At 32.4% G+C, this 57,671-nt stretch carries 55 protein-coding genes and 1 riboswitch (2 of these 56 cut by a window edge); of the genes, 7 read left to right on the top strand and 48 right to left on the bottom strand.

Features of this window, described 5'->3' with window-relative positions; translation table 11 throughout:
• The 13 genes from E9099_RS16420 to nfsB form a co-directional block, all read right to left on the bottom strand.
• Nucleotides 1–1,266 carry the 5' portion of an aldehyde dehydrogenase family protein gene (locus tag E9099_RS16420; protein ID WP_136584599.1) on the bottom strand. The gene continues 225 nt to the left of window position 1, outside the view, so only the first 1,266 of its 1,491 coding nucleotides appear in the window; the start codon lies at nt 1,264–1,266; its stop codon lies off the left edge, out of view.
• Between the two features lie 26 nt (nt 1,267–1,292).
• On the bottom strand, nt 1,293–2,234 hold the full coding sequence (locus tag E9099_RS16415) for an NADP-dependent oxidoreductase (RefSeq protein ID WP_136584598.1): 942 nt from the start codon (nt 2,232–2,234) through the stop codon (nt 1,293–1,295).
• 188 nt (nt 2,235–2,422) lie between these two features.
• Nucleotides 2,423–4,261, bottom strand: coding sequence for an antibiotic biosynthesis monooxygenase (locus E9099_RS16410; protein ID WP_136584597.1), 1,839 nt, complete (start codon nt 4,259–4,261; stop codon nt 2,423–2,425).
• A complete protein-coding gene (locus tag E9099_RS16405; RefSeq protein ID WP_136584596.1) occupies nt 4,258–4,884 on the bottom strand; it encodes a putative quinol monooxygenase in 627 nt (208 codons plus the stop codon). The genes E9099_RS16410 and E9099_RS16405 overlap by 4 nt, the downstream gene beginning before the upstream one ends.
• A 24-nt stretch (nt 4,885–4,908) precedes the next feature.
• Nucleotides 4,909–5,847, bottom strand: coding sequence for an alpha/beta fold hydrolase (locus tag E9099_RS16400; RefSeq protein ID WP_136584595.1), 939 nt, complete (start codon nt 5,845–5,847; stop codon nt 4,909–4,911).
• A gap of 13 nt (nt 5,848–5,860) precedes the next feature.
• Complete coding sequence (locus E9099_RS16395) at nt 5,861–6,802, bottom strand: NADP-dependent oxidoreductase (RefSeq protein WP_136584594.1); 942 nt, start codon at nt 6,800–6,802, stop codon at nt 5,861–5,863.
• Nucleotides 6,803–6,898: 96 nt separating this feature from the next.
• A complete protein-coding gene (locus E9099_RS16390; RefSeq protein ID WP_136584593.1) occupies nt 6,899–7,840 on the bottom strand; it encodes an NADP-dependent oxidoreductase in 942 nt (313 codons plus the stop codon).
• A gap of 39 nt (nt 7,841–7,879) precedes the next feature.
• Entirely contained in the window at nt 7,880–8,398 is a 519-nt protein-coding gene (locus E9099_RS16385; RefSeq protein WP_136584592.1) for an ester cyclase, read from the bottom strand.
• A gap of 36 nt (nt 8,399–8,434) precedes the next feature.
• The gene (locus tag E9099_RS16380) at nt 8,435–10,114 is read right to left on the bottom strand and encodes a carboxymuconolactone decarboxylase family protein (RefSeq protein ID WP_136584591.1); all 1,680 of its coding nucleotides are present in this window, start codon (nt 10,112–10,114) and stop codon (nt 8,435–8,437) included.
• Between the two features lie 7 nt (nt 10,115–10,121).
• Nucleotides 10,122–10,976, bottom strand: coding sequence for an acetolactate decarboxylase (gene budA, locus E9099_RS16375; protein WP_083477218.1), 855 nt, complete (start codon nt 10,974–10,976; stop codon nt 10,122–10,124).
• Between the two features lie 27 nt (nt 10,977–11,003).
• The gene (locus E9099_RS16370) at nt 11,004–11,906 is read right to left on the bottom strand and encodes a hypothetical protein (protein WP_136584590.1); all 903 of its coding nucleotides are present in this window, start codon (nt 11,904–11,906) and stop codon (nt 11,004–11,006) included.
• Between the two features lie 12 nt (nt 11,907–11,918).
• On the bottom strand, nt 11,919–12,542 hold the full coding sequence (locus E9099_RS16365; protein WP_136584589.1) for a putative quinol monooxygenase: 624 nt from the start codon (nt 12,540–12,542) through the stop codon (nt 11,919–11,921).
• 32 nt (nt 12,543–12,574) lie between these two features.
• Nucleotides 12,575–13,228 (bottom strand): oxygen-insensitive NAD(P)H nitroreductase, encoded by a 654-nt coding sequence (nfsB, locus tag E9099_RS16360; RefSeq protein ID WP_136584588.1) that lies wholly within the window; start codon nt 13,226–13,228, stop codon nt 12,575–12,577.
• A gap of 251 nt (nt 13,229–13,479) precedes the next feature.
• On the opposite strand from nfsB, the gene E9099_RS16355 reads away from it, so the two are divergent.
• Entirely contained in the window at nt 13,480–13,869 is a 390-nt protein-coding gene (locus E9099_RS16355; RefSeq protein WP_055437190.1) for a winged helix-turn-helix transcriptional regulator, read from the top strand.
• Nucleotides 13,870–13,918: 49 nt separating this feature from the next.
• On the opposite strand, the gene E9099_RS19300 is transcribed toward E9099_RS16355, so the two are convergent.
• The gene (locus tag E9099_RS19300) at nt 13,919–14,080 is read right to left on the bottom strand and encodes a hypothetical protein (RefSeq protein WP_168800769.1); all 162 of its coding nucleotides are present in this window, start codon (nt 14,078–14,080) and stop codon (nt 13,919–13,921) included.
• A 323-nt stretch (nt 14,081–14,403) separates the two neighbouring features.
• Nucleotides 14,404–15,306, bottom strand: coding sequence for a LysR family transcriptional regulator (locus E9099_RS16350; protein ID WP_136584587.1), 903 nt, complete (start codon nt 15,304–15,306; stop codon nt 14,404–14,406).
• Nucleotides 15,307–15,399: 93 nt separating this feature from the next.
• On the opposite strand from E9099_RS16350, the gene E9099_RS16345 reads away from it, so the two are divergent.
• Nucleotides 15,400–15,996 carry an NAD(P)H-dependent oxidoreductase gene (locus E9099_RS16345; protein ID WP_136584586.1) on the top strand — a complete coding sequence of 199 codons (597 nt, stop codon included), beginning with the start codon at nt 15,400–15,402 and terminating at the stop codon, nt 15,994–15,996.
• A 446-nt stretch (nt 15,997–16,442) separates the two neighbouring features.
• Here the strand turns inward: E9099_RS16345 and E9099_RS16340 are convergent, their stop codons facing one another.
• The 11 genes from E9099_RS16340 to E9099_RS16295 form a co-directional block, all read right to left on the bottom strand.
• Nucleotides 16,443–18,968, bottom strand: a complete 2,526-nt coding sequence (locus tag E9099_RS16340) for a DEAD/DEAH box helicase (RefSeq protein ID WP_262710439.1) — start codon at nt 18,966–18,968, stop codon at nt 16,443–16,445.
• A gap of 88 nt (nt 18,969–19,056) precedes the next feature.
• Nucleotides 19,057–19,803 carry a hypothetical protein gene (locus E9099_RS19390; protein ID WP_205961004.1) on the bottom strand — a complete coding sequence of 249 codons (747 nt, stop codon included), beginning with the start codon at nt 19,801–19,803 and terminating at the stop codon, nt 19,057–19,059.
• Complete coding sequence (locus tag E9099_RS16335) at nt 19,800–20,630, bottom strand: Hachiman antiphage defense system protein HamA (protein ID WP_136584585.1); 831 nt, start codon at nt 20,628–20,630, stop codon at nt 19,800–19,802. Before E9099_RS16335 ends, E9099_RS19390 begins: the two co-directional genes overlap by 4 nt.
• Before the next feature lie 436 nt (nt 20,631–21,066).
• Entirely contained in the window at nt 21,067–21,357 is a 291-nt protein-coding gene (locus E9099_RS16330; protein WP_136584584.1) for a putative quinol monooxygenase, read from the bottom strand.
• A gap of 121 nt (nt 21,358–21,478) precedes the next feature.
• On the bottom strand, nt 21,479–21,955 hold the full coding sequence (locus tag E9099_RS16325; RefSeq protein WP_136584583.1) for a cupin domain-containing protein: 477 nt from the start codon (nt 21,953–21,955) through the stop codon (nt 21,479–21,481).
• Between the two features lie 30 nt (nt 21,956–21,985).
• Nucleotides 21,986–22,993 carry a zinc-binding alcohol dehydrogenase family protein gene (locus tag E9099_RS16320; protein ID WP_136584582.1) on the bottom strand — a complete coding sequence of 336 codons (1,008 nt, stop codon included), beginning with the start codon at nt 22,991–22,993 and terminating at the stop codon, nt 21,986–21,988.
• A gap of 20 nt (nt 22,994–23,013) precedes the next feature.
• Nucleotides 23,014–23,679 carry an oxygen-insensitive NAD(P)H-dependent nitroreductase NfsB gene (locus E9099_RS16315; protein WP_055437197.1) on the bottom strand — a complete coding sequence of 222 codons (666 nt, stop codon included), beginning with the start codon at nt 23,677–23,679 and terminating at the stop codon, nt 23,014–23,016.
• A gap of 256 nt (nt 23,680–23,935) precedes the next feature.
• The gene (locus tag E9099_RS16310) at nt 23,936–24,565 is read right to left on the bottom strand and encodes an alpha-ketoglutarate-dependent dioxygenase AlkB family protein (protein ID WP_136584581.1); all 630 of its coding nucleotides are present in this window, start codon (nt 24,563–24,565) and stop codon (nt 23,936–23,938) included.
• 7 nt (nt 24,566–24,572) lie between these two features.
• The gene (locus tag E9099_RS16305) at nt 24,573–26,078 is read right to left on the bottom strand and encodes a BCCT family transporter (protein ID WP_136584580.1); all 1,506 of its coding nucleotides are present in this window, start codon (nt 26,076–26,078) and stop codon (nt 24,573–24,575) included.
• Between the two features lie 114 nt (nt 26,079–26,192).
• Entirely contained in the window at nt 26,193–26,948 is a 756-nt protein-coding gene (locus E9099_RS16300; RefSeq protein WP_240788913.1) for an aspartate/glutamate racemase family protein, read from the bottom strand.
• A gap of 106 nt (nt 26,949–27,054) precedes the next feature.
• Nucleotides 27,055–28,872, bottom strand: coding sequence for a tail fiber domain-containing protein (locus tag E9099_RS16295; RefSeq protein ID WP_136584579.1), 1,818 nt, complete (start codon nt 28,870–28,872; stop codon nt 27,055–27,057).
• A 520-nt stretch (nt 28,873–29,392) separates the two neighbouring features.
• Here E9099_RS16295 and E9099_RS16290 point away from each other — a divergent pair.
• Nucleotides 29,393–30,133: a hypothetical protein gene (locus E9099_RS16290; protein ID WP_136584578.1), complete on the top strand. Its 741-nt coding sequence runs from the start codon at nt 29,393–29,395 to the stop codon at nt 30,131–30,133.
• A 67-nt stretch (nt 30,134–30,200) separates the two neighbouring features.
• Here the strand turns inward: E9099_RS16290 and E9099_RS16285 are convergent, their stop codons facing one another.
• The 5 genes from E9099_RS16285 to E9099_RS16265 all read right to left on the bottom strand — a co-directional run bounded on the left by E9099_RS16285 (nt 30,201) and on the right by E9099_RS16265 (nt 34,069).
• Nucleotides 30,201–30,797 (bottom strand): DUF6515 family protein, encoded by a 597-nt coding sequence (locus E9099_RS16285; protein WP_136584577.1) that lies wholly within the window; start codon nt 30,795–30,797, stop codon nt 30,201–30,203.
• 243 nt (nt 30,798–31,040) lie between these two features.
• Nucleotides 31,041–31,340 (bottom strand): hypothetical protein, encoded by a 300-nt coding sequence (locus E9099_RS16280; protein ID WP_136584576.1) that lies wholly within the window; start codon nt 31,338–31,340, stop codon nt 31,041–31,043.
• Between the two features lie 526 nt (nt 31,341–31,866).
• Nucleotides 31,867–32,166 (bottom strand): hypothetical protein, encoded by a 300-nt coding sequence (locus E9099_RS16275; RefSeq protein ID WP_136584575.1) that lies wholly within the window; start codon nt 32,164–32,166, stop codon nt 31,867–31,869.
• Nucleotides 32,167–32,296: 130 nt separating this feature from the next.
• Nucleotides 32,297–33,028 (bottom strand): LytR/AlgR family response regulator transcription factor, encoded by a 732-nt coding sequence (locus E9099_RS16270; protein WP_205961003.1) that lies wholly within the window; start codon nt 33,026–33,028, stop codon nt 32,297–32,299.
• Between the two features lie 3 nt (nt 33,029–33,031).
• Complete coding sequence (locus E9099_RS16265; RefSeq protein ID WP_136584574.1) at nt 33,032–34,069, bottom strand: sensor histidine kinase; 1,038 nt, start codon at nt 34,067–34,069, stop codon at nt 33,032–33,034.
• Between the two features lie 565 nt (nt 34,070–34,634).
• Here E9099_RS16265 and E9099_RS16260 point away from each other — a divergent pair.
• Nucleotides 34,635–35,609 (top strand): bile acid:sodium symporter family protein, encoded by a 975-nt coding sequence (locus tag E9099_RS16260; RefSeq protein WP_136584573.1) that lies wholly within the window; start codon nt 34,635–34,637, stop codon nt 35,607–35,609.
• 113 nt (nt 35,610–35,722) lie between these two features.
• On the top strand, nt 35,723–36,889 hold the full coding sequence (locus E9099_RS16255) for an MFS transporter (RefSeq protein WP_136584572.1): 1,167 nt from the start codon (nt 35,723–35,725) through the stop codon (nt 36,887–36,889).
• Between the two features lie 68 nt (nt 36,890–36,957).
• Here E9099_RS16255 and E9099_RS16250 read toward each other — a convergent pair whose 3' ends face one another.
• From E9099_RS16250 to E9099_RS16235, 4 genes are read right to left on the bottom strand one after another with little or no spacing between them, the layout of a single operon-like run.
• The gene (locus E9099_RS16250; RefSeq protein WP_136584571.1) at nt 36,958–38,178 is read right to left on the bottom strand and encodes an ABC transporter permease; all 1,221 of its coding nucleotides are present in this window, start codon (nt 38,176–38,178) and stop codon (nt 36,958–36,960) included.
• A 2-nt stretch (nt 38,179–38,180) separates the two neighbouring features.
• Nucleotides 38,181–38,924: an ABC transporter ATP-binding protein gene (locus E9099_RS16245; RefSeq protein ID WP_136584570.1), complete on the bottom strand. Its 744-nt coding sequence runs from the start codon at nt 38,922–38,924 to the stop codon at nt 38,181–38,183.
• 4 nt (nt 38,925–38,928) lie between these two features.
• On the bottom strand, nt 38,929–40,128 hold the full coding sequence (locus tag E9099_RS16240; RefSeq protein ID WP_240788912.1) for an efflux RND transporter periplasmic adaptor subunit: 1,200 nt from the start codon (nt 40,126–40,128) through the stop codon (nt 38,929–38,931).
• Between the two features lie 11 nt (nt 40,129–40,139).
• Nucleotides 40,140–41,471, bottom strand: a complete 1,332-nt coding sequence (locus E9099_RS16235; RefSeq protein ID WP_136584568.1) for a TolC family protein — start codon at nt 41,469–41,471, stop codon at nt 40,140–40,142.
• Nucleotides 41,472–41,737: 266 nt separating this feature from the next.
• Nucleotides 41,738–41,836, top strand: a riboswitch (SAM-I-IV-variant riboswitch).
• 52 nt (nt 41,837–41,888) lie between these two features.
• Between E9099_RS16235 and E9099_RS16230 the strand changes: the two genes are divergently transcribed.
• Nucleotides 41,889–43,190, top strand: coding sequence for a Na+/H+ antiporter NhaC family protein (locus E9099_RS16230; protein ID WP_136584567.1), 1,302 nt, complete (start codon nt 41,889–41,891; stop codon nt 43,188–43,190).
• Between the two features lie 97 nt (nt 43,191–43,287).
• Here the strand turns inward: E9099_RS16230 and E9099_RS16225 are convergent, their stop codons facing one another.
• The 13 genes from E9099_RS16225 to E9099_RS16165 form a co-directional block, all read right to left on the bottom strand.
• Entirely contained in the window at nt 43,288–44,346 is a 1,059-nt protein-coding gene (locus E9099_RS16225) for an NAD(P)-dependent alcohol dehydrogenase (RefSeq protein ID WP_136584566.1), read from the bottom strand.
• Nucleotides 44,347–44,348: 2 nt separating this feature from the next.
• The gene (locus tag E9099_RS16220) at nt 44,349–44,774 is read right to left on the bottom strand and encodes an OsmC family protein (RefSeq protein ID WP_136584565.1); all 426 of its coding nucleotides are present in this window, start codon (nt 44,772–44,774) and stop codon (nt 44,349–44,351) included.
• 28 nt (nt 44,775–44,802) lie between these two features.
• Nucleotides 44,803–45,897, bottom strand: coding sequence for an alkene reductase (locus E9099_RS16215; RefSeq protein WP_136584564.1), 1,095 nt, complete (start codon nt 45,895–45,897; stop codon nt 44,803–44,805).
• 83 nt (nt 45,898–45,980) lie between these two features.
• Nucleotides 45,981–46,559 (bottom strand): Crp/Fnr family transcriptional regulator, encoded by a 579-nt coding sequence (locus E9099_RS16210; RefSeq protein WP_317130626.1) that lies wholly within the window; start codon nt 46,557–46,559, stop codon nt 45,981–45,983.
• A 202-nt stretch (nt 46,560–46,761) separates the two neighbouring features.
• Nucleotides 46,762–47,181 (bottom strand): hypothetical protein, encoded by a 420-nt coding sequence (locus E9099_RS16205; RefSeq protein WP_136584563.1) that lies wholly within the window; start codon nt 47,179–47,181, stop codon nt 46,762–46,764.
• 120 nt (nt 47,182–47,301) lie between these two features.
• Nucleotides 47,302–47,949, bottom strand: coding sequence for a response regulator (locus E9099_RS16200; RefSeq protein WP_136584562.1), 648 nt, complete (start codon nt 47,947–47,949; stop codon nt 47,302–47,304).
• A 4-nt stretch (nt 47,950–47,953) separates the two neighbouring features.
• Complete coding sequence (locus E9099_RS16195) at nt 47,954–49,864, bottom strand: ATP-binding protein (RefSeq protein ID WP_136584561.1); 1,911 nt, start codon at nt 49,862–49,864, stop codon at nt 47,954–47,956.
• A 188-nt stretch (nt 49,865–50,052) separates the two neighbouring features.
• Nucleotides 50,053–50,937 carry a carbohydrate kinase family protein gene (locus tag E9099_RS16190; protein ID WP_136584560.1) on the bottom strand — a complete coding sequence of 295 codons (885 nt, stop codon included), beginning with the start codon at nt 50,935–50,937 and terminating at the stop codon, nt 50,053–50,055.
• Nucleotides 50,937–52,433 (bottom strand): mannitol dehydrogenase family protein, encoded by a 1,497-nt coding sequence (locus tag E9099_RS16185; RefSeq protein WP_136584559.1) that lies wholly within the window; start codon nt 52,431–52,433, stop codon nt 50,937–50,939. The genes E9099_RS16190 and E9099_RS16185 overlap by 1 nt, the downstream gene beginning before the upstream one ends.
• Before the next feature lie 13 nt (nt 52,434–52,446).
• Nucleotides 52,447–53,415 carry an ABC transporter permease gene (locus E9099_RS16180; RefSeq protein WP_136584558.1) on the bottom strand — a complete coding sequence of 323 codons (969 nt, stop codon included), beginning with the start codon at nt 53,413–53,415 and terminating at the stop codon, nt 52,447–52,449.
• A gap of 28 nt (nt 53,416–53,443) precedes the next feature.
• Nucleotides 53,444–54,958, bottom strand: coding sequence for a sugar ABC transporter ATP-binding protein (locus E9099_RS16175; RefSeq protein ID WP_136584557.1), 1,515 nt, complete (start codon nt 54,956–54,958; stop codon nt 53,444–53,446).
• Nucleotides 54,959–54,976: 18 nt separating this feature from the next.
• Nucleotides 54,977–56,041 (bottom strand): substrate-binding domain-containing protein, encoded by a 1,065-nt coding sequence (locus E9099_RS16170; RefSeq protein WP_136584556.1) that lies wholly within the window; start codon nt 56,039–56,041, stop codon nt 54,977–54,979.
• A 33-nt stretch (nt 56,042–56,074) separates the two neighbouring features.
• Nucleotides 56,075–56,956: a hypothetical protein gene (locus tag E9099_RS16165; RefSeq protein ID WP_136584555.1), complete on the bottom strand. Its 882-nt coding sequence runs from the start codon at nt 56,954–56,956 to the stop codon at nt 56,075–56,077.
• A gap of 263 nt (nt 56,957–57,219) precedes the next feature.
• On the opposite strand from E9099_RS16165, the gene E9099_RS16160 reads away from it, so the two are divergent.
• On the top strand, nt 57,220–57,671 hold the 5' portion of the coding sequence (locus E9099_RS16160; protein WP_136584554.1) for an NUDIX hydrolase. Its footprint extends 280 nt past the window's final position; 452 of the gene's 732 nt are visible here — the first part of the coding sequence; it begins with the start codon at nt 57,220–57,222; its stop codon lies off the right edge, out of view.

Below are 57,671 nucleotides of genomic sequence, written 5' to 3'. Positions count from 1 at the left end.
GTCTTGTGTAAATACAGAACTAGACAAACCAAAATCTGTAGCATTAGCTAAACGCAATGCGTCTTCCATATCTTTAGCACGTGTAATAGATACTGCAGGTCCAAAAATCTCGTTTTTGAATAACGGACAGTTTTCATCTGTATCTACAAAAACGTGTGGCGGCATATGTAAGCCATCTGCTTCACCACCTAAAGCCATTTTATAACCTTGTGCTTTAGCTTGGTCTATTAAGTTTTTAACGGTGTCAAATTGTGCTTGATCTATGATTGGTCCTACAAACGTGTCAGGATCATTCATATCTAAACGTTTTAAGGTTTTTACTTTTGCAATAAACTTCTCTGTGAATTCGTCATAGACTTTATCTTCTACGATAATTCTGTTTATAGCCATACAAATCTGACCTTGGTTCATAAATTTACCCCAAGCAGCAGCTTCTACAGCTTGATCAATATCTGCATCTTCAAGTACTACAAACGGGCTGTTACCACCCAATTCTAATTCGATATTTTTAATAATATCGGCACTCAACGCATTTTGCCCTACTTGACGACCAACCGGAGTTGAACCTGTAAAAGAAATTAATTTTGAGATTGGATGCTTTGTAATTGCTGTCCCAATAGTACTACCACCACCAGGTAATACACTTAATAACCCTTTTGGGAAACCTGCTTCTTCTAAAAATGAAGCAAAAATTAATCCTCCAGTCACTATAGATGTCGATGCTGGTTTTAAAACCACTGCATTACCTACTGCTAAGGCAGGACCTAAAGTACGCGCAGTTAATTGTCCAGGGAAATTCCAAGGAGAAATTAGACCAATGACTCCTAATGGTTTTCTTACTGCAATAGATTCTTTACCCTCTATATCTCTTGGTAAAATTTTACCTTCTACTAATAATGGTAAATGCACAGCGCTTTCAAAAACACTAGCTACTAACTCAGCTTCAAAATAGCCTTTCGCTAAAGTTGCTCCTACTTCTTTTCGTGCCCATTCTGCAAACTCTTGTTTACGATTTCTAACAACCGTAGCTAGTTTCTGCATCATTCTGCTCTTTTCTGGAGGTAATACTGCAGCCCATTTTTTTTGCGCAATTGCAGCCGTTTCAAAAGCTTCATTTACATCATCTTCTGTTGCACTACTTAAAGAAAATAATTCCTCTTGATTCCAAGGGTTAATATCTTTTATTACTGGTCCTTTTCCGTCTTTCCATTCGCCACCAACAAATATTTTTTTGGTGTAATTAGGTAATTCTTCTTGTGTTTTCATTTTCGGTATGTTTTATATGTTCTTAATTAAAGAGTAACAATCACTTTGCCAACCGTTCTTCCTTTTTCTACTTCTCTATGTGCGTCTGCCATGTCTTCAAAAGCAAAGGTTTTATAGATGTTTGGTTTAATAGCTCCGCTTTCTAACATTCCTTTTAAAGTGTTCATGTCTTTAGCGCTTGAATGCACTAAAATATTAGAAACCGTTTTGTTTCCTTTCTCTGCTATAGCTTTAGCTTCTTCGGGCATATCCATACCAAAAGTGGTAATTACTGTTCCTCCATCTTTTAAAACCTTAGTGGAGTTCACTAATACCTGACCACCTTGAGTATCTAAAACAAAGTCTATATCAGACAACAACTCTTCAAATTTTTGGGTATGATAATCAATAGCTTCATCTGCACCAATAGATAGTACAAAATCTTTGTTTTTTGCTGAAGCAGTAGTAATTACATACGCACCAAAGCTTTTTGCTATTTGTATTGCAAAATGACCAACACCACCAGAACCTGCCTGTATTAAAACTCTGTCACCTTTTTTAATTTTTCCTTCTAATATTTGTAAAGCCGTTAAAGCAGCCAAAGTAGTTGCTGCAGCTTCTTCAAAAGAAACGTTACTTGGCATGAGTGCTAAATGAGCTTCTGGTGCTGCAACAAATTCTGCGTATGCTTTACCTGCTCCTGGAAAGTTTACCATTCCAAAAACAGCATCACCTACTTTAAAATCGGAAACGGCTGTACCAGCCTCAGTTACTGTGCCTGCAATATCCCAACCTAAAATAACAGGACGGTTTTTACCGTACATTGAATCCAACATGGGTTCCTGATACTTTGGTTTTACATCTGCAGGATTAAGTGAAATTGCTTCTACGCCAACAAGCACTTCATTATCCTTAATAGTTGGTTTTGCTACTTCTGCTAAGTGAAGGTTCTCGGGTCCTCCAGCTTTTTCTAATACAATAGCTTTCATATAGTGAATGTTTTAAATTGATTTATTGTTAATTAAATACAAGGCAAAACTAGAAGGATTAGAAAGGAGGGGAATGGTAAAAATGGTCCCATCTAGTGTACTTTTATGCCTTAATAGATTTCAATTGAATACTTTATGATTTCGTTAAGAAAAACCGCTCTGATTAAAAGTTTTAGGATTTCTCTTTTCTATTTTTCTATCTGATTCACAAAAAATTCTTGCTGCGAAGATGCTATAATAGCCTCTTTCATTAATTTATCTGTAACCTGTGTATACGATTGTTTTCTGTGGGTAACACCAGCTTCATCATTTTTCCAACGTTGTTGCAATGCAAAAGAATTTTCTTTTCCTTTAATGCTGTAAAAATCAAAACGGATGTTGCCTTCTTCTTGTCTGGTAAGTTCTGTGTGCTTTATTAATTGTTTCACAAACTCTTCTTTATAGCCTTCTTTAATTTCAAAAATGAAAAACAATAACACTTCATTATTGTCCACTTTAATTTGACTAAAATTATTAGTTGGTAATGGTTTTTCGTTATTTAAAAACAAGGTTTTAGGCGCTTCTATCAAAGCCGATTTTACGCGATCTGCAATTCCTCTTTTGTCTACTGCTTCCGTATGAGATTCTAAAGTCTTTTCTCCTTCATTTATTCCGAAGACCAAAAAATTTTCTGGATTGTTTTTATCTTGAAACAACTTCATTTCTAAAGTTCCAGCCTCTTTACGCACCACATCTTGATTGGCTAGCATTTCCTTTTTAAACAAATCAATCTTATCCGATTTTATTTTAAAAGTTGATAAAATGGTAATTTCTGGGTCTTTCTTTTTATCATAAACTACAGACATTCCTGTTCCTTTATTTAAAATTAATCGCATTTTAGTATCTGTAACATCAATCTGAATACAGTCTGAACCTAAATCCATCGTTCCTAGTGTACTTGTTCTACAGAAATATTCGCCTTGCCAATCCCAAGTTCCTTTTAATTCTTGTCCGCCAAAGTTTCCTTTAATTATTCCGTCACTTGTAGCAATAGACGCTCCACCTTCATCACCATAATAATTGTCGGCTCCTTTTTCTATATAATCTTCTTTAGTAGTAATTCTATCCCAAGAAACGGGCTGGTAGGCAATCAATTTATTATCGAAAATATAAGGTGCATAAATGATTTTACCATCTGTATTAATGTCTGCAATTCCTTTGGAAGACGCATCAATTAAATAGCTTTTATCACCATCAAACGTGAATAATTGTCCTGTTGGGTTACTGCTGGCAAGTAAAACACCGTTAAAAGATGTAACACCATCAAACACTCCTTTTTTATTTGAAGAAGTAATTAACGTTACCTTTTTAGAGGTGATATCAATGTTATATAATGAACCAAAATCTTCAGGTTTCCATTCTTTTCGCATTAATCCTTCTCCATTTTCTAATCCGTAATTAGCAACAACCAACGTGTTGTTTTCTACAAAAACACCATTCGGAAACGGAATTTTATCCGACTGTAACCACACCACTAATTTGTCATTCTCAATAGTGTAAATTTTACCTCCAGGCACATCAGAAATAAAAACTTGTCCTGTTTTTTGGTTTATGGTTAAGTCATTTAAAGAACCTGCTTCGTTGTCTGTGTAACTTTTTATGATACTTCCGTTATCTAGATTTATAAGATGCACTTGCTTTTGGTCGGCAACATACAAGGTGTTTTTATAAATATCAGAACCTGTAGGAGCAGTTAATCCGGTAGTCCAATTAAGGTTGTCAATTACTCCATCTTTAGAAACTCGACTTATAAAACCAGGTGCTGCACCATTGGTGTTAGAAACATACAACCATTTATGATTTGGTGAGGCATACACAGATTCCGGCATTTTAAACCCGTCTAATTCCCATTTTATAGCTACAGAAAAATCGTTAGCAATTAGCTCCTCACTTTCTTTATCTGTTGAAACTTTTGGCACTTCTTTGTCCTTACATCCTGCTAATACAATGACTAGCAGTACTACTATTGTGTAAATTGAATTTTTCATATCTCGTTTACTTGATGTAAATATTCTGGAATAGGACGTTCTAATGTTTCTGATAACACTTTACCTGTTTCCATAGAAAGTGCGTCTGTTGTAGAAAACTTCTGAGCAAATTCTTGCGTCTTCCATTCTTCAATAACCACTAACTGATTTGGATTTTCTAAAACCGTATATGCATTGAAAGAAACACAATCATCTTGTGCTCGCACATTCGGAATTTGCTTCTCGTATTGTGCGATCAGTTTTTTGTTTTCATCAGCTTTAATATCAAACAAAGCAATAACACGTAGTTCTGCTGAATTTGCAGTACTGCTAAACTCTTCAACTCCTTTTTCTGCGGAAACTTCACCAATCAAAACATAAGCTTTAGGTGGATTTACAAGTGCTTCATTTGCTAATTCTGCTAGTTTTAGTTCGTAGGGTTGAGAACGATGAAATGCCACAGCCTCTTCTCCTGTAAACAATTCATATCCAAAAAACATATTAGGGTTTTGCTTATCTTCAAACAAGCGAATTCCCAAACATCCTGGTTCTTCAACACTTCCCTTTTTTACAGTCATTAAAGCCTCTTTAAATTGAGAACGGAATGCTGGTTTTACTTCAAACTGACCTATAACTTTTATCATCTTATCTCGTTTTTTTATTGCTATTTATATAGAATTCTTATGCTCTTTTAATATTCGTCTAAGCGCAAACACAAAACTCTCAGGGCTTTCCTCTTGCGTAAAATGATCTGCATTAGGCAATAATTGAACATTTGCATTTGGATAATAAGAACGCCATTTAGCAATAGATTCTGGATTTCCTAGAGTTCTATTTTTCTCACCAAAAATCAATTCCACTGGCTTGTCTGCTAAAAGGTGTAATTTTTCTTCTATTTCTAGAAACCAAGATTCTGAAAGTGTAATATGCTGTGGAAAAATCAATGTTCCTTTTCTAGATTCTGGTGTTGGAAATGCCATTTCATAAGCATTAATAATCGCTTGATTATTGCCAGATTTTTTATTCATACTTTTTAAAAGCAATGTTCTTACAAAATAATTTTCCTCATAAATAAGTCTCTTTCCTTCTTCCGTTTTAAAGAAATTAGAAAATTTTTCTGATTCAGGATTCGCTTTCCACGCCCAAGTATTAGAAATAACGGTTCCTAGAATCCTATTTGGATGGTTTGTAGCAAGATGCAATGCAGTTGGTCCGCCCCAATCTTGCACAACCAAAATAAACTTTTCAAGTTTTAAATGATCAAGCACCAAAGATTTTACCCATTTTGCGTGCTCCTGTGGCGTATAATCAAAATCTTTAGGCGTATCTGAAAATCCAAAACCTGGTAAATCATAAGCTATTAATCTTGCTTCACCAGATAACTCTTTTATAATATTTCTATATATAAATGACCATTCTGGATTTCCGTGTGCTAATACAATAGGTATGCCTTTTCCTTCATCTATGTAGTGCATCGAAACACCGTCTTTGTCATACCAATTACTTTTAAAAGGATACTCTTCTTTATCTACTAGAAAAGGTCTTTTCTTCTGGTTTGATGCATCTTTGTTAAAAATTAAAGCATTTGTAGAATTATTATTTTCCATAACCAAATTGCTCTTAAATAGTAACAATTACTTTACCAACTGTTCTTCCTTTTTCAACTTCTCTATGTGCGTCTGCCATATCTTCAAAAGCAAAGGTTTTATAGATATTTGGTTTAATAGCACCACTTTCTAACATTCCTTTTAAAGTGTTCATATCTTTAGCGCTAGAATGCACTAAAATATTAGAAACCGTTTTGTTTTCTTTCTCTGCTATAGCTTTAGCTTCCTCGGGCATATCCATACCAAAAGTGGTAATTACTGTTCCTCCATCTTTTAAAACCTTAGTGGAGTTCACTAATACTTGACCACCTTGAGTATCTAATACAAAGGCGATATCAGATAAGATTTCTTCAAATTTTTGTGTGTGATAATCTATAGCTTCATCTGCACCAATAGACAGTATGAAATCTTTGTTTTTAGCTGATGCAGTTGCAATAACATACGCACCAAAACTCTTTGCTATTTGAATTGCAAAATGACCAACTCCACCAGAACCAGCTTGAATTAAAACTTTATCTCCTTTATTAATTTTTCCTTCTAAAATTTGTAATGCCGTTAAAGCAGCCAAAGTGGTCGCAGCAGCTTCTTCAAAAGAAACGTTGCTTGGCATAAGTGCTAAATGAGCTTCTGGAGCTGCAACAAATTCCGCGTATGCTTTACCTGCTCCTGGAAAGTTTACCATCCCAAAAACAGTATCACCTACTTTAAAATCGGTAACGGCTGTACCAGCCTCAGTTACTGTTCCTGCAATATCCCATCCTAAAATAACTGGACGATTTTTACCGTACATTGAATCCAACATTGTGTCAGCATACTTTGGTTTTACATCTGCAGGGTTTAATGAAATTGCTTTAACAGCAACTAACACTTCGTTTTCTTTTATGCTTGGCTTTTCTACTTCTGCTAAATGAAGGTTTTCTGGTCCTCCTGCTTTTTCTAATACTATTGCTTTCATATTGTGTGTGTTTTAAAATATAATTAATTGAATATTTCGGTTATAAATTATATGTCGCACCGAAATTAGTATTGCTATACTACTGACTGTTATTAGTTAAATGGTGACAACCACTTTTCCTGTCAATCCTCCTTTTTCAACAACAGTGTGTGCTTCTCTCATTTTTTCAAAAGGAAATAGCTTATGTATATGCGGTTTTAGGGTTCCTGCTTCCAACATAGATGCAATTGTATTAATGTCTTCACTATTAGAATTAACAACAATACCGTGTAGTTCCACATTACGTTTTTTTGCCTTTTGCTCTAATTCTTCAGGTATTTCTTGTAATAAAGTAGATACTAAAATACCCTCAGGCTTTAATAAAGACATTGATTTTTCTAGAATTTCTCCTCCAAAAATGTCCAAAACGAAATCTAGATTAGAAACTTCCTCTTCAAAGTTTTGAGTTTTGTAATCTATAAGCTCATCTGCTCCTAAAGATTTTATAAATTCTTTATTATCACCTGAAGCTGTAGTAATAACATAAGCATTCATTGCTTTGGCTATTTGAACAGCAAAATGACCAACTCCGCCAGAACCACCTTGTATTAAAACTTTATCTTCTTCTTTTATTCTTCCTTTTAAAGTCTGAAGTGCTGTTAATGCTGCAAGAGTTGCTGCTGCTGCATCTACAAATGAAATAGCTTCTGGAATTTTAGCAAAACCTGATGCTGGTGTGGATACATATTCTGCATAAGCACCGCCTTTACCAGGGAAATTTGCCATACCAAAAACCCTATCTCCTTCTTTAAATTGACTCACATTTTTACCAACTTTAGTAATTGTCCCAGAAATATCCCAACAAAGAATTAACGGTCTTTCTGTTCCGTAAATCATATTTAGCATTTCATCAGAATACTTTGGTTTAACATCTGCAGGGTTTAATGAAATTGCAGCTGTTTTTATCAAAATTTCATCATCATTAATTTGAGGTATGTCTATTTCACTTAAATGTAAATTTTCTACACCTCCTGCTTTTGTTAATACTATAGCTTTCATATGGTGTATTTTTTAAAAAATTATATTTGATGAATTTGATTAAAATAAAGGATTATCGTTCGCAGATTTATCTCCTTTATTGAAGGTGTTAAACGCATCCCAATGTTCAGAAATTTTACCGTCTGTAATTCTAAAAACATCCATTGTAGAGGTTCTATCACCTTCTTTATTTGTAATTACTTGTACAAAAACTAGGTCTTTTTCTGCAACAATAAGATTGAAGTTGAGTTTAAATTTAGGAGCATCTTTTAACCAAATAGGTAACATTTCTTTAAGCGCTTCTCTACCATCTGCAACATTAGGGTTGTGCTGAATGTAAACTGGACCAACATATTTATCCATGTTTTGATAATTCTGGTTTCCGAAGAGGTCTTGATAAAAATCTGTTACTACTTTTTTGTTTGCCTCTAAAGTCGCTTGCTCCTGATTTTGAACTTCTATTTTAGATTCCAAATTTGTAATGTTTTCATTTAATTTTTTTAATTCCGCAGAATTGTCTGTACAAGATGCAAATAAGATAGCACCAATTAATACTACTGTTAGTTGTACTTTTTTCATAATTTTAATTTTAGTTATTTGTTAATTTTAATGACACTATAAATCTATAAATGTCTTATAATTTAGTAATGGTAAAAATGCTCCCTTGGACTGTACTTTTGTGCCCTTCTTGATGTTTTGTGATTTTATTAAGAAAGAGGCTCCATACTTTTTATCGTAGACTACAGTCGCCCCTTTACCTTGTTTTAAGGTCAATCGCATCTGTGTAGCATTTACTTCGATTACAATTTCGTCATAACCCAAATCCAAATCGCCAATTTTACTTGTACGAGTAAAGAAAGCATCTTTCCAATCCCAAGTTCCTGTTAGTATTTTTCCGCCAAAGACTCCAAATATTTGTCCGTCGTGAGTAGCTACTGATGTACCCTCTTTATCACCATAAAAATTATCGGCAGCTAATTTTAAATACTCCTCTTTTGTTTTAATTCGATGCCAGTTATCATCAATAGTCTCGCTAGAAACCAAATTATTTGGAACTGAAAAAGCTTCAATTTTATTACTAAAGAGAATTGGAGCGTATAGTGTATTGCCTAGAATACTTATATCTGCTAAACCTTTTGGAAAAGTTCCAATTAACTTTTTGGCATTATCGTTAATAAAAAACAAATCGCTAACCGTACCACCTGTAACTAAAAATCCATCTTTAACTACTGCTAAACCATCTAAAGCACCTAATTGATAGCCACTTTTAATCATCGTAGCTGTTTTGTCTTTTAGGTTGACTTTATATAAACTACCATACTTATCTGGAGTTAACTCTAATGATAATTCTGCACCAAAATCAGCTATAATTAAATTATCATCTTGGATGAAAATTCCGTTTGGATGCTTAATTTCTGGTGTTTGAAACCAAACTATTAGTTTGTTATTTTCTAAAGTGAAAATTTTTCCGCCTGCAATATCAGAGATAAAAACCTGTCCAGTTTTAGAAACTACAACATCATTTAATGAAACCACATCTGTTGATGTAAAGCTATTTATCAGCTTACCTTTTTTTACATCAATTATATGAAGTTCCTTACCATCACCTACATACAATTTGTCTTGGTATAAAACTAAACCAGCAGGGTTATTTAAACCTGTAACCCATTTATAATTATCTACTTTACCAGCTTTTGTAATTCGGCTTATATATCCTTTTTCATTCTGATTTACGTTAGAAACATACAACCAATCTTCAGTTGGAGAAGCTACTATAGATTCTGGCATAGCAAAACCCTCTAATTCCCAGTTTTTAATTAATTGATCCGTAGAATTTATTTTAGAAGAGGTAGCATAATTAGTTTCATCTAAAACTTCTTTCAAAGCAAAAACCCCATTGTTAGCAGCTGGAAAACCAGTATAGAGACTCAACAAAATCATCGTTTCAGAAATCTCATCTGGAGTTACACCAAGGTTTAGTGCAGCTTTCATATGCGACTTTAATTGCGATTTTGCATTGGCTTGTGTAGTAAGACTAGCAATTATTAATAATTCTTTTGTCTTAAAATCTAAACCTGGTCTGTTGTAAATTTCACCAAAACCATAGCGAATAATATAATCTGCCATATCTGGAGACACGCTTTTAAAAGCGGCTTCCAAACCTTTTGAAGCGCCATCGCCATTTACCTCGTTTACAATTTTTACACCTGTTTTATAGTTGTCTTCTTTTGTGTTTTGCGCAATAGTTGTAAAAGAAAAAAACAATGCTAAAACTAATATTATGTGCTTTTTCATAATATTATTATTTTCCGTTTTGTTTAGCTGTAGCCTTTGGTGCTGCACCTTGTTTTAAATCTTTATTCCTGAATTTTTCTGTTTCTGGAAGTTGTAAATTAACTTGGTTTACTTCTTGAATTTCAATAGACAGTTTATCAAATTTGATGTCTTCTAAATGTCCGCCAAGTTTAATGTCGTCTGATAAGAAGTGAAAATGCATTCCAGGAATTACGATGTTTCCTAAATAATCTGGTGTAAATAAGCCAACCAAAGTCCCCTTAATGTTGTCTCTAGTATACATTACACGTGTATCTAAATATTCAAATAAAGACACATCTTCATTCTCTACTTTATGGGCAGAAGCCATTTTTAAGTGCTTAAATTCACCTTTAATTCTATACGCGTAAAAGCTATTTTTAGAGGTTGAATATTTTTGAAGTTCTCTAGTTAAATCTTCATACGACTCAATATTTTCAACAGTTACGGTTTGTTTCGGCTGAAAATTTATCATCGTCATATTTGGTGATTCTAAATCTTCCGGTGCTTCTGCTATTCCGCCTTCGGCATCAATCGTGTAGACCACTCCGTCTACAGCAACCAATTCGCCAGCCAAATGATTTACGGTTCCAATACCAATGTTACCCTGTTGTACCATTTGTTGCGGCGTAATATTACCTTCGTAGATACTATTTAATAAGGCAACCGTTGGTGCATATTGGTGAATGGTATTTTCGGTATGAGGCGCCAAACCGTGTTCGTCCGTAACTTGAGAATGTGAATGTCCGTGTCCTTCTTCCGAAGTTGACGTTGCTTCTTTTTTAGTCTCATTTCCGCAGCTTGCTAAAAGCGCCAACGAAAATAGTAGTATTAGTTTTTTCATAATAGTAGTTTTTTTTGTTTAACTGAATTAGTTTTCAGTAAACAACATATTTGCACTTCCTAATAAGTAGTTTCTCCATCCAAAATTAGGATAGGCTTTATCCATTTTCTGAATAAATTCTTCGCTATTTTTAGAAGCTGAAAGAATAGCTTTCATCTCTTTAAGATAGTTGATTTTAATGGTCACATCTCCCGAAGTTTCGGGTGCACTGTGTGAAGAAAAATAGGTGGTATACCCTTTTTCTTGAAAAGCAGAAAGCTCGTTAATTACGGTATCTATAAATTCTGAATTAAAAATCATAGTATGGTTATCGTGCCCAACCATATGCAAGTGAACAGCCTTTATTTCTGGCATTTCTACATCAAAACCAAAACCAGTTGGCGTAATAATAAAAGGAATTCCTGAAATTTCTTGTGCTCCTGCTTCTAGCAAATCGGTTGGTACTATTGTAGTTTCGTCTAGATCTTCACCTGAAACTTCTGCTAATTTTGAGAGCGATTCATTACCCGAATTCGTCATATAATCTAAAGATTTTTGATCAGAATATATATGGTTAAATTTTAGTTTATCCGTATCAAAAAAGTGCTTTCCTATTAAATGATAAGAAACCATCACATCAATATTTGTGTAACATAAACCAACAATATAATTTACAAGCTCCTTGTAATTATCTTTCATTGGTGGTGTTTCAATCAATACTCCTTTTCCGTTTTTTTCAATAAAAAAAGCGTGTGTATTAAAAAAACCTTTGGTTTCGTAAACATGAACTTTAGTTTCACCATAATCAAAAATTTGCATCGTACCCTTATCTAATTGTACTGCTTTTGTGTTTTCATTAAAAGTTCTCATACTTGGTTCTTGAGCAGAAATTTCCTGAATACTAACTGCAACGATAATTCCGTAAACTAGTGCTGTAATTATATTTTTCATTTTAAAAAATTTTTAAATTTCAGTTACAAAATTCATATACTGCTTTAAATCACCAATAACAGCTTCTTCCATAAGTTTACCCGTTTTTTCTGCGTATGGTTGGTGAAAGTGAATGTCCCAAACATCAGATTCTTTTCTCCAATGCTCATAAACAGCCAATGTATCGTCTTGGTCGTCTACTGTGTATAAATCAAAAAGAATGTTTCCTTTTTCCTCTTTTCTAGTATGTGTAATGTGATCTTCAAACTGATTTAAAAGTTGTGCTCTAAATGCTGTTTTCAACTTAAAAATGAAGAAAATGATAAATACTTCATCTTCTGCGTTTGCAGATTTAGAATGGTCTGGTAACGGATTGGTATCCCCTAATAAATAAAAATCTGGAGCACCTGCTAATGCAGTTTGTCCAACTTTCATTAACTTCTTTGTGTGCGGCTCGTTATCGTGAGATGTTATTGCTGCTTTGTCTGCCCAACGTTCGTAAACAAAAAATACATTGGCATCTGTATTCGATACAAATACTTTAATTTCTTTATTACCAGCTTCTTTTTGTGTTGCTGCTTGTGCTTCTTTTAAGGTTGCTGCAAAACTAGTTGCGTGTTCTGGTTTTGCTGTGAATTTTACTATTGTGCTTTTCATAATTATGTGTTTTTATAGTGTTCTTGTTTATTTTATAATTTGGTAATTATGGTTTCTTCTGAAAATCTCGATTTTGGAAGCTTCGCATTAAAATCGGTATCTTTTCTATATCCTAAAGACACAACAGCTAATGCTGTATACCCTTTTTCACGTAAGCCGAATTCTTCATCTAAAGCTTTAACATCTACACCTTCCATTGGGCAAGCGTCTATACCTAAAGCAGCAACTCCTAATAAAAGAGACCCCATATTTAAATAGACTTGTTTTTCCATCCAATGTGGTAAATCTTTAAGGTCGTATTTATGAATATCTGCAAACAACATACGTCCACCGTGCATTTGGTCTTTAAATTCTTGTGCAGCAAAACGACCGTCTTTATCTTCTTGCTCTAAAATGCTAGCCATATAAACATCATCTGCATTTGTGCGAGCAGCAATAACAATTACGTGAGAGGCATCTAAAACCTTAGGCGTATTAAAATGAAAAAATCCTTGTGTGCCTTTTGCAATACGAGCTTTCCCTTCTGGAGTATCTGCAATTAAAAAATGCCAAGGTTGTAAATTTATACTTGATGGACTTAAACGTAATACATCTTTTACTTGTTTAAAATCTGCATCTGAGATCTTTTTAGTAGCATCAAACTGTTTTACAGAGTAACGGTCTTTTAAAATATCTGTTAAATTCATGTCTTTATATTTAGTCGATTAATTATACTATCATTTTTATAGTGACAAAAGTATATATAGTATTGTTATCTTGCAATAACGGTTTAAAAGTATAGTATAGCAATAAATATATAACAACCTGTTTGTCAATACTATAAACATAATAAATAAACTATAAAAAGTATAGTTGCATATTAAATTAAAGCTGCTTACCTTTGCTTTGTAATAACAAATTAACATTGAAATACATTTTAGTTTATATATAAGAAGTAATGGATAGAAAAGAACTATTTGAAAAGAAACCAAAAATTAAGATCAACGATAAAATATCCTTTTGCCCAACAAGCGCAGCTATGCAACTTATTGGCGGAAAATGGAAGAGTGTTATACTTACACATTTAACTAGTAATAAGAAGCGGTATAACGAGTTACGTAAAGAAATACCGGGTATTACAGAACGCACCCTAAGTTTGCAATTGAAACAACTAGAAGCTGATGGTATTGTAAGCAGAAAAGTTTATACTAAAAAACCACCTTTAAAAGTAGAATACACGCTAACTGAGTTTGGACAAACTCTTACTCCTATTTTAAATCTAATTACGGAATGGGGCTTATTTGCTGCAGAAACTAAAGGCGAGTTTTTGTTTGAAGAGGTTAAATAAATAAGGCTACTCTATTAGGTAGTCTTATTATTTTTTTAAACTAAAGCGTTTAGAATAAACGATCCGTTAGTACTAATAATTTTTCAATTTTAGCTCCATCATAAGCATCTTGATATGCTTGCAAAAAACACCCTTTTGGATCTCCTTTATCGTTATCAAAATACTTCCCGGAATCGTTTTTATAAGCCTCAGTTTTTCTGCTGGAGACCAATAACCAGTTCTGCGAAGTGTTCTGATAAATCTAAGTGTTGCTATGCGAATGTCTCTGACTTCGTACCCACAACAATGAGCAAACAATAATATACAAACAAAAAGCACAGCGAGAGTTGTGCTTTATTTATTATTAATGATAATAAGCGGCTGCATTTTGTTTATACCAAATGAATTTCGAAATGATTGATAATAAATTTGAATTATTTTTTCTTAATATGAAATAGAAAATCTAATCATAGCCTTAGTTATGGTTCTATTTTATATTGAAATATTAAGGAAAAAGAAACGAATTTAATTTGTCATTTTGATGTTTATTTGGTATTACTTCATCTTTGCTGTAAATATATTTCGAAGCACCTCTAGTTCTTTCTTGTATTTCAAATCTGTTCTTGAGGCAAAATACAAGGTGTTTTCGGTTTTTACTTTTCCTTCCCAAACTAAATTGATCTCTTTATTCGAAATCTCCTTTTGACATAGAAAATCAGGCACTAATGCCAATCCGTTTTCATTAGATAAACATCGAATGATAGAAGTGATATTAGGCAAAATATAGTTGGGTTTAAAAGAAGGTTTTTTATTGAAATTCTCAAACCAAAAACGTCTAAAATGCTCCATTTCGTTGGAGGAACTATACCAACTATTTTTCAATAATTCTGCTTCTAAGGCATTCATATTATTAGCTTCGATGTGCTTTTTTATCTCGGTCGTATCCGTTTTATTTCCTGCAATGAGAATAATTCTTTCTTTCGAAAAAGGGACATACTCCACCAGCGATTTTTTATCATTTTGTTTTTTGGGCGTAATCACTAAATCTAAAATGCCATTATTCAAGTCTTTTATTAAATCGGTATGCGCACCAAATCGTGCCACTAGGTCAAAATCCAACTTCGGAATTTCGGGTTCAATAATCAGTTGGAACATCTCAGAACACATACCAATATTTATAGAAGGATTTGTTTCTTGAGTTGTTCTTTTAAAATGCTGTTCGGCAATTTCCAACTTGTTCAGCGATTCTATAATGTATTCGTATAAAAATTTTCCATCCTCCGTAGGAATCATTTTTCTGGAAGTGCGTTCAAATAATTTTTTTCCAACATAGACTTCTAAGGCATTCAAATGCACGCTAACACCAGGTTGAGATGAATATAAAGCAATTGACGCTTTAGTTAAAGTGCCGTTTTCATATACTTCTTTAAATGTTCTATACCATTCTAAATTGACCATAACTATTAATATTATAATACAAATGTATGATTTGTATTATTTTTACAATACAAAAAATCAACTTAATTTTGACCCATAATTAAACAAAGAAAGATGAAAAATATATTTATAATAAATGGAAGTCATCCATTTGCACATTCTGGAGGTCGATTTAACGAAACACTTTTCAATGATACAATGGGTTACTTTGATTCAAATGAGAATTTTGCTGTAAAATCTACTCAGGTTGGTGATGATTATGATGCAAAGGAAGAAGTAGAAAAATTTAAATGGGCAGATATCGTTATTTACCACACCCCAATTTGGTGGTTTCAGATTCCATTTGGTTTCAAAAAATATATCGATGAAGTTTTTACCGAAGGTCATCAAAACGGAATTTATAAAAGCGACGGAAGAAGCAGAACAAATCCAGATATCAACTACGGAACTGGTGGATTAATGCACGGAAAAAAATACATACTCACCACTAGTTGGAACGCACCCAAAACAGCTTTTACCTTAGAAAATGAGTTTTTCGATCAAAAAAGTGTTGATGAAGGGGTTATGTTTGGGTTTCACAGAATGAATGCTTTTACATGTATGGAATTGATAGGTACACACCATTTTCACGATATGGAAAAAAATGCAGATGTACCTCTGGAGTTAGAAAATTACAGTGGCTTTTTAAACAAAATTATTTTGAAGATGTAATTACTATGACTTTCTAAAAGTTGGTTTTTAGAAATATAAAACAACTTTTAGTATGCAATCGAGCGAAGCCGAAATCTATTATTGATTATTGGCTTCGCTCGATTTTGCAATTGTACTATGTTGTAAATCGGATGGATTTTAATTTAACTATTTTGTCGTTTTGCAAGAATGGCACATATACATACACAACGAGCATCCGCAATCAAGGTCATTGCGAGGAACGCGGCAATCACGTACAGTGCGTCACTTTTTATTTTGATGTTAAACGATTATAATTGGTGGTTTTTGTTGTCTAATAAAGTATTTCGCCAGTTTAATTGTCTATAAGAATGGGCGAAAAATCGGAGACATTTGCGCAGCGTTCACGATTGAATTGCCGTTTGAAATTGAATTGGGAATTATACTTTGCGGAGCGGTTTTTTTCCACAAACTGTTTACTTTTAAATTCATTCCTCAAATTTTAAATATGGGTTTAAATTAATCATTTTCCAAAGTCCATCACTTTCATCATAATCAAAAAAGACACCGTCAACATCATTTACAGAAGAGAAATCTATTTCAGAAGTATTTATATCTTCAATTAGTTTATAATCAGGACTTGCTAAATATTGTATTCCATTAATTTTCTTAGCAAATAAACGAGTAGTTATCTTGTGCTTATCAGGAAATGTAAAATTATGTACTGTCTGTAAAATACTAATTTCTCTTTTCGAAAATTTAGATAATAGCACAAGCCATTTAAATGCTCCTTCAGAAATCAAATCTTTATATTCTTCTAAACTATTGATTAAATCATTCTTATAAAATTTGATGCTTTTATCCCATAATTCATTGTCGTATAAACCACTAATTTCATAAGCTGAAGACCTTGACCTAATACCTGATTGATAAATTTTTACACTTACTAAATTTGGTAAACCGAGTTCAACTAGAATTGATAATTCCTCAATTGTTTCTGATTCTATGTCGAGTTCCTTGTTCTTTAATTTTTTTGAGATTCCATTTAAAACCCAAGGAAGACTATATGAATAATATTTTGTCACAATACTAGTTGCTTGCTCAAGAGGTGCTATCTCTGATAAAGGAATTGCCTTTAACCATTTTTCTCTTATTTCATCTTGATTTACACTTTCTATAAACTCTTCAGAAAGAACATTGATATCATTAATTTCGTTTTCAATATTTTTAAGTAGATTTATTTTATTATCAATATTATTTTCACCTGCTAAATACTCTCGAGTAATACTAATTAGTAACTCTAATTTTTCTTCGATTTGCAAGTCACTATTTAAAGGTATGCCTGATTTAATTATTGATTTCCATTTAGTTCTGTCTTCACCTACTTTTGCAACAATTCCTTTTGTTCTTGCCTTTAAAAACTGAATAACTTGTTCTCCCGTAATATCTTCGGATTGTTCAGCTTGAATATAAGCTAGAGAGTTTCTGAAATAATCATCTGTCCATTCGTAATCATTATTATCAAGACTATTAATGTCGTGTAATGATAATAACCCATCGTCAATCCAATCAAGTAAATTATTTGTTTCTTCGGAATCACTTTTAATCTCAGAGATATTATTGTCAGCTAATAATTCAATTAACTTCACGAAAGAAATATCATTTGATTCGGCTTCTCTTTTTAGATATTTAATTAACTCTAAGCATCCACTTTGGGCATTATCAATTTTTGCTTTGTCAAAGTAGTCGAATATTAGGTTTCTTTCCCAATTAATTTTTCTTAATTTTTTATTTACAGTATCTAATGCTACTAAAATCTTCCCTTCGTGGTCGACAAATGCTCTTCCAGCTCTTCCTGCAATATTCCAAAAATCTCTAGAAGTAATTAGATTTCCAGCTTGATATAATGTCGAGAATATTACTGTAGATACGCCTAAGTTAACGCCTTGACCTAAAGTTGAAGTTGCAATTATAACTCTAGGTTTTTCTTTACTCATTAACCTTTCAAGTGGTAATCTAACATCTGATAATAAATCAGCATTATGGCATAAGATACCTTTTCTAGCAAAATTTAACCATTCTGAGTCTTTACCATAAGATTCAATACAGGCTAGCTCAAACGCACTCCAATCATTTTGATTTTTAAATACAAAAGCTGTTTCATCAACCAAACATTTATCATATTCTCGTGCAATAGTAAAAACAGACCTTTTTTGTCCAACAAAGATTAAAACAGGACCGAAGGTTCTAAGTTTATAAGCTGTGCTAGCAATTGCTTGATTTTTTGTCTCAGGAAAATATCTTTTTCTAGTTTGTCTACCTATTAGTGGTTGTTCTATACTTTGTATAAATTTAGGGTTAAAAGAATTCCTTTCTGTATCAATACTTTTCCAGTTTAAATCAACAGAACTACCATTCCATTGAAGTACACCTAAACGTTCATCTGAAGGTCTCCAATTTTCTTTAAAAACGTTTTCCTTTGAGTCAGTAAGCCATTCTGCTAAATCTTCAGCATTAGGAAGAACCGCCGATAATAATAAAAATCTGCCAGTATTCTGTTTAATAAAATATCTTAACTCTTCGTAAAAAATTTCATTTACAATAAGTCGTTTATCTGCTCCAAGCAAATGACCTTCATCTATAACAACAAGTTTTATTTGATTCAGAATTTCATTGTTACCTCTAAGCATAGCTTTTGCTTTCTCTGGTGTTGCTATAATTACATCAGATTCGTCAATTACTTTCTCGTCAAGTTTACTAAATAAGCTACCACCATAAAGGTGTGATACGGATATTCCGATACTATGAAATATTTCGTCTAATGAATTTTCAATCTCATAAGCTAATGACCTAAATGGTGCGATATATAATACTTTACTTCCTTTGTTTTTTGAAATAGAGTCTAATATTGCTATTTCGGCAATTCTTGTTTTTCCGCTACTTGTTGGTATACTTACCACGCATCCATTATTTTCTTCGCCAATTACTTTATATAATGAATTACGTTGAGTTATGAATAATTCATATATCCCTCCATATTTTTTATACGTTAACGAATGAATATAATTGCGAGCTAGTCCATCACTAGTGTCAAAATATTTTTCAAGTGAATCCCATTAAAGATGCTTCTGAAATACCATCTGTTATTATTATCAATAATCGAACTACCCACCAAACATCAGGTTCGTTTTTAATCTCAGCAATTATTTTTAAATTTTTAAGATTGGTTTTGGCTAACTCTAAAAGATATTTATCTCCTGTGTAGAAATATTTAACGAAGTTATTTAAAGATTTTGCAATAGTTATTTCATAGATGTTTTTACTTGAATCTATCTCTTCATTATTTTCTGATAAATAGTCGTCAGTGTAAATGTCATTTACCATCATGCTATTTATTATCTCCTGAAGTTCTTGATAATTTCGACTTAGAAATAAGGAAATAATTTTTGAAATAACAGTATTATTTTCAATTTTCTTAATTAATATGAATGCTTTTGAGTATTGAAAACAAACGTAATAAGACAGAGCCGAAATAAGACCATAGTAATTGCCTAGATTAGTTTTAACTTCAGGTGAACCGTGAATGTTTTCTAATATTGAGGCTCCTTTTTCTAAAGGAAATATCCCATTTTTTAAATGTTCATTTTCAATAAATCTACATCCTAAATTAAGATAATAAAATGCGAGAAGATTTAACTTATCGTCTTTAATAGTGTATTTGGGAAAGTTATCTAGACTTTCTGCAGTATTATAAAGAATGTATCTAGCATTTGCTTGAGCAATTAGATTCTGAAGAGTCGAGTCTTTTTCAATTTTATCTAATTTTTCTTGAATTTGGTCAAATATCATAAAGTTGACGGATTAGCAATTAGTTCATTTGCTTTATCAAAAACAAGATTTATGAAATTTTCTGGATTTTGAATACCAATTGAAATAAAAATTAATTCTGGATTATCATTGTTAAGATTTCTCTCAACATTAGCAGATGTGTTTTGATTACTTAACAATAAACCAGTATAAATTAGTTGACCTTTATCCTTAATATCTTGCACAATAAAATCATCTAATTTCGAAGCCAATCCTTTATTGGTTTTAGCAATTTCTTGAACTAAAAAAGGATAGGATAAAGGCATTTTTTCTTTTTCTAAGGAAAACGAAATATCGTTTACGGCTGTTTTATCTGGAATTTTTCGAAATTTAGATTCTCCTAGATAAATTTTCAAATCATCTCCGCTTTCTTGTTGAAATAAGTCAACTAATAATGTGTCATCCCCTTTTATTGCTTGATCAACATTGGGGTTATATCTAAGTTTAAAAGCGTGTGTTAATTCCTTATTAAGTGTGCTTTGAATATATTCAATGAGTATAATTTCTGTTGCATTTCCTTTTTTTACTTTATCAACTATTGGTAATTTCCTGTTTTGTTCAGCGTATTTTGGAAAACCTAATTCTGCATATTTTTTCTTGAGTTGTTCTAGTCGAAAAGAATCGTAGTGATGGCTGATTATTTTTTTTGCCATCCATAAAATTAAATTTTCATTTTCTTCATTATTTATCTCAGTTAATTCTCTATGACATTTGGTAGCTGTAGCAGGAATGTCATTCGCTTTTAGCCAAGCTCCAAGAGGATGTTCTGCGTTTGGATGATTTCCAATTAAATCAGTTTGTTTAGTCATTTTATTGTATTTCTAAGCGTTGGCAAAAGCTAAGTTCTTTTATTTTGTGGGGCAGGGAGCTACAAAAGAGCTTGCCGTGCGGTAGAATATTCCTTTTTTCAGCTTGTATCTAACTCATTTATAAGTAACACAACTATAATACTTTACATATTACGCTAATGTAAGATAAAACAATAAAAAAATTACATATAAAATGTGCAAAGAAAAGTTATGTAAAAAAAACATTCCTCGCATACCCAAAACCCCTAGCCCAGATAGCAGTGAAAATCCTTTTGGAAAGGCGTTTTTCAGCCTTGCCAAAAGATTGTAACGAATAGCTGGAAATAGCTCCAAAAAAAAACTACTATCATCAAATTATAACCAAAAAAAAGAGCTTTTGGACCATGTATTCACATTGGTCGCAAAAGCTCCATTTTCAAATTAAATGGTGTCTTACTTATGCAAGCATAGTCATTTTATTGACTGCAAATTCGGCAATAGCATCTTTAGCCGCAGTTTGGAACGCTACATAATGAGGCGTTGCAGCGTGTACAGTAAGTGCCTCAGCATCTTTCCAGTTCTCATACATTGTAAATGTATTGGCGTCGTCATTGTCTTGAAGGCAGTTGTAGTTGATACAACCTGCTTCTTTAACACTACTGGCAACTAATTTTAGTAATTCGGTTTTAACCAATTCTCTATTTTCTTCTTTGGCTACAATTTTAGCCACAACAGTTATTTTGCTCATGATTTGTCTATTTTTAGTGTCACAAAATTACAGCTTTGAGATGGCTTTACTGCCTAATTTAACGTTCTCTTCTCTGTTAAATTAGGATTGAAAAGCCAACCAATCTGCTGAAATATGATCTCTATTTTTTAGTTTTTTTTAAATAGTCAGGAAGCTCTTTAGATAACCAATCTTGACGTACAGGCACGTGCACATCTAAATCTACAGTTTCTTCTAAAGCCCAAAATTCGTGTGGTACATTTTCAGGAAAAACAATCACTTCTCCTGCTCCAACTTCTACAAATGTTTCTTTACCATCAATAATAGTCTTGATTTTAACCTTACCAGACATGATGTAGGTGATCTGTTCGTTTGGGTGTTTATGCCAAGGAATATGTGCGTCTTTTTCTAAATTGAAAATCGTCATTTGTCCTTTTTGACCGTGAAACCATTTACGTTTAATTCCTTCACCGATAGTTTCTGATTCCATTTCATCAAAATTGAAATGTTGCACTTTTGATGTCGCTACAGAATCTATAGTATTTACTTGTGCATTTGCTGTATTGCTAACAAAAAATGCTGTTATAGCTACTGCTATTATAATTGATTTGAAATTCATTTTATGTATATAATATGTGTCTCATTGAGACTAAAATCCTTCTAAAACTATTTTACCTTTTGCTTTTCCTGTTTCTAAGAAAGCGTGTGCTTTACGCAAGTTTTTAGCATTAATAATTCCGAAGTTTTCACCTAAAGTGGTTCTAATGGTTCCGTTGTCTATTAATTGAGAAACGTTGTTTAAAATGTTATGTTGCTCAATCATATCTTCTGTTTGAAACATAGCACGCGTAAACATTAACTCGATGTGCGTAGATACTGCTTTCCCTTTAAAAGGCATCACATTCATCACTTTTGGATCATCAATAAAACCGAATTTCCCTTGTGGTTTAATCAACTTTACAATTTCATCTACGTGTTGTTCGGTAGCATTTAAACTTACCACATATTCTGGAGCAGGAAGGCTATATTTTTCAAACTCTTCGCTCAATTTGTTTCTGTGATTGATAACCGTATCGGCACCTAATTCTTTTAACCAATCTGTAGTTTCTTCACGAGAAGCAGTCGCAATAATGTTCAATTTTGTAAGCTTTTTAGCCAATTGAACCATTATAGAACCAACGCCTCCAGCTGCTCCTATTATTAAAATAGATTTATTGGCATCGTCTTTAGAAACCTCTAATCTATCAAATAACATTTCGTAAGCAGTAAGAGATGTTAATGGTAACGCAGCAGCTTCAACATACGATAAACTTGTTGGTTTTTTACCCACAATACGCTCATCTACCACCTGAAATTCTGCATAACTACCTTGACGTGTAAAATCACCAGCGTACCAAACTTCATCACCAACTTTAAATAAAGTAACATCTTCTCCAACTTCCTTTACAATACCTGTAGCATCCCAACCAATAATTTTCCAATCGTCACCTTCTACTGGCATTCCTGCACGTACTTTATAATCTGCAGGATTTACAGAAATAGCTTTAATTTCTACTAAAACGTCTCTTCCTGTTGCTTTCGGAGTCGCTATTTCTATGTCTTGTAGTGAATTTACATTGTCTATTGGTAAATTCTCTTTGTATCCTATTGCTTTCATCTGAATTAAAATTTTTGCAATTATATTACAGTGATAATTTCACTTTGTGGTAATCTAGATTTTGGTGTTTTATCAGTCGAATTAAAATCAGATGCTGCTCTATATCCTAAAGAAACAACGACTAAAGATGTAAATCCTTTTGCTCTTAATCCAAATTCTTCATCTAACGCTTTTACATCAATACCCTCCATTGGTGTTGCATCGATACCTAAACTTGCAACTCCTAATAAAAAGTTACCAATGTTAAGATATACCTGCTTTTCCATCCAATGTTGATAGTCTTTTAAATCATATTTATGAATGTCTCCAAAAGCGTTCATTCCACCGTACATTCCGTTTTTTATGTCTTCATTAGGGAATCTTCCGTCTTTATCCTGTACTTCTAAAAGGTGTTTAAAAAAAGTATCATCTGCACCTTCGCTTGTTTTTGAACAAAACAATACTACAGCTGATGCATTCGTTATTTTTGGTTCATTAAAATGAAAAAAGCCTTGAGTTCCTTTTGTCATACGTGCTTTACCTTCTGTAGTTTCAGCAACGATAAAATGCCAAGGTTGCAGGTTTATACTTGATGGACTCATTCGTAATAAGTTTTTAACTTGTGCCATATCTGCATCAGATATTTTCTTGGTTGTGTCGTATTCCTTCGTAGTATATCTCCAGTTTAATGTGTCTTGTAAATTCATTTTTATATGTTTTTTTAATTAACTATCATTTTTATAGTGACAAAAGTAAGTATAGTATTAAAACCTCACAATAACGGTCATAAATGATAGTACAAAAATAACTAGAAAATCAATCCAATTTAATGTAGAAAAACAGGGAATACCGCTATAATTAAAGGTAATTCCTAAAGTTTTCATAAAAAAGATAATAAGCAATTTCCAAACTGCAAAACGTACATTTAGTTTTAGTTACTCTTTTTTTAATACCATTTTAGTTTTATCCAACCCATCTAAAGGTCAAGTTTATTCGTGGTCTAATTTTTTTTGTTGTTTTCGGAATTTTATGCTTCCAATTATTTTGAGTAGCACCTTGCATTAGTAATAAACTACCATGTTTTAAAGGAATGTCTATGCGTTTTAAATCTTTACGCGTGGCGTGTTTTAGTTGAAAAGGTCTAGTTTCTCCAAAAGTAACGGAGCCGATAACCGTGTTTTTGCGTTGATTTACTTCATAATCCTGATGCCAATCTACGCTGTCTTTTCCATCTCTATAATAATTAAGCAAACAGCGCGTAAATTTGATGTCTACCTCCTGCTCTATGCGTTGTTTGATTTTTAATAGCTCCGCAGTCCAAGGACGTAGTTTTGTTGTTTTCCCAACATAGGCCACTTCTAAATCCGTATCGCCATACCAAGCTGTAAGTCTGGGTAAGTCTATTTGTTTACCGTAAATAGCCATTTGGTCTTGCTCCCAATTGGTGTTTTTTAAAAGGCTATTATACAATCTATCGCTTTCTTCTATAGAAAAGAAATTCTCAAATAAAGTAACAGCAGCACCAGGTAAATCAAATTCCGTTTTATGGACCTCGTTAGTCGAAAACAAATCTATTTGATTGAATGATTCCATAATTACCCTATTCTTTATTATTAACTTTTAGTCGGTTTTTTCTAAGATCTTTTACAAAAAAACCAAACATAATGATGATAAAAACCGAAAATGGTAAAGATGTTATAATTAACAAGCGTTGCACAGCTTCCAATACATTGACATTTGCCTTAATATTACCTAAAAGAATTAAGGCAATAGTTGCTAATAAGATAAAAACAGACCAGATGACACGATGCGTTTTATTTGGGTTTTTAGACCCTTTATCCGTAAACATACTTAGCACGAATACAGCAGAATCGACAGAAGTTATTAAAAAACTGATTAATAAAAATATAGAGGTTATATTTAAAAATGTTGCGAACGGATAGTGTTCAAAAAACACAAAAATAGATGAAAACACATTCCCGAATTGGTTATCGTAAGTGCCCCAAGCTTCAATTAAATGAAAAGCTGAAGATCCGAAAACAGAAAACCAAAAAAAAGTTCCCAAAGACGGAATAATTAAAACACCCAATAGTAATTGTCTTATGGTGCGTCCTTTAGAAATACGAGCTATAAATATACCTGTAAAAGGCGCCCAGGCTAACCAAAACGCCCAATAATAAAAAGTCCAACCGGTTAAAAATTCTAAACCTGGATTATAATTTCCAATAGCTAAACTCATTGGTATAAAGTCGATTATATAATGATAAGTAGATGTAAAAAACGCAATTAAAATACGTTTCATATCACTAGTAAAAAAGATAAACAACAAAATACCAAGGGTGACAATGATATTTAAATTAGAGAATATTTTAATCCCTTTATTAACACCTTGCCAAGCAGAATAACAAGCCACTGTAGAAATAAAGACACAAAGTAAAATTGTAGTAATCAATCCAAAATCTTGGTTTAACAGATGATTTAAGCCACCATTAATTTGCGTAGTTCCTAAACCGATTGCTGCTATTAACCCGAAAACAGTAGTAATAATAGTTATAACATCTACACTATTTTTTAGTGTATTACTTTTAACGCTGTCTTCTATAGTTGCACTAATTCTTACCTTCTTTTTATTGACATGTAATGCATAGCCAACAATTACTGCAAAAAGTCCATAAAAAGCCCACGCCGTAAGCCCCCATTGGTAAAACGTAAACTCTAAAGCTACTGTTTGCGCAGGTAAACTAGAGTTAAAAGGCGGGTTTTGCTGCATAAAAACAGGTTCTTGCACTGCTCTTAATAAAATACCAGATCCCATTCCTGCGCTATAAAGCATAGCAGTCCAAGACCATAAAGAGTACTCGGGATTAGATGATGGTTTTCCTAGTTTTATCCTTCCATATTTTGAAAAGGCAAGTAGTAAAAGCGCTATAACACATCCAAAACCTAAGTATAAATAAAAATATCCAAAATAATTGCGTACCCACAATGAAGCACTTTCAATAGCATTATAACTTGCTTCAGTAGCAAAAAACACAACTAAAGTGCATAGAAAAATGATACCTACCGAAATAGATAAAATGGAATGTTTTTGAATGTATTTAACCATTTATTGCGTTTTGCTTAAAACAAAAATAAGGATTAGAATATAAATCTAAATTAGAGTTAACGATTCACAAAAAAAGAAACGTATTTTACTGTGCATTCAAAGTTTATAAAGTATTTAAGCTATTAATTCCATTTTTTTAGATTCACGTATTAAAGCAGCAGCCAAAACGGTTGTTGCATCAATAATAAGACTATCCTCTATTTTTTCGTATTGGATTGCTAACGGAATCTCGGTACACCCTAAAATAACAGCTTGCGCGCCTTTTCTAGACAAATAAGTGGCTGCCATACCAAGGTTTTCTTTAGCTTTTTGATTTACAGGGTTAGAAAATGCTTTTATCCCGTAACTAGTGTCGTAAATAGAAGGATGCACAAATAAGTCTTGAATGTCTTCCGATGGTTGTATGACTTCAATATTATATTTAGCCAAGACTTCAGGATATACTTTTGCCAAAATAGTTCCTGTGGTACCTAAAACCCCCACTTTTGTGATTTCTGGATGTTTTGTAGAAATATACAAACCAACTTCTTCAATAAGATTAACCAAAACACAAGACTCAGGAATACTTTTTTCAATTAAACTTAAAATAGGTCGGGCATGTGCAGTATTACACGGAATAGCAATTATACTAGACCCACTAGCTATTAATGACGCAATAATTTCTGCAATAGCAATACCTGGATTTATTTCGGTTTCACCTAAAAGATATTTTGTGCGATCTATAATCTTATGTGGTACAGATAACATAGATACTGGTAAATGGTCTTGATCAGATAAGGCTTCTGTAAGATCGTAAACCTTTTTAATTAAGTCAATACCAGCGTAACTACCTACGCCACCAACTATCCCAATCATTTTGTTTGTCATCATAAGTTCTTCTTATAAATTATAAAAGAATAAGAGCTCAAATTAAAGGCGATAAATTGGTTTTTAATCTTAATGTTTTACTAATCTTTTTAAGAAAATTTAGAAGCTATTATTTTTGACTTAATAACAACTTTTTAATTTCTTTAAGCTCGTTTTCAAAAGCCAATTGCTTCTTTTTTAAGGCTTCGTTTTCAGATTTTAATAACTCAATTTCTGTAGATTGCTCTTGTATAGCTTTTACCATTGGCGCCATTAAATCGTTATACCTAACGCTTAGCATACCTTCAACATCTTCGGTTATAATACCATTTGTTTTGGCACTGCTATTTTTTAGAGTTTCTTGTAACTGTTGTGCAATAAAGCCATACTCTAATTTGTTTCTTTTATCGTTAGTCCTGAAATAAGACACAGGACGCAATTTATTAATAAAGTCTAATCCTAAATCGGAATCTTCTATGGTGTTTTTCCAACGTCTATCAGATGTTACAGACCATGCTACTTGCACTCCGGCATACGTTATTCCAATCCCACCTATGCGTACTTGATTATCTAATGTTGGGTCAGGCACAGAAGATAAATAACCTATTGCTGTGTTATTACTTCCTGTTGTTACGTTATCTAACGACCTATAACCAATACCTGTATTGTTACTACCTGTTGTATTTAACCTAAGCGCCTGGAAACCTACTGCTGCGTTATTATTCCCTTCCGTACTAAGGTTTAATGCATTATACCCTAAAGCCGTATTATAATCTCCAATGGTATTATTGGGCAGAGAAGTTTGCCCCATAGCACAGTTCCCTATTCCCGTTGAATTATCAAACAATGCGGCACCTCCTATCCCTATATTAAAATCACCTGAATCGTTAAACCTCAAACTACTTGATCCAATTCCTACGTTATTATTCCCTGTTAAATTACCTTGCATTGCACCCAAACCAATCGCAGCATTATTATTCCCCTCGGTATTATTTAGAAGTGAATTTATTCCAACAGCAGTATTACCACTACCCGAAATGTTACCATACAAGCTATTTACTCCATTTGCCGTGTTATTATCACCGCTTTCATTCTTGTAAAGCGCATTAATTCCTATGGCTGTATTACCATTTCCTGAAATATTACTAAAAAGCGAGCTAGTTCCTGACGCTGTATTATTAGCACCAGACTCATTACTATAAAGCGCACTTTGACCTAAAGCTGTATTATTACTACCTCCTAAATTTGAATACAATGCATTAGAACCAATACCTGTGTTACGAAGCCCTGTAGTATTAGCTGTAAGCGAATTTAAACCATTGGCAGCGTTATAACTACCGGTTGTATTTGAAGATAATGAATTTGCTCCGGTAGCTGTATTATAACTTCCTGTTGTATTTGAAGATAAAGCATCTGCACCTAACGCTGTATTTTCAAAACCATTAGCATTTACTTTTAAAGCATTTAAACCAACTGCTGTTACACGTCTTGCTATTACAACAGAAGCTATTGCGTTAATCCCGAATCCCGTATTGGATGCGTCTAAAACACCTGCAAAAACATTATTTCTTTTAAAAACTAAATCTTGATCATCTGTTGTACCAATAAAGTTTACTGCATCATCAATACCAGTATTACCTAGAATACCCCAAGCATTATCAACTATTTGTGAAGTGGCTAATTTAGACCACTCGGTTCCATTCCAATAATAGTAACCTGGAAATACATCTGCAATAGTAGCCGTATTATAAATCAATAAACTAGTTAATGGTGATGCAATTGTAGTAACATCTAATGTTGATGTTAAATCAATTCTTGGCACTAACACACCTTTATCAGTGCTAGTAATATCTAAAATAGATGATGGATCTGGAGAAACAGTGTTTATACCTACTTGAGAAAAAGAGCGGATAGCGCAAAAGAGTAATAAAAAGGTTAAGTTTTTCATTTGATTACAGTTTAATTTGGGTAAAACAAATTTAAACGATAAAAAATGTATTATATCGATTATATTGAAGCAAATAGTGTATTTCACCGAATTTAAAGAATCTACAACGAAAGGGATGTTAAATTCGTAATCAACTAGCAATTATACTCTAAAACTAAAAATAAGAGCAAATCACACCCAAAACCACACTGAATAACTAAGAAATTGATCCCATAAACAACTATAAAAATAAAACTAATTACTTTATTTATAAAAACCGAACGATTACACCCGTAACCATTTGGTAAACAGATGCTTTTCTGTTTAAACTAACGTCATAATTATTATTTACCCTTCCTACTATAAAAATAGAATAAAAACAATAGATACCACCGTAAATATCTAATAGAAAAAACCATTAATAGCGTTAGAATCTTTAAACAAAACTATATTATAAATTAATTCTAAATGTAATTATTCGAAATATATGAAAGTAAATAATTATATTTAATAAAACAAAACCCTATTCAACCTAACACGAATGTTTAAAGACAAATTAAAATCATTACTTTTTATAATAAAAATTAATGTTTTTGATATCTTATTTTTTGTTGCTTTTTTAACTGCTTTAGTTATGAGCATAACTTTAACAGTAAAAAAAGATTTGATTTATATAGCTCCTATAGTCATTATAACTCTAATTATAAAATATATAAGCATTACAAAAAAGAAAGCAGACCCTTTATTTTTATTAGCTCTATTCGCTTTTTTAGGGCTTAATTTTTTAAGTTTTTATTCTTTTAACAAATATTTTAATATCATAAGCCTTTTAACATCTGGATATCTAATTTTATTTACGCTGTTACTTAAAAAGTATCTAGTAAAAAGTAAATTAAAATCATTTCTGTCATTATCCGTCATTATAGGCTTCTTTCTTGTTACCTATATTATTTATTCAGTCGTAGATTTATTAATGGGCCACATTCCTAATAACAACATGGTTTTTGTCATCATATGCGCGTTATGTTTATTTATTTATGCTATTACTTTTGCTATAATATATATTAGTGATAATTATGCTAATGGTACGATTTTATTAACTTCAGGTGTTGCAACCATATTCAATTTAGGATTATCACCTATAAATGAATATTTTCTATACAGCCAAACGTTTACGGTTCTAATATTGATATGCCATTATATGTCACTTTATCTTTTTATGAAATTTATTTCTGAAACTAAAGTTATAAAAGCTAAAGATGTCAAACCAAATTATTTTTAATAAAAAAAAGGGTAATTATAAAATCACCCCTTTTCAACCATTAAAAATCAACCAAAATTCTAATAATTTAATCCATATCTATAATCCCTACAACTTCGTAAGCTCGTGTCCCATCTACCTGTACTTTCTCATATAAAACATTAGCATATTCATAATACGTCTGATCATTTAATATTACTTTTTCATAATCGCCTGGTAACTCATAAACAACAGTCCCAACCTCTGGATCTACAACTTCATATTCGTTATTTGTTTGTGTATAAAAGATACCATTTACGTTAAAATAGAAACGATTATTAAACTGCACTCTCTTATAATTTGTTGGTAATACTTTTATTCTAAACCCTACCTTTGGAGCTATAACAATATAATGTCCCCTAGACTGCGTATAATACTTATTATTTGCATAATAGTAATTTTGCCCTTTATGAGTAACTACAGACCTATTTGGTACATTCCTAACAGAAACCACTTTCTTTTTAGGCGTTTTATAAGTTACTTTATTACTTGATATTTTTTTATTGTTTTTTATCGCTACAGTGCGCTTTGTCGTTTTAGTTACTTCTTTTGTATTTGAAACATGCTTTTTTTGAGCTAATACTTGTGTTGTTAATGCTAATAAAAAAGCGACTGATAATACGTATGTTTTAATATGTGTTTTCATAATTATTTGTGTTTAATTTTAACTTCAATACTTTGTGACCCCGTATTGCCTCTATAGCTTAAAGATACAGGTATTAAAACTTTAAAAAAAGACAAATAGACCAATGCCCATATTGTATCTATTAAATAGCTGGTTTTACAGACCACATTTGTTCCAGCTTAAATACCTAATATAATTATGAGATAAAACAAGAAAAGGTATACTTTAGACTATGCTTTTCTTTAGACTAATTAAATAAAAATATTATTTCAATAAACTAGATAAACCTGTTAATTCGGTAATATCTAAACTTGAGTTTCTGTCAGCATCTAAACGCATAAAGTGTTCTGCTATAGATCCAATAGCTTCTGTAGTACTAATAGCTTTATCCTCATTAGAATCTAATAAACTAAAAAGGCTTACAATTTGTTGAACTGAAGAACTAGAGTTTAATGAACTTAATAATACTGTTGCTTTAGACAAATTTGATGTATCCATGTTTTTAACGCTATTGCAACTAAATAAACTTATAATTATAACTAGTGATAGTGTGACTTTTTTCATAATAATTTGAGGTTTTATGTTGTTACAAAGGTACTCCGAGCATTAGCTATTCTTAAAAATATTAGCCCAGTGAAACGCCCCAACCTTTCAAATACAAGAAGATATAGATGAATGGATAATTCTTTTCCTCAAAAGTGATTTATTCATTTACAAATTCAAGAAAAACAGAGACAAACTACTCAGAAATAATAATAATAATAATAATAATAATAATAATGTATTTGTTATTCATAATGACCTAACTACATTCTATAGCTTCATTCTTTTTTTTAAACAATAAAAGCACAAGCTAAACGTAAAAATTGAGTTCCCGAGAATTCTTCATGTAACGACCATGGCTTACTAAGACTAAAATAAGCCTTGAATTATCCTTTTACATCATTTTAATGCACCACTTTAGTTCTTCAAAATATATCACAGTAGAAAATGCTATACCTAGACTTCTTGTATTACTATTATAATTATGGCACAAAAAAAAAGTACACAATGAAGCATACCTTTTCTTTAGACTAATTTAATAAAAATATTATTTCAACAGACTCGATAATCCTGTTAATTCTGTAATATCTAAACTTGAGTTTCTGTCAGCATCTAAACGTGTAAAATGTTCTGCTATAGGTCCAATAGCTTCCGTAGAACTAATAGACCTATCTTCATTAGAATCTAATAAACTAAAAAGGCTTACAATTTGTTGAACTGAAGAACTTGAGTTTAATGAACTTAATAATACAGTTGCTTCTGATAAATTTGATGTACTTACGTTTTTAACGCTGTTACAACTAAATAAACTTATAATTATAACTAGTGATAGTGTGATTTTTTTCATAACAATTTGGGGTTTTATGTTGTTACAAAGGTACTCCGAGCATTAGCTATTAACAGAAATATTAGACCAACGAAACGCCCCAATCTTTCAAATGCAAGAAAACAAGGATGAATGGCCAGTATTTTTTACTTTAAAGTGAATTATTACTCACAAATTCCAAAAAAACAGGTTTATACTGCTCAGAAACCGTAATACGCTGGTTATTAATAATAATCTGACTACGCTCTATAACATCTATATTTTTAAGTGAAACAATAAATGAGCGATGTACTCGCATAAATTGAGATTCAGGAAGTTCTTCCTGAAGCGATTTTAAACTCATTAAAGTTAAAATAGGTTTAGGATTATCTTTTAACCATATTTTAATGTAATCCTTTAACCCTTCAAAATACAAAACATCAGCCAACTTAATACGCAATTGCTTATATTCTGATTTTACAAATAGGAATTCTTTTTCATTGGATACACTACTACTCTGCTGGTTTCCTTTTAGCAATTCAAACCAAGCATTTGCTTTATTTGCGGCAGCAAGAAACTCGGCATAATCAAAAGGTTTTAATAAATAATCTAAAGCTTCTACTTTAAAACCTTCTAAAGCATATTGGTCGAATGCTGTTGTGAAAATTACACGTGTTTCTTTTGGTAACATTTTAGAAAACTCAATACCAGTTAAATCTGGCATTTGTATGTCTAGAAATAATAAATCTACAGGTTCTGTTTTTATAAACTCCATAGCTTCAATAGCGTTACTACACTTCTTTTTCAGCTCTAGAAAAGGTGTTTTCTCTACATAACTTTCTACTAAATTAAGCGCCATAGGCTCATCGTCTACAATAACACAGGTTATTTTTATATTACTCATAATTTAGTGTGTTTCTATTTCTAATTGCGCAATATAACGCTCGTCTTTTACAAAGGTCTTAAAACTACTTTTATTTGGATACAATAATTCTAAACGTTTTTCGATATTAAGAAGTCCTATTCCAGAACCACTTTTATCATCTGTTTTTTTAGGAAAATTATCATTTACAATACTAAACAAAACTGTTTTATCATTACACGTCATATTTATATTAATCGTACTTGGTTTGCTTGCCGATACACCATGCTTAAAAGCATTTTCTATTAATGAGATAAATAATAAAGGTGCAATTTTAATTGTTGTTGCTTCCGAAGGAAAACTATAATTAACCACTGTTTTATCTGACACTCGTAACTTCATTAATTCGATATACTTTTTCATAAACTCGACTTCCTTAGATAACGCTATGGATTCTTCATTTGTTTCATATAACATGTAACGCATTAATTTACTTAAGCTATGAATCGAAGTCTTCGCTTGTTCTGGTGAAATATCTACCAAAGCATAAATATTATTCAACGAATTAAAAAAGAAGTGTGGTTGTAATTGGTAATGTAAATGTTGTAATTCTGATTTTAATTTAATGTTTGTCGCTTCTTTACGTTCAGCCTCTGTTCTTACCCATCTTTTTGTTGTTTTTATTGCTATTGAAAACAACAAAGGTGCCATATAAGACAGTACTCGAATGTATACAAACATTTTAAAAGGAGGTCCTTCACCTCCATTACTGTTAGAGCGTTTTTTTGCTAAATCTGAAAAATAAGTGTCTTCTATAAATTCTTTTAAGAATAAGAATATCATTATAATGACAGCATTAATAATAACAAATTGCACCATTTTTTTGGGAAACAGAAATGCATCTATTAATATAAAATAATTGAGATAAAATATAATTGCAGAAAATATTAATGGAATCCAAAAATGAGCCACTAGCCTATTTAAATCTTGTTCCTGTCCATAAGATAAAAAGTATGGCATACTAAATAGTACAATCCAAATTAATACGTGAGAAAAGGTTGTTATGTTTTTATTTTCATGCATTTGGTTATGATTTAAGTCTTGTTATAAAATCGAATAACACTAACAGAATTTATAATCAATGTTGTGTTAATTCCGCTTTCACAGAGCACTTCAAATATAAAACTAATTGTTATTTCTTTTTAACGTAATAGATGGTTTAGACTATTTACTATACCAATGTTAAGATTTTATCTATAGTAATTTTTATTTATTATAACGATAAAATGAAAATACACATTTATTAAAGATTAAAACCTATTTATTAAAATAGTAATCCCGGTATTAATTAAACAAACTACAAACATAGTCCGCTATTCAATTTAATGATCTCTTGCAGTTCTTGTTCCTTATAGCGATTTCTTTTCTTTTGCTTTTGTATATCACATATCTATATTAACATTAGTATTTTTGTTGGTGATATTTTTATAATTAATTTAATGAGATCTCAGGGATTACTACCAAAAGCAATATCTTCTGGAATGTCATTTAAAATTTAGCAACCTTTACTGATTATGATTGTAGCAGAATTAATATTTTCTACTACCTTAAACACCTAATTTAGCATATAGAAACAAAGAAAATAAACATGAAATTAAAGATTGATAAATTTGTCCTCTCTATTATTGGGACTATTCTAATAGCTTATTTTTTCCCACAATGGGGAGCACAAGAAAGTAAAATTCCTATCGACACGATTAGTGCGATAGGAATTTCGCTTATCTTCTTTTTCTACGGATTAAAATTAAACCCGACACAGTTAAAATCAGGTCTTAAAAATTGGAAATTACACCTTTTAGTACAAGGTGCTACTTTTTTAATGTTTCCGTTATTGGTTTTATTATTTAGACCATTACTTCAGAATGAAGAACAAGAAACCATTTGGTTAGCTTTCTTTTTCCTGGCAGCACTCCCCTCTACAGTATCATCGTCTGTTGTTATGGTGTCTATGGCAAAAGGAAATATACCTGCAGCTATTTTTAATGCAAGTATTTCTGGAATTATAGGAATTGCAATTACACCACTTTGGATGGGCTTGTTTGTAAATGATGCTCAAACCGATTTTGATTTTACAGATATCTATCTAAAACTGATTGTTCAAATTATTTTACCTGTAATTTTAGGGCTCTTATTACAACGTTTTTTAGGTGCTTTTGCTCACAAACACAGGAGTAAATTAACACTGTTTGATAAATCTATTATCTTATTAATAATCTATAAAAGTTTTGCAGAATCTTTTAATGATAATATTTTTAGTGCCGTCTCTCTTTTAGATTTAGGCATTATTTTTATTGGTGTGATTGTATTGTTTGGCATTGCTTTTTCACTAACAGGTTTTATCTCTAAAAAATTAAAATTGAATGCCGAAGATCAGATTACAGCACAGTTTTGTGGTACTAAAAAATCACTAGTACATGGTACTGTTTTTTCTAAGATATTATTCGGAAACATGGCATCGGTTGGTATTATTCTTTTGCCGCTCATGTTGTTTCATGCCACACAGATCTTAATTATTAGTATTGTCGCTTCTAAAAAAAGTAGAGCGCAAGTTCTTGAAAGTTAAATTTAAAAAGAGCAACCTTTTCATAAAATAAGTTCAGCAGTTATTTGTTATCCGAAAAAGTAGTTCTGATATTTGGCGATTGAAAATAATCCAAGATTTTAAATTTCTAAAAAATGAACAAAACATTATCAAATTCCGTATTATACTTAATGAGTATATCTGCTGGACTTGTTGTTGCAAACCTATACTACAACCAACCACTTTTACATCAAATGGTTGTAGAATTTGGAGTTAGTGAATCTGCCGTAAGTAATGTGCCTTTAGCTACACAATTGGGTTATGCTTTTGGTTTATTATTTATTGTCCCTTTGGGTGATAAGGTTTCCAACAAAAAAATATTACAATTCGATTTTGTTTTAATGATTCTCTCACTAATAGCGGCATCATTATCAAGTACTTTATATCTTTTGATTATAAGTAGCTTTTTCATTGGTTTTTCGTCTGCCTTACCACAATTATTTGTGCCAATGGTTGCTCAATTATCTGACGACAAAGGTCGAGGACGTGCCTTAGGTATCGTAATGAGCGGATTGCTAATTGGTATTTTAGGAAGTCGTGTAATAAGTGGTGTTATAGGAAAATGGTTTGGCTGGCGCTTTATGTTTTCTGCTGCAACGGTATTAATGGTATTGCTGTTTGTTTTACTTCAATATAAATTACCGAAAATTAAGCCCAATTATAAAGGAAGTTACGGAAGTTTATTAAAATCGATAGGTCATTATTTTAAAACAGAACCTTCCTTACGATTGGCTGCTTTACGCGCTGGACTTGGTTTTGCAGGTTTGAGTGTTTTTTGGACCACCTTTGTTTTTTTAATGGAAGATCATTTTAATTACGATAGCGATGTTGCTGGTGCCTTTGGTGTCTTTGGTATTGTTGGAGCACTTGGCGCAACCGTTGTTGGTAAAATGAATGATAAATATACTAGAAAAAGTATGATTATCTTCTCTACCGTATTATTAATGATTTCTTGGGTGATTTTCCTTTTTTCAGGATACTCTTTAATTGGTTTAGCCTTAGGCGTAATTGTAGTAGATTTAGGGATGCAAGTATTACATATTACTAACCAAGTTACTATTTTTTCTAAGAATCCAGAAGCTAGAAATCGAGTGAATACGGTTTATATGGTGGGCTTTTTTATTGGTGGAGCTTTAGGTACATTTTTAGGTGCGTATGCTTGGCAACATTTTGGTTGGCAAGGTGTTTCTGTTTTAGGGTTATTAATATCAATAAGTATTTTAATTGTTCAATTTATTTTTGAACCAAAACATCAATCATAAAAAAAAGACTAACTGTTTAAAACAATTAGTCTTTTTAATATTTATATTAATTTAAAAATCAAACGCTATTATTCGTAACGTAAAGCGGTTATTGGGTCTAAAGCCGATGCTTTTCTAGCTGGATACCATCCAAAAAAGATACCTGTTACTGCACACACAGCAAAAGAAATAACAATAGAATACAGCGCGACACTTGTTGGCCAGTTTAAAAAGTTTTCAATAAAAACAGTAGCTGCGAGTCCTAAGAGAACACCTAAAATACCACCGGTAATACTTATTAAAATGGCTTCAATTAAGAACTGCATTAAAATATCTGCTCCTTTAGCACCTACAGCCATTCTTAAACCAATTTCTTTTGTTCGTTCTTTTACAGAAACGTACATAATATTCATAATTCCAATACCACCAATTAACAAGGAAATACTTGCCACTGCAACTAATAAAACCGTTAACATTTCACTAGTCGAACTAAATGCAGAAATCAACTCTTCCATAGAACTCACATTAAAATCATCGGCTTCTGTATCCATTAATTTATGTTCTGTACGTAAAATTTCTGATACTTGTATTACCGCCGCTTCTGCATCATCTTCACTAATTGATGATGCCATAATTTGATTTAAATGATCGATTGCCAAAATACGTTTTTGTACCGTTGTATACGGTGCAATAACAACATCATCCTGGTCTTGACCAAAGGTATTTTCACCCTTTTCTTCTAATACACCAATCACTGTAAAAGGAATGTTATTAAAACGAATCATTTGACCAACAGGATTTTGACCATCAGGAAATACATTTTCTACAACGGTTTGCCCAATAACAGCCACTTTAGAAGCCGATTTAACCTCAGCATCTGTAAACATACTACCACTTTGTAAGCCTACAACTTTAATTTTAATATAGTCTGGGTTTACACCGTAGATACTACTTGGCCAGTTATTAGAACCGTTAATAATTTGTCCACTTCCATTTACAACAGGCGTTACATAACTCAATAAATCTGCGTTTTCTTTAATCACTTCGTAATTTTGAAGTGTTAAGGTTTGAACATCACCTCCACTACCTCTTGCAGGCCCCTTATCATCTGCACCAGGTTTAACGGTTATCATATTAGAACCCATGGCAGAAATTGAAGCACGAATACTCTCTTTTGAGCCTTCCCCTATAGCTAACATTGCAATTACAGAAGCTACCCCAATAATAATCCCCAACATAGTAAGCAAAGTTCTCGTTTTATTGAGAATAATTGCTTTCATCGCTATTTTAAATAAGTTTAATACTCTCATAATTAATGGTCTTGTTTAGGTAATTTTGCTAATTCGGTTGCTGCAGATTGCACATCATGATTTTGATAATCTTGCATAATTTCGCCATCTTTTAACACTACTGTTCTACTACTAAATGTAGCAATGTCTGGTTCGTGCGTTACAAAAGTTATGGTAATACCTTTTTTGTTTAGCTCCTGAAATAACGACATAATCTCATAAGACGTTCTAGTATCTAAGTTACCAGTAGCTTCATCTGCAAGAATCATTACTGGATTATTAACTAAAGATCTTGCTATGGCTACACGCTGTTGTTGTCCTCCTGAAAGTTGCGAAGGTGTATGATGTAATCGTTCGCCCAAACCAACCATCTCTAAGGCTTTGATTGCGCGTTCCCTTCGTTCTTCAGTACTAACTTTACTGTTATACAACAATGGTAACTCTACGTTTTCAATAGCAGAAGTTCTTGCTAGTAAATTATACGATTGAAAAATGAAACCTATCTTTTCGTTTCTAATGGTTGCTAACTCATTTCTGCTTAAATCTTTTACACTAACACCATCAATTTCATACACTCCAGAAGTTGGTTGGTCTAAACACCCTAAAATATTTAACATGGTACTTTTACCAGAACCACTAGATCCCATGATGGTAACAAACTCACCTTCTTTTATACTAAACGATATTCCTTTTAAGGCATGAACCGTTTCGGTTCCCATCGTAAACTCACGTTTTAAATTTTCTATTTTTATGATTTCTTTTTTCATAATCTTATCTTTTTCCTCCACCGCCTCCACGTTGTGGCATAAATGGACTTGTACTTTTAGCGTCTGTTCCTGCTTCTGATTTAGAAACTCCTAATAAACTATATACTAATTTTTCTCCTTCAGCAATACCGCTTACTATCTCTACATTAACACCATCACTCGCTCCAAGAGTTACCTTTTTAGGAGTAATTGCGCCATTATTCTCTAATACCCAAAGCGTAGTTCCTTCTCTAGAACGTTCTATAGAACTAGGTCCTAATTCTTCTTGTTTATTATAAGCTTCTAAAGTCGCTTTTTCTGGTTTAAAATTGACAGCTTTTGCTTCTGCAGTCAACACATCATTTAACTCCATAGTATAAATTGAAATGGTTGCTGTTAAACCTGGCTTAAGTTTTAAGTCTGGATTATCTGCTTTTATAACTACAGTATAAGTTACTACATTTGATGTTACTGTTGGATCTAAACGTACTTGTGTTACAATTCCGTTAAAGGTTTCACCAATATATGCATCAACGGTAAACTCAACACGTTGCCCTTCTATTACTTGTCCTATATCTGCCTCATCTACATCTGCTTCTACTTGCATTTCTTTTAAATCTTGTGCAATGGTAAATAACGTTGGTGTGCTTAAACTTGCTGCAACGGTTTGCCCTTCGTCTATAGCTCTTGACAATACAACGCCGTTTATTGGCGAATAAATATTAGCATAACCTAAGTTTGTTATGGCAGATTGTAAGTCTGAATAACGCTGAGTAACCGTACCTTTTGCTGTTTGATAATTAAAATTAGCATCATCAAAATCTGATTTACTAATTACTTGATTATCATACAATGTTTTTTGTCTTTCGTAAATTGTTTGCGTGTAATTTCTCTGACTTACAGCATTATCATAAGCCGCTTGTGCTTGTGTTTTTGATGCGTTAAGGTTGGTTTTGTCTAATTCTGCAATTAATTGGCCTTCTTTAACAATACTGTTGTAGTCTACATATATTTTTTCTACTACTCCAGACACTTGCGTTCCTACTTCTACTTGCGTAATAGGCTCCATAGTACCTGTTGCTGTAACCATAGTTGTTACATTAGCTTTTTTCGCAACAACCGTTTTTGCTTCTACGATGATGGCATCGTCACCTTTTAAAAACACAAAGGCTACTGTGCCAATTGCTGCTAATATTAAGATGCTGATTATAATTTTCTTTTTCATAATGGTATTGATTAAAGTTTGATATCGTTTCCTTGATAAAATTGTAATAATTGATGATATAAGATATTTAAGTATTTAGATTGTAAATAGTTTTGTTGCGTATTAGTAAACGTGTTTTGACTAATCACTAAATCAGTTGTACTTAAACCACCTAACTCATACTTTTTCTGTGCTAGTTTATACGACTGCTCTGCTGCTGTTTTAGATGCTTCCGCCGCGATGACTTGCTCTTGAGCAGAAACTGCATTTTGATACGCTGTTTCTATTTTTTTGTAAACTTCTTTTTCTGCACCTTGTTTTTGTATTTGAGCTTTCTCAATGTTTACAGTAGCGGTTTGAACCGCGGCTTTTGTTTGGTTTCGATTAAAAATTGGGATTGTTAATGATACACCAATTTTCTGATTAAAATTAATATCAAACTGTTCTGAAAACGTATTATCATTAATACTCGTATAACCCGATCCTATACTTCCTGTTAAAGACAATGTTGGCAAAAAACCACCTTTAGCAATGTCCAGTTCTTTCTCGTTTGCAGCTATATTTAATTTGCTTGCTTGTATCTCTGGTAAAAAGCCAATAGCATTATTGTATAATTGATTTTTATCAATTTCTAAATTAATTAAATCCATATTTTCATTAATGGTTTCAATCTCTAACTCCTCTAAAGGCGATAATTCTAGTAATTGCTTTAACTGAATGATGTATTGTTGGTAATCGTTTTTAGAAGCAATCACATTATACTTATTTGTCGCTGCTTGGCTTTGTGCTTCTGTATAATCACTTAAGGCAATAGTACCTGCATCTAAACGGGCTTTTGCTCTTAGTACTTCTTTCTCTGAAGCGTCTAAGTTGTTTTCAGCAATAGCGATACTTTCTTTAGTATAAAGCGTTTGTAAATAGACTTCTAAAATATTCAATTCGATATTATTCTTTTCGACCTCTTCTAGAAACATACGTTGTTCCAATACTAATTTGTTTTGTTTAATTTGATTAGTCAATTGGTTTCCTTGAAACAAGGTCATCGAACTGTTAATACCAACATTAGTACTGTTTATTTGATCTGTAACATAACTACTTGTAATTGGGTCAATAGTGTTTCCGCTAGAAAAATTTTGAGACGCTGTACCAAATAGGTTTGGTAATCTTGACGATTTTGATTTACTATAATCTATTTCGGCAATACTTTTATTTAAAGCAGCTTCCTTAACCGTAATGTTATTTTCTATAGCGTAAGTAATACAATCTTCTAATGACCACACCTTAGATGCTGTGTTGATTGAAGCGTCTTGTGCAAATGAGAATTGCACGAAGAACAGACTTACTAGTATTAGATATAATTTCATTTTTTTAAGTGTTTTGATTCTACACTTCAAAGATGAAACTATATACTAGTATATTACAAAGCGATAGACGTTTGCGGCAATTCACTATACAAAACCTCATTATTTATCGATGAGATTTATAGTAAAAGTCTTAAAAAAGGGATTCAAACCATAAACAGCCTACAAACAACCCGTTCACCACAAAATAAAAATTTTAATTTTGTGGTGAAGAATTAACATTTTTTAAGAATTACAATACCATATAAGCACTATTTTTGCCCACTTAAATAAATTATCAAGAATCTCAATAAAAGGAGATAGCAACCTGCAATAACGAGCAAGGTGCTAAATAGATAAGCCAAGTATTTGGAACAAATGTTAATTCATATTTCTTTTTATTTGTCCATTCTATTTCCTTTTCAAAATGAAATATAATTAATGGAACAGTCAATTAAAATTACTCCAAAATTTTCAGCATTAATACCTTTATTGGTCTTTGTTTTTACATTCTTAGGTGCTGGTATTTATCAAAACGATTTTTATGCACTTCCTGCTCCTATTGCAGTAATTACAGGTATTATTGTTGCTTTTTTAATGTTTAAACAATCTATAAACTCTAAAATTAAAACCCTTTTAAAAGGGTGTGGTGACGATAAAATTTTAACCATGTGCTTAATCTATTTATTAGCAGGTGCATTTGCTGCAATTACTAAAGCAACAGGTAGTGTAGATGCTATTGTTAATCTTGGGTTGGACTATATTTCGATACACTATATCTATTTTGGTGTTTTTATAATTGCTGGATTTTTATCGGTTTCTACCGGAACTTCTGTAGGGGCCATCGTTGCATTAGCTCCTATAGTTGTTGGTTTTGCAGATAAAAGTAGTGTTGACTTAGCTATCCTATGTGGTGCGCTATTAGGTGGTAGTATGTTTGGAGATAATCTATCGGTTATATCGGACACGACCATTGCAGCCACACAGTCTTTAGGTTGTAAAATGAGTGATAAATTTAAACAGAACATCAAAATTGCTGTTCCCGCTGCTTTATTTACTATTGCCATATTAATTTTTCAAGGTTTTGGTTTAAAATCTACCGAAACAGAAACAGTTGTTTATAGCTATTCTATTATAAAAATACTACCCTATTTACTGGTAATTGTATTGTCTATTATAGGTGTCAATGTATTTATAACTTTACTTTTAGGTGTTATATTTGGTGGATTGTTAGGTATTATTTACGGTGATTTTACACTTATCGAATCTACAAAAATTGCCTACACTGGTTTTACAAGCATGACAGAAATTTTCTTACTATCACTACTTACAGGAGGTTTAGCTGCGTTGGTAAAGAAAAATGGTGGAATTGAATTCATACTAGTAAAAATAAAAACTCTAATTAAGAATAAAAAAACGGCTCAATTAGGCATTGCAACCTTAGTCAGTACGACTAATATGGCTATTGCTAATAACACGGTCTCTATAATAATTACTGGGCCTATTGCAAAAACTATAAATGACGATTACCAATTAGATAATAAAAAGACCGCTTCTATTTTAGATATTTTTGCTTGTATTACGCAAGGTCTTTTACCTTATGGAGCACAAGTTTTAATGATTTTAAGTTTTTCTAAAGGAAAAATAGATTATTTAGATTTAGTATCAAACACATGGTATTTACTACTTCTGTTGATCTACACTCTACTTTTTATCAACTTTAAACCCTTACGTTTAAGTTAAAACAATAAACAGCAGGCTTAACCCCAAACATTACAAAACAAAAACAGCATCTAATTCTAAATTAGATGCTGTTGTAATATACACTGTATTTTAAATATTATGCTTTAAGAGACTTCATGTCAATTACAAATCTATACTTAACATCGTTACTTGTAATACGCTCGTAAGCATTGTTTATATCTTGCATGTCAATAAGTTCGATATCGCTTGTAATATTATGTTCCCCACAAAAATCTAACATTTCTTGTGTTTCTTTAATACCTCCAATTAATGAACCAGCAATACGCTTACGTCCTCCGATGATACTTCCTCTATGAAACGGTTTTAAAGGCTCCACCGCTCCAACTAATACCATAGTAGCATCAATTTTAAGCAATCCTAAATAAGGATCCATTTCATGACCAACAGGAATAGTGTTTAAGATAAAATCAAAACTACCTTGGTGTGCTTTCATAGCCTCAGCATCCTTAGACACCAATACTTCATGCGCTCCTAATCTTTTGGCATCTTTCCCTTTTTCTGGAGACGTTGTAATCATTACCACTTGAGCTCCTAATGCATGCGCAAACTTTACCCCCATATGTCCTAATCCCCCTAAACCAATAACGCCTACTTTATCTCCTTTTTTTACTTTCCAGTGACTTAATGGTGACCAAGTAGTAACTCCTGCGCATAATAATGGCGCTGTAGCTGCTTCGTCTAAATTCTCCGGAATACGTAATACAAATTTTTCGTCCACAACTACCGATGTAGAATACCCGCCATAAGTTTGCGCACCTTCTATATGCTTATCTGGACTATTATATGTCCAAGTCGCTCCTTTCTCGCAAAACTGTTCTAAATCTTGTTCACAAGAGGCACATGTTTGGCAAGAATCTACTAAACAACCTACACCTACTCTATCTCCTACTTTATATTTAGTAACTCCTGGACCTACTTCTAATACACGACCAATAATTTCGTGTCCAGGAATGACAGGATAAGTAGACCCTTTCCAGTCATTTCTTACGGTATGAATATCACTATGACATACACCACAAAACGTAATATCTATCTTTACATCGTCTGCTCCAACCGCTCTACGCTGAATATCTAACGGTTTTAAATCTTCGGTTGATGCGGTTGCACCATATGCTTTTACTGTTGTAGTTGTCATTATTATGATTTTTTTAAAGTTACAATTAACTCAATTTCTGTGTTTAATACTTTCGAAACAGGGCAAACCTCTTTGGCTTTATGTGCTATTTGTTGAAATTGTTCTGCATCAATCTCTGGAACAATCCCTACTAGGTTTAGCGTGATTTTTGTAATCGCCCCATCCTCAAAAGTAACGTTAGCGTCAACATCTAAAGTCGTTGCCGTAAAATTACTTTCATTTAATAAAAAACTTAATTGCATAGCAAAACAACCCGCATGTGCCGCTCCTATTAATTCTTCTGGATTGGTTCCTTTCTCGCCATCCTCAAAGCGTGTATGAAAGGAATAGTTTGTTTTATCTAAAACCTTACTTCCTGTCGTTAAGCTCCCTTGTCCATCTTTACCACTACCTTTCCATTCTGCAGTTGCTTTTCTTGTAAATTTCATGTTGTGTGTTTTAAGTTAAACTAATTAATTATTTAGATGCTTTTGGGTAATCTGTAAATCCTTTTACTCCTGTTGTGTAAAATGTCTCTTGATCCCAATCTGCTAACTCTAAATTATTTTCAAAACGTTCTACTAAATCCGGATTAGAGATAAATGGTTTTCCATAAGCTACCAGATCAGCTTCACCAGCGTCAATAACTTTGTTTCCTTTATTTTTATCAAACGCAGTGTTAATCATTAATGTTCCGTTATATAATGGTCTAAAATGCTTAGCGATTTCGGTTACCGCAAAAGGTACTTCAGAAACATCTGTAAACGGTTCCGATAAATGTACGTACGCTAAATTGTAATCGTTTAGTTTTTTAATGATGTATTCAAACGTAGGAATCGTGTCTTCATCTAAAGTAATTCCAAACATACCGTGCAAAGATGGATTGAAACGAACACCTATTTTCTCCTGAGGAATAACAGTCTTCATAGCATCTACAACCTCAAAGAAGAACCGCGCTCTGTTTTCTAAACTACCGCCATAGTCGTCCGTTCTTTTATTTGAACAACCATTAATGAATTGCTGAAATAAATACCCGTTTGAAGAATGAATCTCTACGCCGTCAAATCCCGCTTTTATAGCATTTGTTGCTGCATTTTTAAAATCATCTACCGTTTGCTTAATATCCGCAATAGTCATTGCTTTGGGCGTCACTGTATCTTTAAAACCTTCTGGAGTAAATGATTTAGCATTTGGATTTAAGGCTGAAGCCGAAACTGGCAATTCACCATTATGAAAATCGGGATGCGACATACGTCCAACATGCCATAATTGAATAAAGATTTTACCACCTTTATCATGTACACGCTTAGTTACTTTTTTCCAACCGTCTACTTGTGCATCTGTATAAATTCCAGGTGTATTTATATACCCTACAGCTTTTTCTGATACTTGAGAACCTTCTGTTATTAGTAAGCCTGCAGAAGCGCGTTGCTCATAATATAAACCTTGCAACTCATCCGTCGCTACTTTACCTTCGTTATTAGCACGACTACGTGTCATCGGTGCCATAACGACTCTGTTTTTAAGATTTAAATTTGTATTGTATGGTGTTAATAAGGATTGCTTTTTCATTGTAAATAATGTAAGTTATTAATAATAACAAAGTTACACTACATAACAACCAATAGCATTGATGTAAATCAATTAAGATAGATTTAACTTTTTATAAGCCTTCGGACTCTACTCAAGTTTTCTGGTGTAACACCCAAATAGTTAGCAATATCATAGTTTGGCACACGGTCTTCAATCAATGGATACGAGGCACAAAATTCTAAATACCGCTCTTTGGTATTCTTTTCTTGCGAAGACAATATGCGTTTACTTTGACCGATAAAAGCGCTTGTTAATAATAATCTAAAATAGCGCTCATAAATAGGTGCTTGCTCATATATCTTTTGAAGCGTATCATAATTAATGGACAATAACTGTGCATCCTCAATAGCCTCGATATATAATTTAGCAGGTGTTTGATTAAAAAAGGCTTCAAAATCTCCTATCCACCAATTTTCCACAGCAAACTGTATGATATGATTATTCCCTTTATCATCTATATAATAAGCCTTTAAACAGCCTTTTACTACAAAATACTGATGCTTTACATAAGTTCCTGGCTTAAGTAAATATTGTCCTTTAGAAACAGACACTTGAGTTAAAACAGAATTAAATAATTGCAGATCGTCTTGCGATGGCGAGATGTGATTAGTAATATGTTTTGTAATAGACTGATAAATCATATTACAAAGATGCTAAAAGGAAAAGCATTTTACAATAGCAAATCTATAGATTTGAAACTATTTTGTACACCTACTAGAAGTCTCATTTACGACTTAAAACAGTATGTAAATAAAAAACCTGTCCAACTTAAAGTTAGACAGGTTATAAATACGCTACAACGTATTTTATTAGTTTAATATATATTTAATTAACGACTTAGGCTTACATAAAAGTTAATGAAGCAACAATCATCCAACCACCAACGATAAGACCTAGTATACCTAATTTACCTAATTTTGGCGCTAATTTCACTCTTAATTCTTCTGCTTTTTGTTGTGCAGCATCATTGTTACTTAATATTAACTTATTAATCATTCCAAATCCTAACATGAAACCTAAAACAGCTTGCACTAAACTTCCTGCTAAAAGTGTAATCCACCAGATTGGTAAAGTAGTTAACCAACCAATGTTTAAAAAGGCTGAAATAATCCCCCAAATACCACCTAAACAAAAGATTAAACCAATCCAACCTTGGTAAGGTTCAATTTTGTCTAATAACTCTTGTGCGTTAGGTTTTTTTGCTAAAATTAGCGATGGTACTGCGATAATACTTAAAAGGATTAATGTAATTCCGTAAATCATAATGTGTAGTTTTTAATTTGTTATTTGTTATGGTGCAAAGATGCATAGATTTATAAATCTATTTAATACCAAATGTAGTGAAATTTACCTCCCTACTTTCAGGGATAGCCAAAATTTAAACTAATCTATAAGCCCATGCTCCATGGCATAACGTGTTAAGCCAGCAATGTTGCGCACCTCTAACTTTGAAATTAAATTTTTACGATAACTTTCTATAGTGTGCGTGCTTAAAAACAATTGAGAGGCAATTTCCTTTGTTGTAAACTCTTTGGCGATAAGTTTCAATACTTCTTTCTCTCTTTTAGTTAAAGAAATTTCTGGCTGAGATCTAGCAACAAACAAAGCTTCCATTAAAATATTTTTTATCCTAGGAGAAAAATAGTTCTCTCCACTAAGAATAGTTTTAATCGCTTTTAAAAGTTCTGATTTTTCAGCATTTTTAGATAAATACCCATTAGCCTCAGCATCAATTAAACTTTGAATTTTAAGAGGCTCTTCAAGCATACTTACTACTAAGGTTTTTACACCAGAAAATTGCTCTTTTATAGCCTTATTTAAAGCAATCCCATCCATTTCAGGCATATTAATATCCGTAATTACTAAGTCTATTTTTTGATCTAAATTAATCTCTAAGTACTTAGTAACTTGGGTTCCTTTTGTTGCTGCTAAGACAATCGTTATGTTTTTTTCTTCAGAAAGAATACTTCGTAATCCGTCTAAAAACATACTATGGTCGTCTGCGATAATAATATTGTACTGTTCTATCATAATACTAGTCTTGTTTTGGAATGCTTATCGTTATTACTGTACCTCTATTTAAAGCGGAATTAATTGAAAGTTTTCCATTAAATATTTTAACTCTATGCTCTATGTTTTGTATTCCAATACCTTTGTTAATTATTTCTAAATCAAAACCAACACCATCATCTTCATAAAGTAACTCAATACTTTTTTCGTCTTGAAGTATACTAATTTGCAAATCTATCTCAGCCGCTTTAGCATGCTTGAAAGCATTAGTCATCAATTCTTTTATAATATTCAATATATTTGATTGCTGTGTGTAGTTTAAAGCGTTCACTGCTTTTTCTGGATAGGCTTCAAAATTAATAACCACCGCATTGCTTTGTTTTAGCGTTGCTATATAATTTTTTACTAAAACAGTAAAATTATTTTCTTTAAACTCATTAGGAATCAAACTGTGTGAAATATCTCGGACATGTTGATACGTTTTTTCTAATTGCGCTAATAAGGATCCTACTTCAGGATTATTATCTAGGAGATTATTCATTTGTAATTTTACACCCGCAATATTACTACCAATACTATCATGTAACTCTCTAGCAATACGGTCTCTTTCTTTATTTTGAACCACAATCGTATTCTTTACTAGCTCTAATTCTTGAACTTGTAGTATTGAAGTCATTTCCTTCTGACGCAATACCTCTTGTTGTTTCGCCAATAAACTTTGTGTTTGCAACTTCTGATAATACACGATTAATAATAATATTATCGGAATAAGCAAGATAAAAAAACCAACAAGAATAGCATATTTTATTGTCTTTTGATATTCTATTTCGCGTTCCTTATTAACTTTATCTTCTTGTAGAGTTAGTATCTTTTTTTCTTTATTTAAGGTTTCATATTTAAACTCAAAATCTTTTATATTACGTTGGTTTTGATTATTAGCAATTTCATAGTTTAACGCCTCTAATTGTGTTTTTAGGTTATACGCATTTTTATAATCCTCTTTTAAAACACAAAGTTGCGTCAACCCTCTAATAACACGTTGTTCTAAGTTTAATTGATTCCATTGTACAGCGTTAACATAGGCTGTACTTAGTATCATTTCCGCAACTGGATAATTTTCTTTTGCACTATAAATTTCTCCTTCATATAAAGTAATAGTAATATATAAATCATAAAAACCTCCATTTAAAGTTTCCTCTTTAATTTCATAAAAAATAGATAAGGCTTCATCTAATTTACCTTCCTTTAGTTTTAATCGACCTAAAATGGTCTTCAATCTTAAATATACTTTGAGATATTTCTCTTTGTCTATAAATGGGAGTGTGTTTTTAATTAATTTTTCCGCTTTATCAAATTGATGCGTATAGATATAATAATTAGAATGCGTTGCTCTAAAATAAAGTAACATTAATGGAGTTGTACAAATGGGCTCTAACACTTTTAAAATAGACTTAACCTTTTCGATCTCACCTTTTAAAATATAAGTATCTGCTAACGCTAATTGAAAACGCTGAAACATTATCCCGTGGTCCTCTGCTAATGTAATTCCTTCTATAAAATAACCAATAGACTCATCCAAAAAGCCCATGTTTTGTCCACCTAGACCTTTATAATACAATGCCTTTAAATTGTATTTATCTTTTAAAACAGTATTACTTTTTATCTTAAAAACTTCTTTTTCGATTGCTGTTCCATAATAAAACAGAGAATCGGCATTATTAGATGGTAAAAACTGAACTGCAATACTATCCAAAAGAACAAGTCGATCATTAGGCGCTTTTGCCTTACCTAAGCTTTTGTATAGCTGCTTGCTTACAACCTTTGGTGTATGCCCAAATACGGTGTAATCATTTTCATTTTGAGACCATAGTAATGATGGCAAAACAAAAATAAAGAACAGTATTTTTTTGAAGTTGTAATTGATGAATTGAGTCATTTAAAGCAAAAATAGAATACTAGTATATATAAAGTCACAATATTAAACAATATACTAAACAATAAGCACACTGTTTTCAGGGGGTTTTATTGTTTATTTACAAATATCATAAAACAAAAAAAAGGCTTTATGTAAACATAAAGCCTTTTAAATAGCACTATCAATCCTATTTAATATAATACATTTATTTAGTTAGGGTTAATAAACGTATTAATGTCTTCTGTACTAAACTTAGGGTTAGCGCCTTCACTACCCGCCACTAAAGCGCCAATAGCACAAGCAAAGTCAATAGCTTCTTGTGGGTTGTCCCCTTTTAGCAGTTTACTAATTAAGGTTGCTAAAAAAGAATCTCCTGCACCTACTGTATCAACCACTTCAATTTGATAACCACTATTGTAGTAATACGTATCGTTATAATATAAAATAGCGCCATGACGTCCTTTTGTAACACAGATCGTTTGGGTATTTGTATATTCTGCTATAAATTTAATATTCTGTTCTAAACCATTTGTTTTTGAATTTAGCTGCTCTCCTATTTCAAAAATTTCATCATCGTTAAATTTTATAAAATCAGCTTCTTGCATTAAATAGCTTAAAACGTCTGTTGTATAATAAGGCGTTCTAAGATTGATGTCAAAAATTTTATACTTGGCTAATTTTAAAAGCGCATACAATGTATCTCTTGAGGTATCGTCTCTTGCGACCAAACTCCCATAAATAAAAGCATCTGCTTTTTCTGTCACTTTTTTATTAGACTCAGTTAACTGAATAGCATCCCAAGCGCGAGGAAACATAATATTATAAGACGCAGATCCTTTTTGGTTTAGCATCACCTTCACCTTTCCTGTCTTCAATTTTTTATCAACCTGAACGTATTCCGGATTTACACCTTGTGTTACGATATACGCCTTAATTTTACGCCCTTTTTTATCATCACCAATACGACTAATAATAGACACATTATTATCTAAAGATTGTAAACGTAATGCCACATTTAATGGTGCACCCCCTATTTTTTTATGTGTTGGAAAAACATCCCATAATACTTCTCCAAAGCAAACTATATTTTTCATTAAATCTTTGTAAAATGGTTAGCATTTCTATTTTTTACACATACTTCAACACCATGCTTTTCAATATCTTGATAAGCGTCAATATAAGCCTCTACAAAAACTGAAGACGTCTTAAGGTTTCCAAAAATAGAGTCTATTTCTAAAAATGCTTCTGGATTAGTTTTGGCCTCTAAAGCTTTTTCTTTTAATTCCAATTGCATGGCATCTTTAATAATTAAATCTGCACCATTCTCATCTTTACCTAAGCTATAAATAGCCCAAGCTGCTACAACAAAGGCTGCTAACTGCACAGACCCTTCACTTTCTAACTGAGATTGGACCGTTGGTAAAATAAAGATTGGAAATTTGGCAGAGCTTTCTGAACAAATACGATCTATTTGATCTTTAATATTAATATTTCCGAAGCGCTCTAAAAGTGATTTTTTATAGTCGTCTAGATTAACACCTTCCAAATCACCTAAAGTTGACGTTACCTCTACATCCATATAAGTATTTAAAAACGTAGCGATATTTGGATTAGACACCGATTGATCGATAGTATTATATCCTATTAGCGCTCCAAGAATACCTAATACAGAATGCCCCGCATTTAATAAACTTAGTTTCATTCTCTCATAAGGCACCACATTATCAACAAATTGTGCTCCAACAGTTTCCCATGCTGGACGACCTGCTATAAAGTCATCCTCAATCACCCATTGTTTAAAAGGCTCGCAAACTACAGGCCAAGCGTCGTCAACCCCCAATGTTTCGCTTAAAATAGTAATATCTATCGGAGCAGTTACTGGCGTTATCCTATCCACCATTGCATTTGGAAATGACACATTATTTTCAATCCACGCTACTAAATCAGGTGCTGCTGTAGTAACATAACTCAATAACATCTTTTTGGTCATGTGTCCATTACCTTGAATATTATCACAAGATTGAATCGTACAACCTACTAACCCTCTATCCTTTCTTAATTTTAAGGCTTGCGTCAAGTATCCAAAAATAGTTTTTGGAGCTTGCGGGTTTTCTAAATCATGTTGAATTAAAGGATTAGTAAAATCAAACGCTTTAGTCGCTTCATTATAATTATATCCTCCTTCTGTAATGGTTAGAGAAATAATTTTAACCTCTGGACTTGCCATTTTTTCAATAACCTTTATAGGATCTTCTGGCGCAAACAAATACTCTACTATCGATCCAATCACACGATTGGTATGTGTCCCATCTAATTGCTTAACAACCAAAGTGTACAAACCATCTTGCGCTTTTAAGGTGTTATAAATTTTAGTGTCAAAATCTAATAAAGCGACACCACAGATTCCCCAATCAGTCACTGAGTTATCATGTAATAACTGGTCGGTATAAAACGCTTCATGCGCTCTATGAAAACCACCAATACCAACATGTACAATACCTGTTTTAACTTTAGACCTATCGTATTGCGGTACAGCAATTCTTTCAGAAAGGTTTGAAAGGTTTGCAGAGTTTAATTTGTAATTTTTCATTTTAATCGTGTGTTTATTTGCTTTCAAACCTTTGAAGTAAAACCGCAAATATTATAATTCCTCCTTTAACTACTTGTTGTGGGTATGATGGTACATTTAATAAGTTTAAAATATTCCCTATTAAACCTAAAATCAAAACTCCCATTAATGTATTTATCGCTGTTCCTCGACCACCATTTAAACTAGCCCCACCAATAACTACAGCTGCAATAGCGTCCAATTCCCATGACATCCCCATATTTGGCGATCCTAAATTAGTTCTAGAGGCTACAATTATTGCTGCGGTCGCTGCCAAAGCACCAGAAATAGCGTACACTAAAAACTTATACTTATTAACTTTAATACCTGATAATCGTGACGCTTCTTCGTTACTTCCAATCGCTATTATTAAGCGTCCAAACACGTTGTAACGCAACATAACCATAGCTACAATCACAATAAGAAAAAAGACGATAGCTATATTAGGAATCCCTAGTGTTGCGTTATTTGCAAAGTCTGACATAAATACCCCTCCTGCTGTCTTAAAAGTAACTGGAGAGCCCTTAGAATATATAAACCCTAAACCTCTAGCAATAGTCATTAAGGCTAAGGTGGCGACAAAAGGAGCCATTTTTTGATAAGCTACTAGATATCCAGAAATACTCCCCAAACCAAAACCAATAGCAATAGTAAATACAATGGCTAGTGGTAAAATTATAAGATTTATTAATATAGCAAAGGTGACTGCTAATAAAGCAACCATGGATCCTACAGACAAATCAATACCACCTGTTAGAATCACGATAAGCATACCAATACTAATAATACCTATACCTGACACTTGTTTTAATAAATTGGAAAGGTTTACTGATGTAAAAAACACATCAGAAATCAGTGCTGAAAACAGGACTAATAAAAGGAAAATAAATATGGTATTATACTTTACTAAAAACTTTAGTATGCCTCCAGGACTGCTTAGTTGTTCTTTTATTGTTAAAGCCATAACGAAAATGTTTTATTGTTTAGTTGTATTATTTTAATTGCTTACCGATAGCGTATCTTAATATGTTTTCTTCTGAAAATTGCGCTTTCTGCAACTCGCCATAAACCGTACCTTTATGCATCACTAAAATCCGGTCTGAAATTCCCATAATTTCTGGCATATCCGACGATATTACGACGACACCAACCCCTTTTTTAGCGACTTCATTTATTAGGTTGTAAATTTCAATTTTAGCACCAACATCAACCCCTCTTGTAGGTTCGTCAATAAAAATGACTTTACTATCGATGCTTAACCATTTTGCTAAGGCTACTTTTTGTTGATTTCCACCACTAAGGTTTTTAACATTAACCTCAGAACTTGGGGCTTTGATATTCAATTTTTCAATTAAACCCAAAACATTTTTATACTCATCATCCACCTTAATAAAGCCTAGTTTACCAGAAATAGACTTAAAGCTAGTCACGCTAATATTCCGTCTAATGGATAACGGTAAAAACACACCTTCTTCTTTTCGGTCTTCAGACACAAAGCCAATTTGATGCGTCGCAGCATCTACAGGAGATTTTGTTTTAATCTCTTTACCGTTTAATAATAAGGTGCCTGACTTCTTTTTATCCGCGCCAAAAATTAACTTAGCGGTTTCCGTTCTTCCACTACCTCCTAATCCAGCAATACCTAAGACCTCTCCTGGTCTTACAGAAAAAGACACATCATGCACTAGAGTCTCTTTTGCGGTTAAGTTTTTAACTTCAAAAATAGGATCGTGTCCAATCTCAACATCGCGTACTGGATACAAATCCTTAAGCTCACGACCAATCATTAAGCGAATAACACCATCCGTATCCGTATCTTTAACCGCCATACTTCCTGTATCTACACCATCCCTTAGAACCGTAATAGAATCTGCTATCTTAAAAATCTCGTCTAAATGATGTGATATATAGATGATAGAAATCCCTTGATCTCGTAATCTAAAAAGGTTGTCAAATAACTTTTTAATATCTGTTGGATCAAATACCGTTGTTGGTTCATCCAAAACCAACACTTTAGTATCTTCAGATAGTGCTTTTGCAATCTCTACGACCTGTTTTTGGACAATACTTAAATCTCTTACTTTGGCTGAAGCATCAATTTCAAAACCTAAAGAATCAATTAAGGCCTGTGCGTCATTTGTTATTTTATCCCAATTCATCCAAAACTTACTCGCCCCTAATTTGTGCAAATAGATATTTTCTGCAACCGATAAATCGTTTACTAAAGATAATTCTTGATACACAACACTAATCCCTAAAACCTGGCCTTCATGTGTGTTTTTAGGATTAATCTCTGTCCCATTTAAAACAACTCTTCCAGAATCTTTATGATGGACACCACTTAATATTTTAACTAAGGTTGATTTCCCGGCACCATTTTCACCTAACAACGCATGAATTTCTCCTGGTTTTACTTTTAGGTTAACATCTTTAAGTACTGAAACCACACCAAAACTTTTGGAGATTCCTGTCATTTCAAGACGGTATTTATTTTCTGAAGTTTTCATAATACATCGTCTTAAAGATTAAAATAAAGCATTTGGGTTGTAATACTTGGCAGCATTTTCTTTAGTAATCAATAAAGGTGCTGTGTACGATTTTTTATCAAAATCTCGTTTTCCATTCATATATTCTATGGCATGTTTGACAGCATTCTTACCAATTTGCACGGGACTATTCATGGCCGTACAACCATAAAAATCGGTATCCATTATATACTTTATCGCTTCCTTTTGTCCATCTGCTCCTGCTACTATTAAAATATCATCTGTTTTCTCAGCTTGAGCAATTGCTTTTATAGCACCCAATACACAAACATCTGATTCTGTGATAACCACATTAATATCTGGATGTGCCACTAAAATATCTTCCATCGCTTTTAAACCACCAGCATAAGACCATTCTGTATACGCTTGTGTTTTAACATTCAAATTTATTTTACCTTGTGTTCTTAACTGCTCTTCAGTAATCCCTTGCAACAACCCTTGTTTACGTGTTCTACCTACTGGGTTTCCAGCATTCCCACTTAATAAAGCAATATTCATTGGCGTATTACCCATTTTTTTTGCTAACCAAGCCCCAGCTAATTCACCATTAGCTAAGTTGTTAGATTGGATTGTTGTTACAAAATCTGCTGAAGGATTAATAGAACTATCAATTATAAAGACAGGAATACCCGCTGCTTTAGCCACTTTGGTTATTCCAACTAAAGCATCTGGATCTTTAGGGTTTAATAACAACGCATCAACACCTCTAGTAATCAAATCTTCAACCGCTGCTATTTGCTTATTAATATCATCCTGACCGTCTGCCGAGTAGAATATCATCCCATTTTTTTCTGTAGTCGATTTTATACTTTGTAATAAAGCTTGATAATACGGTGCATTTAACGAAGGCGTGCAATATCCTATTTTTTTACCGGTTAAATCTAAAGCACTTTTAAATATTTCGCCTCCATCATCTCCACTATTAGCAGTTGCTTTACTGGAGTCTAAATGCTCTACACAACTAGAGACACTGCTTATTAATGCCAATAATACTATTGGTAATAGTAGTTTATTAACTGCGATTTTTACGTTTTTAATTTTCATAATTATAACTATTAATTAAAGCATTATATACCTTTAAAATAAAGTAATATCTAATTGTAATACTGTTTTCTCTTGTTCAGGATTCCACATCACGGTAACATCCACCGGCAATTTGTAATTTTTAACGGCAATTGCTTTACTAAAGGTTGCACCTACATTTATAATATTTCCAGAACCTTCCGTATAAAATGTTTTATCCGTTATAAAAGACCAAGCACCACCTGCAAATAAAGATAGACTAGAGTTTTTGTTTTCCCAAACCTTACTACTCACTTCAAAATAATGTGTCCAAGACTCTTCTAAATCACCATCTACTTCAATTTGATAATCTCCAGAACCACCGTTAATAATAGTCGCAAAATACAATAGCGTGTTAGGTGTAATGTTGTAACCAAAATTTAAGTCCACAAAATTATACCCCTGTGTTTTATCGTAACTCCAATAATGTAATTTGTCACCTCGCTCCTCTACTCCTGTATAATTATTATGTGATACTGCTTCAATAAAAAACTTGTCAGAAAAACGATATTTAGTATATATCGAAAACTCTTTATATAAAGCACTAACAATTTCTCCTGTGTTAGTAACTATATCAGCTCCTGCAAAACTAGCGCCACCCCAAAAACCAAAAGTAAATTTTTCGTTTTTTGAATTATACTCAATATTTGTGGCTATTACAGCCCCTTGATGCACAACAAATCCATGCCAAGTATGCATGTTTTTTAGATGTGCTCCAATACTAAATGGTTCATAGTCGTTCTCTTCTATCGCCTCGTCAACGACTTCTTCCTGAGCAGCAACAGTATTAATACCTAAAAATAGTAATAGACCTAACGCTAATAAAAATACGTTTTTATTTTTATTTTTTCTAATAATTGAATTGTGGTCCAACAATGTTATTGTGCTTACGTTCATCTTATTATCGTTTTAAATTACAACTAATTTACAAACGTCATTTTTACGTTTGTTTTTCAAATGTATTATAAAAAAATTATAAAATCCTAATATTTGAATTAAAAAATATGTTATTTTAACTTTTAAGTATGCAATTTTACCCCTAAATTGCCTTTTTGATAATTAACAACGTCATAATAACATGTGTATAAATGACGTTTAATTAAAATAAGCGTACATTAGTAACTTTAAAATAAAGTCTCTCTTTTTAATTGAAATAGCGTATGGCACCAGAAAAAATTTTAAATATATCTGTAGATTGTGTTGTTTTTGGATATGATATCACCTCTAAATCCTTAAACGTATTATTAATACATCGTTTTTTAGAAACTGAAAACAAAGTACTAGTAGACGATTATGTTTTAACAGGATACCACGTCTATAAAACGGAAACCTTAGACGACACCGCTACGCGCGTTTTAAAAGAGTTAACGGGCCTAACCAATCAATATAAAAAACAATTCAAAGCCTTTGGGAATCCAGACCGGTTGATGAATGAAAAGGATTTAATATGGATTAAAAATGAAGAATTCAATCTAAGGACAGTCACCATAGCCTATTACTTTTTACTTAAAACTGAAGATGTTAATTTAGACAGTATCACAAACAAAGCCACGTGGTTTCCTATTGACAACCTACCAGAATTAGGTTTTGATCACAAAAAAATTATACTTGA

Origin of the sequence: Psychroserpens sp. NJDZ02 (assembly GCF_004843725.1) — a bacterium.
Lineage (GTDB): Bacteria > Bacteroidota > Bacteroidia > Flavobacteriales > Flavobacteriaceae > Olleya.
This window is presented reverse-complemented; position numbering and strand designations above follow the sequence as displayed.

Excerpts from the sequence above, each read along its gene's own strand:
- E9099_RS16415 (WP_136584598.1), bottom strand. The coding sequence starts at position 2,234 with ATGAAAGCTATTGTATTAGAAAAAGCTGGAGGACCCGAGAACCTTCAC.
- E9099_RS16410 (WP_136584597.1), bottom strand. The coding sequence starts at position 4,261 with ATGAAAAATTCAATTTACACAATAGTAGTACTGCTAGTCATTGTATTA.
- E9099_RS16405 (WP_136584596.1), bottom strand. The coding sequence starts at position 4,884 with ATGATAAAAGTTATAGGTCAGTTTGAAGTAAAACCAGCATTCCGTTCT.
- E9099_RS16400 (WP_136584595.1), bottom strand. The coding sequence starts at position 5,847 with ATGGAAAATAATAATTCTACAAATGCTTTAATTTTTAACAAAGATGCA.
- E9099_RS16395 (WP_136584594.1), bottom strand. The coding sequence starts at position 6,802 with ATGAAAGCAATAGTATTAGAAAAAGCAGGAGGACCAGAAAACCTTCAT.
- E9099_RS16390 (WP_136584593.1), bottom strand. The coding sequence starts at position 7,840 with ATGAAAGCTATAGTATTAACAAAAGCAGGAGGTGTAGAAAATTTACAT.
- E9099_RS16385 (WP_136584592.1), bottom strand. The coding sequence starts at position 8,398 with ATGAAAAAAGTACAACTAACAGTAGTATTAATTGGTGCTATCTTATTT.
- E9099_RS16380 (WP_136584591.1), bottom strand. The coding sequence starts at position 10,114 with ATGAAAAAGCACATAATATTAGTTTTAGCATTGTTTTTTTCTTTTACA.
- budA (WP_083477218.1), bottom strand. The coding sequence starts at position 10,976 with ATGAAAAAACTAATACTACTATTTTCGTTGGCGCTTTTAGCAAGCTGC.
- E9099_RS16370 (WP_136584590.1), bottom strand. The coding sequence starts at position 11,906 with ATGAAAAATATAATTACAGCACTAGTTTACGGAATTATCGTTGCAGTT.
- E9099_RS16365 (WP_136584589.1), bottom strand. The coding sequence starts at position 12,542 with ATGAAAAGCACAATAGTAAAATTCACAGCAAAACCAGAACACGCAACT.
- nfsB (WP_136584588.1), bottom strand. The coding sequence starts at position 13,228 with ATGAATTTAACAGATATTTTAAAAGACCGTTACTCTGTAAAACAGTTT.
- E9099_RS16355 (WP_055437190.1), top strand. The coding sequence starts at position 13,480 with ATGGATAGAAAAGAACTATTTGAAAAGAAACCAAAAATTAAGATCAAC.
- E9099_RS16350 (WP_136584587.1), bottom strand. The coding sequence starts at position 15,306 with ATGGTCAATTTAGAATGGTATAGAACATTTAAAGAAGTATATGAAAAC.
- E9099_RS16345 (WP_136584586.1), top strand. The coding sequence starts at position 15,400 with ATGAAAAATATATTTATAATAAATGGAAGTCATCCATTTGCACATTCT.
- E9099_RS19390 (WP_205961004.1), bottom strand. The coding sequence starts at position 19,803 with ATGATATTTGACCAAATTCAAGAAAAATTAGATAAAATTGAAAAAGAC.
- E9099_RS16335 (WP_136584585.1), bottom strand. The coding sequence starts at position 20,630 with ATGACTAAACAAACTGATTTAATTGGAAATCATCCAAACGCAGAACAT.
- E9099_RS16330 (WP_136584584.1), bottom strand. The coding sequence starts at position 21,357 with ATGAGCAAAATAACTGTTGTGGCTAAAATTGTAGCCAAAGAAGAAAAT.
- E9099_RS16325 (WP_136584583.1), bottom strand. The coding sequence starts at position 21,955 with ATGAATTTCAAATCAATTATAATAGCAGTAGCTATAACAGCATTTTTT.
- E9099_RS16320 (WP_136584582.1), bottom strand. The coding sequence starts at position 22,993 with ATGAAAGCAATAGGATACAAAGAGAATTTACCAATAGACAATGTAAAT.
- E9099_RS16315 (WP_055437197.1), bottom strand. The coding sequence starts at position 23,679 with ATGAATTTACAAGACACATTAAACTGGAGATATACTACGAAGGAATAC.
- E9099_RS16310 (WP_136584581.1), bottom strand. The coding sequence starts at position 24,565 with ATGGAATCATTCAATCAAATAGATTTGTTTTCGACTAACGAGGTCCAT.
- E9099_RS16305 (WP_136584580.1), bottom strand. The coding sequence starts at position 26,078 with ATGGTTAAATACATTCAAAAACATTCCATTTTATCTATTTCGGTAGGT.
- E9099_RS16300 (WP_240788913.1), bottom strand. The coding sequence starts at position 26,948 with ATGATGACAAACAAAATGATTGGGATAGTTGGTGGCGTAGGTAGTTAC.
- E9099_RS16295 (WP_136584579.1), bottom strand. The coding sequence starts at position 28,872 with ATGAAAAACTTAACCTTTTTATTACTCTTTTGCGCTATCCGCTCTTTT.
- E9099_RS16290 (WP_136584578.1), top strand. The coding sequence starts at position 29,393 with ATGTTTAAAGACAAATTAAAATCATTACTTTTTATAATAAAAATTAAT.
- E9099_RS16285 (WP_136584577.1), bottom strand. The coding sequence starts at position 30,797 with ATGAAAACACATATTAAAACATACGTATTATCAGTCGCTTTTTTATTA.
- E9099_RS16280 (WP_136584576.1), bottom strand. The coding sequence starts at position 31,340 with ATGAAAAAAGTCACACTATCACTAGTTATAATTATAAGTTTATTTAGT.
- E9099_RS16275 (WP_136584575.1), bottom strand. The coding sequence starts at position 32,166 with ATGAAAAAAATCACACTATCACTAGTTATAATTATAAGTTTATTTAGT.
- E9099_RS16270 (WP_205961003.1), bottom strand. The coding sequence starts at position 33,028 with ATGAGTAATATAAAAATAACCTGTGTTATTGTAGACGATGAGCCTATG.
- E9099_RS16265 (WP_136584574.1), bottom strand. The coding sequence starts at position 34,069 with ATGCATGAAAATAAAAACATAACAACCTTTTCTCACGTATTAATTTGG.
- E9099_RS16260 (WP_136584573.1), top strand. The coding sequence starts at position 34,635 with ATGAAATTAAAGATTGATAAATTTGTCCTCTCTATTATTGGGACTATT.
- E9099_RS16255 (WP_136584572.1), top strand. The coding sequence starts at position 35,723 with ATGAACAAAACATTATCAAATTCCGTATTATACTTAATGAGTATATCT.
- E9099_RS16250 (WP_136584571.1), bottom strand. The coding sequence starts at position 38,178 with ATGAGAGTATTAAACTTATTTAAAATAGCGATGAAAGCAATTATTCTC.
- E9099_RS16245 (WP_136584570.1), bottom strand. The coding sequence starts at position 38,924 with ATGAAAAAAGAAATCATAAAAATAGAAAATTTAAAACGTGAGTTTACG.
- E9099_RS16240 (WP_240788912.1), bottom strand. The coding sequence starts at position 40,128 with ATGAAAAAGAAAATTATAATCAGCATCTTAATATTAGCAGCAATTGGC.
- E9099_RS16235 (WP_136584568.1), bottom strand. The coding sequence starts at position 41,471 with ATGAAATTATATCTAATACTAGTAAGTCTGTTCTTCGTGCAATTCTCA.
- E9099_RS16230 (WP_136584567.1), top strand. The coding sequence starts at position 41,889 with ATGGAACAGTCAATTAAAATTACTCCAAAATTTTCAGCATTAATACCT.
- E9099_RS16225 (WP_136584566.1), bottom strand. The coding sequence starts at position 44,346 with ATGACAACTACAACAGTAAAAGCATATGGTGCAACCGCATCAACCGAA.
- E9099_RS16220 (WP_136584565.1), bottom strand. The coding sequence starts at position 44,774 with ATGAAATTTACAAGAAAAGCAACTGCAGAATGGAAAGGTAGTGGTAAA.
- E9099_RS16215 (WP_136584564.1), bottom strand. The coding sequence starts at position 45,897 with ATGAAAAAGCAATCCTTATTAACACCATACAATACAAATTTAAATCTT.
- E9099_RS16210 (WP_317130626.1), bottom strand. The coding sequence starts at position 46,559 with ATGATTTATCAGTCTATTACAAAACATATTACTAATCACATCTCGCCA.
- E9099_RS16205 (WP_136584563.1), bottom strand. The coding sequence starts at position 47,181 with ATGATTTACGGAATTACATTAATCCTTTTAAGTATTATCGCAGTACCA.
- E9099_RS16200 (WP_136584562.1), bottom strand. The coding sequence starts at position 47,949 with ATGATAGAACAGTACAATATTATTATCGCAGACGACCATAGTATGTTT.
- E9099_RS16195 (WP_136584561.1), bottom strand. The coding sequence starts at position 49,864 with ATGACTCAATTCATCAATTACAACTTCAAAAAAATACTGTTCTTTATT.
- E9099_RS16190 (WP_136584560.1), bottom strand. The coding sequence starts at position 50,937 with ATGAAAAATATAGTTTGCTTTGGAGAAGTATTATGGGATGTTTTTCCA.
- E9099_RS16185 (WP_136584559.1), bottom strand. The coding sequence starts at position 52,433 with ATGAAAAATTACAAATTAAACTCTGCAAACCTTTCAAACCTTTCTGAA.
- E9099_RS16180 (WP_136584558.1), bottom strand. The coding sequence starts at position 53,415 with ATGGCTTTAACAATAAAAGAACAACTAAGCAGTCCTGGAGGCATACTA.
- E9099_RS16175 (WP_136584557.1), bottom strand. The coding sequence starts at position 54,958 with ATGAAAACTTCAGAAAATAAATACCGTCTTGAAATGACAGGAATCTCC.
- E9099_RS16170 (WP_136584556.1), bottom strand. The coding sequence starts at position 56,041 with ATGAAAATTAAAAACGTAAAAATCGCAGTTAATAAACTACTATTACCA.
- E9099_RS16165 (WP_136584555.1), bottom strand. The coding sequence starts at position 56,956 with ATGAACGTAAGCACAATAACATTGTTGGACCACAATTCAATTATTAGA.